Source organism: Streptomyces filamentosus (assembly GCF_014654895.1).
In the GTDB taxonomy this organism is placed as follows: Bacteria; Actinomycetota; Actinomycetes; order Streptomycetales; family Streptomycetaceae; genus Streptomyces; species Streptomyces filamentosus.
On the sequence record NZ_BNBE01000001.1, the window covers coordinates 4154445 to 4209918 of the forward strand.

Here is a 55474-nt window from a genome sequence, read left to right on the forward strand (position 1 = left end):
AGGGCGTCCACGTGCTGCTCGCCCCCACCGTCAACCTGCACCGCACCCCGCTCGGAGGCCGCCACTTCGAGGCGTACAGCGAGGACCCGTACCTCACCGGCGCCATCGGCACCGGCTACGTCCGGGGCGTCCAGGACGGCGGCGTCGGCACCACCGTCAAGCACTTCGTCGCCAACGACGCCGAGACCGACCGCTTCACCGTCGACAACGCGGTCGCCCCCCGCCCGCTCCGCGAGCTCTACCTCGCCCCCTTCGAGGCGATCGTCACCAACGCCCACCCCTGGGGCATCATGACCGCGTACAACCAGGTCAACGGCGTGACGATGACCGAGCACCGCTACCTCGTCAACGAGGTCCTGCGCGGCGAGTGGGGCTTCGACGGCTTCAACGTCTCCGACTGGATGGCCGCCCGCTCCACCACCGGCGACATCGCCGGCGGCCTCGACGTCGCCATGCCCGGCCCCGACACCGTCTACGGCGAGCACCTCGCCGCCGCCGTCCGGGCCGGCGAGGCCGACGAGTCCGCCGTCGACGCCGCCGTGCGCAACGTCCTCCGGCTCGCCGCCCGCGTCGGCGCCCTCGAAGGCGCCCCCGCCGCGGTCACCGAGCACCCCGCCCCGATCGACGGCGACGCCCTCGCCCGAGAGATCGCCCGCCGCGGCTTCGTCCTCGTCCGCAACGAGCACGGCGCCCTGCCGCTGAGGCCCGGCACCGTCGCCCTCTCCGGCGCCGCCGCCCGCGACGCCCGCGTCCTCGGCGGCGGCTCCGCCCAGGTCTTCCCCGAGCACGTCGTCTCCCCGCTCGACGGCCTCGCCGCCGCCCTGCCGGACGGGGCCCTGACCTATGCGATCGGCGCCGACCCCAGCGACGAACTCGCCCCCGCCGACCAGGGATTCACCCTCCGCGCGGTCTGCCGCGACGCCGCCGGCACCGTCCTCGGCGAGGGCACCCTGCCCAACGGCCAGGTCCAGTGGATCGGCGACGACCTCCCGGCCGGCGTCACCCACGACGCCCTCGCCTCCATCGAGGTCACCGGCACCTTCACCCCCCGCGAGACCGGCGCCCACGCCTTCGGCACCCGCGGCCTCGGCGCCTTCGTCCTCACCGTCGACGGCACCGAACTCTTCGACGGCGTGCAGGAGATGGGCCCCGAGACCGACCCCTTCGAAGCCTTCTTCGGCTCCCCGGTCGAGCGCGGCACCCTCGACCTCACCGCGGGCGAGACCGTCGAGGTCTCCCTCCGGCACACCCTCGCCAAGGAGTTCGCCGCCCCGCTCCCCGCCGTCATGTTCTCCTTCGTCCACCTCGCGCCCCGCCGCGACCCCGACGAACTGATCACCGAAGCCGTCGAGGCCGCCCGCACCGCCGACACCGCCGTCGTGGTCGTCGCCACCACCGAACGCGTCGAGTCCGAGGGCTTCGACCGGCGGGACCTCGCCCTCCCCGGCCGCCAGGACGACCTGGTCCGCGCCGTCGCCGCCGTCAACCCGAACACCGTCGTCGTCGTCAACGCCGGCTCCCCGGTCGAACTGCCCTGGCGCGACGACGTCGCCGCGATCCTGCTGAGCTGGTTCCCCGGCCAGGAGGGCGGCGCCGCCCTCGCCGACGTCCTCACCGGCGCCGAGGAGCCCGGCGGCCGCCTCCCCACCACCTGGCCCGCCGCCCTCGCCGACGCCCCCGTCACCGAGGTCACCCCCACCGACGGCGTCCTCGACTACGCCGAGGGCCTCTTCGTCGGCTACCGCGCCTGGGACAAGGCCGGCGCCGTCCCCGCGTACCCCTTCGGCCACGGCCTCGGCTACACCACCTGGACCTACGAGTCCCTGGACGCCGGCCCCGAGGCCGTCACCGTCCGCCTCACCAACACCGGCGACCGCCCCGGCCGCGAGACCGTGCAGATCTACCTCGCCCCGACCGACGACACCGTGGAGCGCCCCGCCCGCTGGCTCGCCGCCTTCGCCGGCGTCGAGGCCGCGCCCGGCGAGACCGTCGAGGCCGTCATCGCCCTCCCGCGCCGCGCCTTCGAGATCTGGGACGAGGCGCGGCACGCCTGGACCCCGGTCCCCGGCCGCTACGAGGTCCACGCCGCCCACTCGCTGACCGACCCGCGCCTGACCGCCACCGTGGAGATCTAGGACCTGTCCGGCGATCCCGCACACGGCCCCGGGGCGGCGGACCTGACGCCCGCCGCCCCGGGGCTACTCCGCCGTGATCCGCCGGTACGCCAGCTCCGCGAGGCGCGCCTGGCCCTCGCGGCTCGGATGGAACCAGTCCCAGGCGCTCAGCAGCGAGGCGTCGAAGCGGAAGCCGAAGACCGCGCCGCCGTCGTACCGGCAGAGCGCGTCCCGCGCGCACACCTCGCCGAGGACCCGGTTGTACGCCGCGACCCGCCCGGCCACGGAGGCGCGCCGCTCCTCGGCCGCCGCCCCCAGGTCCTCCGGGTCGGCCAGCATCGAACCGCAGACGCCCAGCTCCCACACCCGCCGGGCCGGCGGCTCCGCCCGCCCGGTGTCCCACAGCCGCCGCAGGTCCGGCACGCTCGCCACGTACACCCGCGCCTTCGGGGCGTCCTTCCGCAACCGGGCCAGCGCCGTCTCGAAGGAGCGGCGGAAGTCCGCCACCGGCGTCATCCCCGCCGGGGTCGGCCGGCAGGCGTCGTTGGCGCCGATCATCACCGTGACCAGTCCGGGCCGCTCGGCCGCCGCCCGGGCCATCTGCGCCGGGAGGGCCGCCATCCGCGCCCCGCTCTGCGCGAGGTTCCAGCTGTTCCCCGCGAGCTTCCCGGGCCCGAGGAGCCGCAGCGCCAGGCTGTTCACCGCCGGGTCCGTCCCCGTCGCCCAGGACGCCTCCGGGCAGTCCGCGAGCAGCGCGCAGGCGTCGAAGGCGCGGGTGACGGAGTCGCCGACGGCGGCGACGGACGCGGGCGGGACGGCCCACGCCGAGGCGGGCGTGGGGGTGGCCGTGGGCTTCGGCCGCGCCGGGGCGGCCGCTTCGCCGCCGGGACCGGGCGAGCCGGCGCAGCCCGCGAGCGCGGCGGCCGTGAGCAGCGCTCCCACGACGGCGGTACGGATGCGGCGTCGGCCGTGCGGCACCGGCCCCCTCCTTCGTGCTGACGTCCTGGCGGGTGAAAGCTTCGTGTCCACCCGCCCCCGGACCGACCGTACGTCACCCCGAGGACGGCGCGGCACGGTAGCTTTTCCCCCGTCGAACCAGCGGCGCGCCCGCGCCGGCCGGCTCCGGTAAATTACATCACGTCACATGCTGTCCCTTTTTAGAAGGTTTGCGGAGTTATTCGCCTGATGCTGTTTGCCGAGGCCGCTGGGAAGGCGAACCTCGTCCCACACTGGAGGTCCCGGTGACGACACGTGGAGTCCTGTACGTACACTCCGCACCGCGCGCGCTCTGCCCGCACGTCGAATGGGCGGTGGCGGGCGTCCTCGGTGCGAGGGTCCAGCTCGACTGGATCCGCCAGCCCGCGGCCCCCGGCACCTGGAGAGCCGAGTTCTCCTGGCAGGGCGAGACCGGCACCGCCTCCAGACTCGCCTCCGCCCTGCGCGGCTGGCAGATGCTCCGCTTCGAGGTGACGGCCGAGCCCTGCCCCACCGCCGAGGGCGAGCGCTACAGCGCCACCCCCGACCTGGGCATCTTCCACGCCGTCACCGGCATGCACGGCGACATCCTCGTCCCCGAGGACCGGCTCCGCGCCGCCCTCGCGCGGGCCGCGCAGGGCGAGACGGTCCTGGAGGCCGAGGTCGCCAAACTCCTCGGCAAGCCCTGGGACGACGAACTGGAACCCTTCCGGTACGCCGGCGAGGGCGCCCCGGTCCGCTGGCTTCACCAGGTCGTCTGAGCGCGTTCACCCGGGGGCTGTAGCTTCCCGCCCCGAGGCGCGCAGGGCGCGCGCGGGGCGGGGGACGGATGTTGAAGGGTCTGCGGAGGACGGGCGCGGCGGTCACCGTCCTGCTGGGAGCGGGGGTCCTGAGCGCCTCCATGGCGCTCCTGTCGGGCCTCGCCTACCAGGTGGTGGCCGGCGACCCCACCGCCCATCTGGTGGCCTGGTCCCTGGGCGCGCTGCTCACGGGTCTGGTGGTCTTCGGCGTCGCGGGCGTCCTCTGGGACGACGAAGTGGAGCCGGGGAAGCCCGCGCAGCCGCCCGCCCCGGCGTCCGGCTCCGCGCCCGGAGCCGCCGCGGAGGGCTCCGCCGGTACGCCTGACACCGCCGCCGCCCCTGCCGCCGCCGCTGCCGCGACGGGGGAGAGCGACTGGTACGGGATCCTCGTCTTCGTCCTCGTGCTGCTCGGCCTGCTCGTCGGGGGGCCCTTCGGGATCGCCGGGTACGAGTCCCTGACCGACCGGCCCGCCCCGGTCTCCGTCCCCCGCTGAAACGCCGTCGGCCCGCCCCTCCGGGTGGAGGGGCGGGCCGACGGGAGGCCGGGACTCAGACGCTCCGGAAGGCGAGGACCACGTTGTGGCCGCCGAAGCCGAAGGAGTTGTTGACCGCGGCGATCGTGCCCTCGGGGAGGGCGCGGGGCTCGTCGCGGACGATGTCGGCCTCGACCTCGGGGTCCAGGTCGTCGACGTTGATGGTCGGCGGGGCCAGGCGGTGGTGGAGCGCCAGGACCGTCGCGACGGTCTCGATGCCGCCCGCGCCGCCGAGGAGGTGGCCCGTCATCGACTTGGTCGCGGAGACCGCCACGTGGTCGAGGTCGTCGCCGAAGACCTGCCGCAGCGCCTTGATCTCGGCGACGTCGCCCTGCGGCGTCGACGTGGCGTGCGCGTTGAGGTGGACGACCTCCGACGGCTTCAGGTCGGTGGTCTCCAGGAGGTGCCGGAGCGCGGAGGCGATGCCCCGGCCGGACGGCTCGGGCTGCGCGATGTGGTGGCTGTCGGCCGACAGGCCCTGGCCGAGCGCCTCGCAGTAGATCTTCGCGCCGCGGGCCTTGGCGTGCTCCTCGGACTCCAGGATCACGACGCCGGCGCCCTCGCCGAGCACGAAGCCGTCGCGCGCGGTGTCGTAGGGGCGCGAGGCCTTCGCGGGCTCGTCGTTGTTCTTGGACATCGCCATCATGTTGGCGAAGGCGGCGATCGGCAGCGGGTGGATCGCGGCCTCGGTGCCGCCGGCGACGACCACGTCGGCACGGCCGCTGCGGATCATCTCGATGGCGTAGCCGATCGCCTCGGCGCCCGACGCGCAGGCGGAGACCGGGGTGTGGACGCCGGCGCGGGCGTTCACCTCCAGGCCCACGTTGGCGGAGGGGCCGTTGGGCATGAGCATGGGCACGGTGTGCGGGGAGACGCGGCGGACGCCCTTCTCCTTCAGCACGTCGTACTGGTCGAGCAGCGTGGTGACACCGCCGATGCCGGAGGCGATGACGGAACCGAGCCGCTCGGGCGCGATCCGCTCGTCCTCGCCGGCCGGGCCGGTGTAGCCCGCGTCGGCCCACGCCTCGCGGGCCGCGATCAGCGCGAACTGCGCCGAGCGGTCCAGCTTGCGGGCCAGCGGGCGGGGGAGCACGTCGCCCGGGTCGACCGCCGCGGTCGCGGCGATCTGGACGGGCAGTTCGGCGAAGCGCTCGCCCTCCAGGGGCTTGACGCCGGAGCGTCCCGCAAGAAGACCTTCCCAGGTCGTTGCGGAGTCGCCACCCAGCGGTGTGGTTGCGCCGATACCGGTGACGACCACGGTGCGATTGGTCGAGCTCACAGGAATTCGTTCTCCATGTGTGTGATGGTCGAAAGACGGCGCCACCGCCGGGTGGCGGACCGAATCAGCGGGGACCGGGCCCGGTGGGGCCTGGTCCACCAGGGCCGAATCAGGCCTGGTGCTTGAGGATGTAGTCGACGGCGTCGCCCACGGTCTTGAGGTTCTTGACGTCCTCGTCGGGGATCTTGACGTCGAAGCGCTCCTCGGCGGCGACGACGACCTCGACCATGGACAGGGAGTCGACGTCCAGGTCGTCGGTGAAGGACTTGTCCAGCTGGACGTCCTCGACCGGGATGCCGGCGATCTCGTTCACGATCTCGGCGAGACCTTCGACGAGCTGCTCCTGGGTGAAGGCCATGGTGGCGCTCCTTCTGTGGTTGCTTCGGTGGGTTGGCTTCCGGGAGGTCCCGGTCGCCTAGGGGAGAGTAACGACCGTCGCGGCGAACACGAGACCCGCCCCGAAGCCGATGACGAGCGCGGTGTCGCCGCTCTTCGCCTGTCCGGTCGCCAGGAGCCGCTCCATCGCGAGCGGGATCGAGGCGGCCGAGGTGTTGCCGGTCGTCTCCACGTCACGGGCGACCGTGACGTGCTCCGGCAGCTTCAGGGTCTTCACCATCGAGTCGATGATCCGCATGTTGGCCTGGTGCGGGATGAAGACGTCCAGGTCGTCCGCCGTGATGCCGGCGGCGTCGAGCGCCTGCTGGGCGACCTTCGCCATCTCGAAGACGGCCCAGCGGAAGACCGCCTGGCCCTCCTGCGTGATGGCGGGGAACTTGATCTCGCCGGCCTCGTTGAGCGGCAGGTTCGACACGTCGCCCGCGTGGAACTCGTTCCACGGCACGGTCTGCTTGATCGTCTCCGACTTGTCGCCCTCGGAACCCCAGACGGTGGGGCCGATGTGCGGCACGTCGGAGGGGCCGACCACGACCGCGCCGGCGCCGTCGCCGAACAGGAAGGCCGTCGCGCGGTCCTCCAGGTCCGTCAGGTCGCTCAGGCGCTCGACGCCGATCACGAGGACGTACTCCGCGGAGCCCTCGACGATCATGCCCTTGGCGAGGGTCAGGCCGTAGCCGAAACCGGCGCAGCCCGCGGAGATGTCGAACGCGGCCGGCTTCCCGGCGCCGATCTTGTCGGCGATCTCGGTGGCGACGGCCGGGGTCTGCTTGAAGTGCGAGACCGTCGAGACGACGACCGCACCGATCTGCTCGGGGGCGATGCCGGCCTCGGCGATCGCCTTGCCGGACGCCTCCACCGACATCGCGGTGACGGTCTCCTCGGGGGAGGCCCAGTGGCGGGTGGCGATGCCCGAGCGCGAGCGGATCCACTCGTCGGACGAGTCGATCTTCTCGAGGATCACCTCGTTCGGCACGACCCGGGCGGGGCGGTAGCCGCCGACGCCCATGATCCGCGCGTACGGGGCGCCCTTGCTGGGCTTGATCTTCGACATGCTTCTCGACACTCCTCGTCAGACGGCCGTGTGCTCGGCGACGAGCGTACGGGCCGCGTCCAGGTCGTCGGGAGTCTTGAGGGCCACGGTGGCCACGCCCGGCAGGGCGCGCTTGGCGATGCCCGTGAGGGTTCCGCCCGGGCACACCTCGATCAGCGCGGTCGCGCCGAGGGCCTGGAAGGTCTCCATGCACAGGTCCCAGCGGACCGGGCTGGCGACCTGGCCGACCAGGCGCGTGAGGACCTCCGCGCCGGTGTCGACGGAACGGCCGTCCTTGTTGGAGACGTACGTCACGGTCGGGTCGGACGGGGACAGCTCCCGCGCGGCCTGGTCCAGGGTGGCGACGGCCGGGGCCATGTGGTGCGTGTGGAAGGCGCCGGCGACCTTGAGCGCGACGACCCGGCGGACGCCCTCGGGCTTGTCGGCGTCCAGGGCGGCCAGCTGCTCCAGCGTGCCGGCGGCCACGATCTGGCCCGCGCCGTTCACGTTGGCCGGGGTCAGGCCCAGCTTCTCCAGGTGCGGGACGGTCACCTCGGGGTCGCCGCCGAGCAGCGCCGACATGCCGGTGGGGGCGATCGCGGCGGCCTCGGCCATCGCCAGGCCGCGGGTGCGGACCAGCTTCAGGGCGGCGGTGTCGTCGAGGACGCCCGCGAACGCGGCCGCGGTGAACTCGCCGACGCTGTGCCCGGCGACCGCGCCGGGGTTCACGTCGCCGAGGGCGGCGGCGGAGAGGAGGCCGGCCGCGACGAGCAGCGGCTGGGCCACGGCGGTGTCGCGGATGTCGTCCGCGTCCGCCTTCGTGCCGTAGTGGACGAGGTCGAGCCCGATGGCGTCGGACCAGGCCGCGAGGCGGTCGGCGGCGCCGGGGAGGTCGAGCCAGGGAGTCAGGAAGCCAGGCGTCTGGGCGCCTTGGCCGGGAGCGACGAGTACGAGCACCCTCACACTCTCTCTTGGGGACGGTGTCCGGCGCCCGTGGGGACTAGGACGAAGAACCGTCGGGGGAATTGTCGGTGTTCGACAAAAGTCTAGGACTGCCCCTCCGCCTCGGCCAAGCGTCCGAGGATGAGGGCGATCCGCAGGGTGAAGGCGGAACGGACGTCGGAGGGTGACCACCCGGTGACGTCGGTCACACGTCGAAGCCGGTAGCGCACGGTGTTCGGGTGGACGAAGAGCATCCTCGCCGCGCCTTCGAGACTGCTGGCCTGCTCCAGGTAGACACTCAGAGTTTCCAGCAGCGCCGAACCCGCTTCCTCCAGCGGTCTGTAGATCTCCTCCACCAACTGCTCGCGGGCCGAAGGGTCGGAGGCGATGGCGCGCTCCGGAAGGAGATCGTCCGCGAGGACCGGCCGGGGCGCGTCCTGCCACGCCGTGCACGCCTTGAGCCCGGCCGCCGCGGCCTGCGCGGAGCGGGTCGCCGCCAGCAGGTCGGGCACCACGGGCCCGGCCACCACCGGGCCGGGCGCGTACGGCCCGATCAGGGACTTCGCCACGCCGAGCGGATTGTCGGAGCCGCCCGCGATCACCACGAGCCGGTCGCCGAGCACCCCGGTGAGCACCTGGAGCTTGGCGTGCCGGGCGGCCCGCCGGATCGCCTCCACGGTCAGCTCGCTGTCGCCGTCGGGAGCGGTGCCGAGCACCACGCACACGTGGTCCGGCGAGTTCCAGCCGAGGGCGGCGGCCCGGGACACGGCGCCCTCGTCCGCCTCCCCGGACAGCACCGCGTTCACCACCAGCGACTCCAGGCGGGCGTCCCACGCACCGCGCGCCTCCGCCGCCTGCGCGTACACCTGCGCGGTGGCGAAGGCGATCTCCCGCGCGTACACGAGGAGCGCCTCGCGCAGCACGGACTCGTCGCCCGGGGCGGCGACCTCCTCGATCGCCACCTCCATGACCTCGATGGTCGTCCGCACCATCTCCACGGTCTGCCGCAGCGTGATCGCCCGGGTCAGCTCCCTGGGCGCCGTGCCGAAGACGTCCGTCGAGATCGCCTGGGGGGTCTCCGGGTGCCGGAACCACTCCGTGAACGCGGCGATGCCGGCCTGCGCGACCAGACCGATCCACGAACGGTTCTCGGGCGGCATCGCCCGGTACCACGGCAGCGTCTCGTCCATGCGGGCGATGGCGTTCGCGGCGAGCCGCCCGGAGGACTGTTCGAGGCGCTTCAGGGTCGCGGTGTGCGGATGAGCGGCGTTCACGGGTTCAGACACGGGGACAAGACTGCCTCATCCGGGCACCGACGTGCGGGGTCGGGGCGGTTTCGCCCCGGCGGGCCGCGCTACCGTACGTGGGGTGATACGCATCCAGCGCGCGGCCGAGCGGTACCCCGGCGGCGACCCGGCGGCGGGCGTCGAGACCCGGCACGCCCTGTCCTTCGGGCCGTACTACGACCCCGACAACCTCCGCTTCGGCGGCCTGCTCGCCGTCAACGAGGAGCGGCTCGCCCCCGGCGCCGGATTCGACGAGCACCCCCACTCCCACACGGAGATCGTGACCTGGGTGGTGGAGGGCGAGCTCACCCACCGCGACTCGGCGGGCCACGAGACCGTCGTCCGCCCCGGCGACCTCCAGCACCTGTCCGCCGCGGCCGGCGTCCGGCACGTCGAGCGCAACGACGGCGCCGCGCCCCTGGCCTTCGTCCAGATGTGGCTGGCCCCCCGCGAGACCGGCGGGGACCCCTCGTACGACCTGGTCCGGGAGCTGCCCGGACGCTACGACCTGCCGGCGGCGGGCGCGGTCCTGAGCGTCCACCGCCCGGCGGCGGGCGAGCGGGTGGCGCTGCCCGCCGCGGACGCCGTCTACGTCCACGTGGTCCGGGGGACGGTCGGCCTGGCGGGCGAGGAGCTGACGGCGGGCGACGCGGCCCGGATCACGGCGGAGGCGGAGCTCACGGCCGTGGCGGCGGCCCCGGCCGAACTGCTGGTGTGGGAGTTCCGCGACTGAGGCGGGGGCCGGTGCCGCGCCCCGCGCGGGTCAGCGCAGGGCGCTCTTCGCCTTCCAGTCCGCCCAGGAGACGTTCCACGCCCCGTAGCCGTTGCCCTCCGCGACGACCCCCTTCGTGTCGCCGCCCCTGATCTCGAAGGGATCGCCGACGTTGACGCTCGCGTAGAAGGACTTCGCGTCGGCGGAGCTCATGCCGATGCAGCCGGAGCTCTTGTTGGCCCTGCCGAAGTACGCCGCGTTCCACGGCGCCGCGTGGGCGTACATGCCCGACCAGGTGAGCCGCAGCGAGTAGTCGACCAGCTTGTCGTAGGCGTCGCCGAGCCCGACCGTCTCGGAGTTCATCCGGATGGTGCCCTCCTTGGCCATGAGCACGGCCGTGCCCCGCCACGACCGCTTGTCGCCGCCGGGCGTCCCGCCCGAGACCGGTACGGTCCGCACCGTCCGGCCCCCTTTCACCAGCGTCAGCCGCTTCGCGTCGAGGTCCACCCGCACCACCTGCGCCGCGCCGACGGTGAAGCCGGTCCGGTAGTCCCGCACGAACCAGCCGTCGCCGGAGTCCGTGCCGTTCAGGTCGGCCTCCAGGGTGACCTTCGTGCCGGGCCTCCAGTACTCCCGGGGCCGCCAGTCGATCCGGTCGCGGCCGGAGTGGTCGGTGATCCAGCCCCACGAGCCCTCGGTGCCGTTCGAGGTCGTGACCCTCAACTGCCGCTCCACGTCGGCCTTCCGGGTCACCGGCCGGTCGAAGACGATCGACAGCGGCTGCCCGACGCCCACGGTCGTGCCCTTCCCCGGCGCCAGCGTCAGCCGGTTGACCCGCTCCGCCGCCGCCGTGCTGAAGGAGGACCGGGTCGTCGTCTCCTTCCCGCCGGAGCTCCGCGAGACGACCTCCACCGTGTACGAGGTCCCCGGCGCCGCCTTGCGGTCCGAGGTCCACCGGCCCCCGCCCGCCGCGGCCCGGCCGGCCAGCCGCCCGCCCTTCGCGTCCGTGACCGTCACCGACGCCAGCGTCCCGCCGGCCGCCGTCACCGCCACCGGCTTCCCCGCCTCCCGCGCCACGACGGTCACCTTCGCGGGCGGCCCGTCCTGCCCGGCGGGCGCGGCGGAGGACCCGGGACCGCTCGCGGCCCCGGCCGAGCAGGCGGTGAGGGAGACGGCGAGGGCGACGGCGGCCAGGGCGGGACGGGGCGTGCGTATCGGCGGCACGGGGCACCTCCGGAGGAGAGGAAAAGGGGTGGGACGCCCGGACTCTAGGCGCCTCCCGATGCCCTCCGCCCGGCCACCGGTCCATGTGACGGGGGCTGGTGAGGAACGGTCACGGTCCCGTCACACACGCCGCGCGGACCGGTCTCATCCGGCTGTGAGCCTGCTGTGCACCGCGCCACCGAGGGGCGGACGAACCGCACCGAGGGGCGGACGAACCGCCGAGGGGCGGACGAACCAAGGAGGCCGTCGTTGTGTCAGCGCTGCTCGTGACGCCCGCACCCGTGAAGCGCCGCGCCGCCGGGGCGCCGCCCGCCGGACCGCTCCGGCTCGGCCCCGTGTCCCCGGAGGAGTACCGCGCCTTCCTCGCCTCCCGCGCCACCGGCGCGGACGGCCCCGGCTTCCTCCAGCTCCCGTCCTGGGCCGGGGTGAAGGAGGGCTGGCGCCACCAGCTCCTCGGCTGGGGGCCGGAGGGCGGGCGGCTCACCGGCGTCGCCCTCGTCCTCCTCCGGGCCTTCCCCGGCACCCGCAAGCACTTCGCCTACCTCCCCGAAGGGCCCGTCGCCGACTGGGCCGACCCCGGCCTCGACCGCTGGCTCGACCCGCTCCTCGCCCACCTGCGGGCCTCCGGCGCCTTCGCCGTCCGCATCGGCCCCGCCCCCGCCCACCGCCGCTGGAGCGCCGCCACCGTCAAGGCCGCCACCGGCCCCGGCCGCCGCCTCGGCGACGTCCTCGCCGACGAGGTCGACCCCCTCGGCACCGCCGTCGCCGAACGGCTCCGCGCCCGCGGCTGGCGGCGCTGCGGCGGCGACTCCGAGGACGGCGCCGACGCCCAGCCCCGCCACGTCTTCCAGCTCCCGCTCACCGGCCGCACCCCCGACGACCTGTGGGCGGGCCTCAACCAGGAATGGCGGCGCAACGTCCGCAGGGCCCGGAAGTCCGGCGTCGAGATCACCGTGGGCTCCGCCGCCGACCTGCCCGAGTTCCACCGGCTGCTGCGGATCACCGAGGAGCGCGACGGCTTCCGCCTCGGCCGCTCCCTCGCCTACTACGAGCGGCAGTACGCCGTCCTCAACGCCGAGCACCACGGCCGGATGAAGCTCTACCTCGCCCGCCACGAGGGCGAGGTCCTCGCCGCCCACACCATGATCACCGTCGGGAAGCGGGTCTGGTACCAGACCGGCGCCTCCGCCGACCACCGCCGCGAGGTCCGTCCCTCCAACGCCCTCCAGTGGCGGATGCTCCTCGACGCCCACGCTCTCGGCGCCGCCGTCTACGACCTGCGCGGGGTACCCTCCACCCTCGATCCGGACGACCGCGCCCACGGGCTGCTGCGCTGGAAGCTCGGCACGGGCGGACAGGTCGTCGAGACGCTGGGGGAGTGGGAGACACCGATGCACGGCACGACCAACCAGGCGCTGTACCGCGCCTTCCAGGCGTACCTGGCCCGCCGATGAGCAACGGCACCACCCTCGCACCACCCGCGCCGGCCCGGCGGAAGCCCGCCTCCGCCCTCCGCAGCGGCGCGGTCATGGCGGCCGGCTCGATCGTCTCCCGCGCCACCGGCTTCGTCCGCGCCGCCGTCGTCGCCGCCGCGCTCGGCGCGGGCGCGGTCGCCGACGGCTACGCGGTGGGCAACTCCGTCCCCACCATCGTCTACACCCTCCTCCTCGGCGGCGCCCTCAACGCCGTCTTCGTCCCCGAACTGGTCAAGGCCGCCAAGGAGCACGAGGACGGCGGCGCCGCCTACACCGACCGCCTCCTCACCCTCTGCGCCCTCGCCCTCGCCGTCCTCGCCGCGGCCGCCGTCCTCGCCGCGCCCGCCCTCGTCGACGCGTACACCGACTACGAGGGCGGGCAGCGGGACCTGACGGTCGCCTTCATGCGGGCCTGCCTGCCGCAGATCCTCTTCCTCGGCCTCTTCACCCTCCTCGGGCAGGTCCTCAACGCCCGGGGCCGCTTCGGCGCCATGATGTGGACCCCCGTCCTCAACAACGTCGTGGCCGTCGCCGTCTTCGGCCTCTTCCTCGTGGTGAGCGACGGCGGCGCGCTCACCGCCGGCGAGGCCGCCCTCCTCGGCTGGGGCACCACCGCCGGCATCGCCGTCCAGGCCCTCGCCCTGCTGCCCTCCCTGCGCGCCGCCCGCTTCCGCTTCCGGCCCCGCTTCGACTGGCGCGGCAGCGGCCTGACCGCCCCGCTGCGCGCGGCCGGCTGGCTCGTCCTCCTCGTCCTCACCAACCAGGCCGCGTACTGGGTGACCACCTGGGTCGCCACCTCCGCGGGCTCCCCCTCCGCCGGGGCCGGCCCCTCCGGCGGCGCGGGCCTCGCCGCGTACAACAACGCCTACCTGCTGTGGGCCGTCCCGCACGGCATCGTCACCGTCTCCCTCGTCACCGCCCTCATGCCCCGGATGAGCGCCGCCGCCGCCGACGGCGACCTCGCCGCCGTCCACCGGGACGTCCGCCATGCCCAGCGCACCACCGCGGCCGCCGTCGTCCCCGCCGCCTGCGCCCTCCTCGCCCTCGCGGGGCCGCTGATGTCCGCCGTCTTCGGCCACGGCGCGACCGGCCCGGACGCCGTCCGCGCCATGGCCTGGCCGCTGACGGCCCTCGCCCCCGGCCTGGTCGCCCTCTCCGGGCAGTACGTGTGCACCCGCGCCTTCTACGCGCTCCGCGACACCCGCACCCCCTTCCTGCTCAACCTGGTGATCGCCGGCCTCAACGCGCTCCTCGCCCTCGCCGCGCACCACTGGCTCCCCGCCCGCTGGACCGTCACCGGCATGGCCGCCGGCTACTCGCTCGCCCTCTGGGCGGGCTGGGGCCTCACCGCCCACGTCCTCCGGCGCCGCCTCCCCGCCGTCGACGACGGCGGCACCGGGCTCGGCCGGCTGCTCCTCGCCGCCGCCCCCGCCGCCGGGTACGGCCTCTTCGCCGCAGGGGGAACCGCCTCCGCGGGCGCCGTCGTCTCCGGTCTCGCCGGCGCGGCCTGCGTCCTCGGCACCTTCGTCCTCCTCGCCCGGCCGCTGCGCCTCACCGAGGTCTCCGCCCTGCTCTCCGCAGTCACGGGCCGGCTCGCCCGCCGGGCCTGACCCGATCCGACCACCCGCCGGGGGCCCCCACCGGCACCCCCGCCGACCTTGGGATACTCCACGAATGCCTCGCGTGCTCCTCATCGAAGACGACCCCTCGGTCCGCGAGGGCGTCGAGCTCGGACTACGGCGCCGCGGCCACGAGGTGCGCACCGCCACCACCGGTGAGGCCGGTCTCGCCGCCCTCGGCGAGTTCCGCCCCGACCTGCTGCTGCTCGACCTCATGCTGCCCGGCATGAACGGCGTCCAGGTGTGCCGCCGGGTCCGCGAGAGCAGCCAGCTCCCGATCATCATGCTCACCGCCCGCGGCGACGACTTCGACGTGGTCGTCGGACTGGAGGCGGGCGCCGACGACTACATCGTCAAACCCGCCCGCACCGAGGTCATCGAGGCCCGCATCCGGGCCGTCCTGCGCCGCATCGAGGAGCCCGGCGGGGGCCGGCCCGCCGTCGAGCACCACGGCGACCTCGCCGTCGACCGGGCCGGACTCACCGTCGCCAAGGGCGGCGAACGGCTCGCCCTCGCCCCCTCCGAGCTCAAGCTGCTGCTCCACCTGACCGCCGCCCCCGAGCAGGTCTTCAGCCGCCAGCAGCTCCTGGAGCACGTGTGGGAGCACAACTACCACGGCGACGCCCGCCTGGTGGACGCCTGCGTGCGGCGGCTGCGCGCCAAGATCGAGGACACCCCCGGCGACCCCCGCTACATCCAGACCCTGCGCGGCTTCGGCTACCGCTTCGGACCGCTGTGAAGACCTGCGTGCCCCGGGAGGAGCCGGGGCGGGACACGAGGGACCTCCCCGGGGGGACCCCGTACGGGACCGGGGACCCGTACGGGACCGGGACCGGGGACGCGTACGGGAGCGGCGGCGGGGAGACCTCCAGGCGCGGGGACGGGAACGGGGACGCGGACGGCCGGGGCCGCGCCTGGAGGTCTCCCCGCCGCCTCCGCCTCCGGCCCTTCGGCCTGCGCACCCGTCTGGTCCTCGCCTTCCTCCTCGTCGCGGCGGTCGGCTGCGGCACCACCGCCGCCCTCACCTACCGGGCCGCCCGCAGCGCGATCCTGGAGCAGACGCAGAACACCGCCGTCTCCGCCTTCCGCGACCAGGTCGACGTCCTCGCCGTCCCCCTGCCGCCCGACGAGGACTCGCTGCGCGACACCCTCCTGAACCTCGCGGGGAAGGGCAAGCCGCGCCCCTGGCGGGTCTACGCCGAGTACGGCTCGCTGCGGGTCTCCTCCACCGACCGCCCCACCTCCTCCGTCATCACCCCGGAGCTGCGGGCCCGCGCCCACGCGCGGCAGGACACCCCGCACACCAGCTTCCAGCGGGTCGTCAAGAACGGCGTCCCGTACCTGACGATCGCGATCCCCGCCGTCTTCATCACCCGGGCCGGGGAGGAGGCCGCGCAGCCCACCGGCCTCGTCTTCTACGCCGTCATGGAACTGCGCGAGGAGGAGGCCAACGTCGAGGCCATGGTCACCGCCGCCCGCGACGGCGCCCTGCCCGCCCTCGCCATCGCCCTCGTCCCGGCGCTGATCGCCTCCCGGGGCGTCCTCCGCCCCGTCCGCGAACTGCGCCGCGCCGCCCACAGCATGGGCCGCGGCCGGCTCGACACCCGCATCCACGCCAAGGGCAGCGACGAACTCGCGGACCTGGCGAGGACGTTCAACGAGTCGGCCGCCGAACTGGAGCGTTCCGTCACCGAGTTGCGCCGCGCCGAGGCCCGCGCCCGCCGCTTCGCCTCCGACGTCTCGCACGAACTGCGCACCCCGCTCGCCGGGATGCTCGCCGTCACCGAGGTGCTCGACGAGGACGCCGAGGGCCTGGACAGCGACACCGCCCGCGCGGTCCGGCTGATCAGCGCCGAGACCGTCAAGCTCGCCGTGCTCGTCGAGGACCTGATGGAGATCTCCCGCTTCGACGCCCGTGCCGCCGAACTCCACACCGACGAGGTCGACGTCGCCGACTGCGTCCGCAAGACCCTGATCAGCCGCCGCTGGACGGACCCCGGGCAGGTCCACGCGGCCCTGGGGGAGGGCATCCGGGCCCGCCTCGACCCCCGCCGCTTCGACGTCGTCGTGGCCAACCTCGTCGGCAACGCGCTGCGGCACGGAAGGCCGCTGGTCACGGTCAGGGTGTACACCGACGGGAGCACCGGGAGCACCGGGAGCACCGGGGGAGCCACGGGCGACGAGGGCGCCGGGACCGGCGAGGCGGGGGTGCTCGTCGTCCAGGTCTCCGACCGCGGCCCCGGCATCCACCCGGACGTCCTGCCGCACGTCTTCGAGCGCTTCTACAAGGCCGACCCGGCCCGCGCCCGGTCGGCGGGCAGCGGCCTCGGCCTCGCGATCACCCAGGAGAACGTCCGGCTCCACGGCGGCACCGTCGAGGCCGCCAACCACCCGGCGGGGGGCGCCGTGTTCACCGTACGGATCCCGCTGTGAGGCGCCGGGCCGGGGCGGTCGCCGCCGGGCTGCTCCTGGCCGCCGCGGCGGCGACCGGCTGCGGCATCCAGGGCAGCGAGGTGGTGGAGGCGGGCGTCGCGCCGACCGTGGCCCTCGCGCAGATCCCGGAGAGCCGGATCCTGCTCTACTTCCTCGGCCCGGACGGAGAGCTGATGCCGGTCTCCCGCGAGGTCCCCTTCTCCTACCGGCCCGCCCCCGAGCGGACCGAGCGGGGCACCTTCGACGGCACCGGCACCGGCTTCGAGATCGACGCCGACCATCCGTACGCCTCCGGCCTCGCCACGGTGAAGGTGCTGGCCGCGCTGCTCGCGGGCCCCCGCCCGGCCGAGCAGCGGGCGGGCCTGGCCACCGAACTGCCCGCCGCGGGCGAACTGGTCCGGGTCGAGACCGACGGGACGGGCGGGATCCGGCTCCAGGTCCCCTTCCCGGCCCGGGAGCTGTCCGGCCGGGCGGTCTCCCAGCTGGTGTGCACGGCCGCCTACGCCGTCGACAGCTCCGGCACGCGCGCGGTGACGGTCGCGGGCCCGGACGGCACCCTCCCGGAGGCCACCTGCCCGGCGGCGGCCCCGCCGGGGGACGGCGACTAGGCCGGGGGAGGAGGACCGGGGGTCAGCGCCGCAGGTCGGCGAGGACCGCGTCGGTGAACGGCGTCCACGCCTCGATCGCCCACGGCCCGAAGGCCCGGTCGGTGAGCGCGACGCAGGCGGCGCGGGCGTCCGGGTCGATCCACAGGAAGGTGCCGGACTGGCCGAAGTGGCCGAAGGTCCGCGGCGAGGACGTGGTGCCGGTCCAGTGCGGGGACTTGCCGTCCCTGATCTCGAAGCCGAGCCCCCAGTCGTTGGGCCGCTGGTGCCCGTAGCCCGGCAGGATGCCGGTGAGGCCGGGGTACGCGACCGTCATCGCGTCCAGCACCGTCCGCGCGTCGAGCAGCCGCGGCGCCTGCACCTCGGCCGCGAAGCGCACCAGGTCGTCCACGGTCGACACGCCGTCCTTGGCGGGGGAGCCGTCGAGCGAGGTGGCCGTCATGCCCAGCGGCTCCAGGACCGCCTGGTGCAGGTAGTCGGCGAAGGGGATGTCGGTGGCCTTGGCGACCAGGTCGCCGAGGACCTCGAAGCCGGTGTTGGAATAGATCCGGCGGGTGCCGGGCGCGGCCATGACGCGGTTCTCGTCGAAGGCGAGGCCCGAGGTGTGGGCGAGCAGGTGCCGCACGGTCGCGCCCTCGGGACCGGCCGGCTCGTCGAGGTCGATCGCCCCCTCCTCGTACGCGACGAGCACCGCGTACGCCGCCAGCGGCTTGGTCACCGAGGCGAGCGGGAAGCGGTGCCCGGTCGGGCCGTGGCTCCCGGCCACCGTGCCGTCCGCGCGGACGACGGCCGCCGCCGCGGTGGGGACGGGCCAGTTCTCGATCCCCGCCAGGCTCGGCAGGCTGCTGCTCTCCATGGGGCCGAGCCTACTTGCTTCGAGTGCACTCCAACCTTTTAGCGTGGGGACATGAGCGCGATCGAGAGCACGCCCCGGCCACCGGCCGCCCGCAAGGACCGCTACACGATCAGCGAGGTCTCCGCCCTGACCGGGCTCAGCGCCCACACCCTGCGCTGGTACGAGCGGATCGGCCTCATGCCGCACGTCGACCGGTCGCACACCGGGCAGCGCCGCTTCACCGACCGCGACCTGGACTGGCTGGCCTTCGTCGGCAAACTGCGGCTCACCGGGATGCCCGTCGCCGACATGGTCCGCTACGCGGAGCTGGTGCGGGAGGGCGAGCACACCCACGCGGAGCGCCGGGCCCTCCTGGAGGCCACCCGCCGGGACGTGCTGAGCCGGATCTCCGAGCTCCGGTCCGCGCTCGCCGTGCTCGACCTCAAGATCGACCACTACGGAACCATCTGCGGAGGCTCTTCCTCATGAGCGAGAAGATCGACACCGTGCGCATCGGCGGCCCGGACGGACCCGAGGCGGGCGTCCAGGGCTTCGGCGCCATGGGCATCAGCGAGTTCTACGGCTCCACCGACGAGGCCGCCGCCCGCGACACCCTCGACGCGGCCCTGGAGGCCGGCGTCACCCTGATCGACACCGCCGACATGTACGGCAGCGGGGCCAACGAGGAGTTCCTCGCCCCCTTCGTCGCCGCCCACCGCGACGAGATCGTCCTCGCCACCAAGTTCGGCATCGAGCGCGATCCCGGGAACGGCGCGGGCCGGGGCATCCGCAACGACCGCGCCTACATCCGGCAGGCCGTCGAGGGCAGCCTGCGCCGTCTCGGCACCGACAGCATCGACCTGTACTACATGCACCGCCGCGACCCGGCCGTGCCCCTCGCCGAGTCCGTCGGCGCCATGGCCGAGCTCGTCGCCGAGGGCAAGGTCCGCCACCTCGGCCTCAGCGAGGTCACAGGCCCCGAGCTGCGCGAGGCGCACGCCGTCCACCCGATCGCCGCCCTCCAGTCGGAGTGGTCGCTCTTCTCCCGGGACGTCGAGCGCTCCGCCGTGGGCACCGCCGCCGAGCTGGGCGTCGCCTTCGTCCCGTACTCGCCGCTCGGCCGCGGTTTTCTCACCGGCGCCTTCGCCGACGCCGGAAGGGACCTGTCGGGCGACGACTTCCGCCGCCACCAGCCCCGCTTCAGCGGCGAGAACGCCGAGCGGAACGCGGCCCTCCTCGACCCGGTCCGGAAGATCGCCGCCGCCCACGGGGCGACCCCCGCGCAGATCGCCCTCGCCTGGGTGCAGCAGCGCGCCACCGTCCACGGCCTGACCGTGATCCCCATCCCCGGCACCCGCAAGCGGTCCCGCCTGGAGGAGAACGCCGCCGCCACCCGCATCGTCCTCACCGACGCCGAACTGGCCGAACTGGAGCCGCTCGCGGGCCTGGTGGCGGGCGACCGCTACCCGGACATGAGCCACACCGCGACCGCCCGCGAGGTCTGACCCGCCCGCCCCGGGCCCGCTCACGCGAGGCCCAGGGCGAAGACCGCGAAGCCCGCCGCGAGCACGCCCGCGAGCGCGCGGCGGGCCGGTCCGGTGCGCGTCCACGGCGACTCGAAGCGCCGCGCGTACCGCCCGATGAGCACGAGCAGTCCGGCGAAGACCGGCATCCAGGCCAGCCGGGCCAGGATCCAGCCGGCCGAGTCCGGCGCCCCGACGAGACCGGGCACCTCGCCGAGGTACGAGGCGGGGACGGCCGCGGCCAGCATCGCCGTCTGGTGCCAGCACAGGATCGTCATCGCCGACAGGTTGACCACGACGACCGGCGCCCACAGCGCGGGCCGCCGCAGCCACCGGCCGAGCCGGTCCCGCAGCAGGATCGCGGCCCCGCTCTGCGCGGCGGCGAGCGCCAGGACCAGCAGCGACGGCGGGTGCGAGTTGGTCCGGGCCTCGCCGGGGACGCCGACCATCGACGCCGGGTAGCCGAAGACCAGCAGCAGCGCGGCGAAGAGCGCCGCCCCGCCGAGCAGCAGCCCCCACGCGTGCCGGCGGTTCACCCGGCCCTCGCCCCAGGAGACGCCGAGCTGGTAAGCGAAGAGCCAGCCCGGCAGGATGTTCAGCAGGCTCAGCCAGGACGGCACGGCGTCCGCGTACGGGCCGTACCGCAGGAAGTCCACGACCGCGACCGAGCCGAGCAGCGGCGCCGCCGCCCACGCCCCGAACCGGCGCGCGGCCCGCACGCACAGCGGGGTCAGCGCCGTCACCACCGTGTACACCCCGACGAACCACAGCGGCTGGATCACCAGCGTCGACGCCGTCCGCAGGGTGTCCACCGGCACCCCGAACCCGTGGTGGAGCAGCGGCAGCAGCGCCGCCCACACGGCGGTCACCCCCAGCACCGGACGGCCGAGCCGGGCGAGCCGCCCGCCGAGCCAGGCGCGGACGGTGCCGGTCCTGCGGCGGAAGGACATCACGGAGGCACAGCCGCCGACCAGGAAGAAGATCCCCAGCATCTGGAGGACCCAGCTCGCCGGGGCGAGCGCGCCGAAGGAGGCGAGCGGCGAGGCGTTGTGGATCGCGCCGTCCGGGGAGAGCGTGAACCCGCCGAGCAGCCAGTGCCCGGTGGGCACCGCGAGCAGCGCGAGCGCCCGCAGCCCGTCCACGGCCCGGTCGCGGTGGGCGGGCGTGCCGGCCTCCACCTTCCGGACGAGGGCCTTCACGGGGGCGAGGAGCTTCGCGGGGGCGGGGGGCTTCGCGGGAGCGCCCGGGGCGGCGGGCTTCGCGGCGGCCGTGGGCGCGGGACGCGTCGTGGCGGGGGCACTCATCGGACGTCCCCCCCGGCGATCGCGGCGAAGGCGCGCAGGGAGGAGGTGCCGGGCGCGAAGTAGCCGTCGTGGCCGACCGCGTCGCCCGCCTCCACCGGCCGGGCCCCGAACTCGGGCGCGGCGGGATCGGCGCCGTGCCCGTACCCGCCCACCGAGAGGTACGGCACCCGGTCGATCCAGTCCGTCGGGTCCTTCGCCGCCCACACCCGGGCCGAGGTCCCCAGCGCCGCCGCGTTCTCCGCCCGCATGCCGGGGGAGCCGAAGACCACCAGGTCCTTCGCCTTCAGCCGGTGCGCGGCGAGTCCGCAGACCACGGAGCCGTAGCTGTGGCAGAAGACCGAGGGCTCGGGACGCACCCCGGCGGCCCGCAGCCCCTCCGCGAAGCGGACCAGCCGCTCGGCGCCCGCCTCCGCCAGCTCCCCGGAGGCGGCGTCGAGCCCGACGCCGACCGGGGTGGTGTAGCCGGCCCAGGCGACGACCGCGGTCCGCCCGCCGGTCGCCTCCCGCAGGGCGACGGCCTTCCGGGTGAGGGAGCCGGTGCGCCCGGCGTCCACGTCGGAGCCCGGCACGAGCACCGCGACCCGCTCGGCGGTCGCCAGGTCCCCGTACACCAGGACCACCTGGCCCCGGCCGCGCGGATCGTGCGCCAGGACCCGGGCCCCCGGGTGACGCCCTCCGGTGGTGCGGGAGTTGGCGGCGTACCGCAGCTCCAGCGGCGCCCCCTCCAGGTTCCCCACCACCGTCGGGTGCTCCCGGACGAGCCGCCGCCGCTCCCCGGGGCCGAGCCCGGCGAAGAAGCGGGCGATCCCCGCGGGGTCGGTCCGCTCCGGGTCCGGCAGGCCCGCCGCCCGCCACTCGGCGGTCCCCGGCGGCGGCCCGGTGACCGGCTCCTGCGCGGCCCCCGACGCCCAGCCGGCCGTACCCGCCACGACCGCCGTCACCATGACGGCGGTCACCAGGGTCCTCGTGATGCGGCGCATGCCCGCCCTCCCTCTCTCGTCCTCGGCCCGTGGGCCCCTGGACCTGTCGGTCCGTCGGCGAGAGGAAGGTAGGAAGACGGCGGGTGACGGCACGTCACACCGGGGAGCCAACTCCCGTGCCATACCCGGGTAGGGGGTGGACGAGGAGCCCGCCCCCGGCCCGGGGTGGGGCTAGCCCCCGGGGGTCACCAGGCCCGACTCGTAGGCGAAGACCACCGCCTGCGCGCGATCCCGCAGGTCGAGCTTGGCGAGCACCCGCCCGATGTGGGTCTTCACGGTCTGCTCGGCGAGCACCAGCCGCTCCGCGATCTCCTGGTTGGACAGCCCCCGGGCGATCAGTTCGAGCACCTCGGTCTCACGCGGCGTCAGACCGTTGAGCCGGAGCGCCGTCACGTCCTTGCGGCCGGCCGGGCGGGTGGCGGCGAAGTCGGCGATCAGCCGGCGGGTCACGGACGGCGCGAGCAGCGCGTCGCCCGCCGCCACGATCCGCACGGCGGCGATCAGGTCGGCCGGCGGCGCGTCCTTGAGCAGGAACCCGGACGCCCCGGCGCGCAGCGCCTCGTACACGTAGTCGTCGACGTCGAACGTGGTCAGCATCAGCACCTTGGGCCGGTGTGTCACCCCCGCCGGCGGGTGCAGGATCTCCCGGGCCGCCGCCAGCCCGTCCAGCTCCGGCATCCGCACGTCCATCAGCACCACGTCGGGGTGGACGGTCCGCGCCACCTCGACGCCCTGCCGCCCGTCCGGCGCCTCGCCCACCACGTCGATGTCGGCCTGCGCGGAGAGCAGCGCGGCGAACCCCGCCCGCACCATGGCCTGGTCGTCCACGATGATCACCCGAATGGTCACACGACACCCTTGCTTGTGAGACGGCCGCTGTCCGGCCGACTCTAGTGCGGGTCCGTGCCCGTGCCCGCGTCCGCCTTCGTTCCCGTCTCCGCCTTCGTCCCCGTCTCGGCCCCCGTCCCCGTCCCGGCGTCCGCCGGCCCCAGGGGCAGCAGGGCCGCCACGCGGAAGCCGCCGTCCGGCAGCGGGCCGGTGTCGAGGGTGCCGCCGGTCAGCCGGACGCGCTCCCGCATCCCGACGAGCCCGTGCCCGGTGCCCGATCCCTCCAGGGGCGAGACCGGCTCCGTGGCGGGTCCGTTGACCACCAGGACCGTCAGCCGGCCGGCGCCGTCCTCCCGCACCGACACCCGGGTCGGGGCGCCCGGCGCGTGCCGCACCACGTTGGCCAGCGCCTCCTGCACGATCCGGTACGCGGAGAGCCCCACCGCCTGCGGCACCTCGGTCCTCCTGCCGGCCAGCTCCGCCGCGAGCGCCAGCTCCGCCGGCACGCCCGCCCGCACGGTCGCCTCCACCAGCTGCTGGAGCCGGTCGAGGCCCGGCTGCGGGGCCCGCTCGCCCTCGCCGCCGTCGCTGCGGAGCACCGCGAGCAGCCGGCGCATCTCGGCCAGCGACTCCCGCGCGCTCCCCGCGATCGACGCGAACTCCTCGCGGGCCGCCTCCGGCAGCTCCGGGATGCGGTACGGGGCGGAGTCCGCCTGCACGGTGATCACCGACATGTGGTGGGCGACCACGTCGTGCAGCTCGCGGGCGATCCTGGCCCGCTCCTCCAGGAGCGTGCGGCGGGCCCGTTCGGCCTCGCTGATCGTCTCCTGCTCGGCGAGCCTGCGCTGGGCCTCGCTCCGGGCCCGCACCGCCGAGGCGAGCAGCAGCAGCACCCCGCTGAGCACGAAGAGGAGCGTGGAGACGCCCGTGTCGCCGTACGGCCGGACGGTCTCCAGGAGATAGCCGGCCGCGCCCGTCGCCAGCCACACCCCGATCAGGGTGCGGCGCGGCTCGCGCAGCCCGAGCGCGAGCATCAGCGCGCAGTAGCCGACGACGACCGGTGGGGTCCAGGGCCACAGCTGGGCACGGGGCCCGTCGGAGGCCAGCAGGACGAGCGCGCCCGCGACGTCGGCGGGGAAGACCACCCACCAGGCGTGCAGCGGCCGGGTGGCGGCGAGCAGCAGCGGCGCGGTCTGCGCCGTGGCGAGCGCCCCGGCGAGGGCGCCGGGCACGTCGTAGTCGGTGATGAGGAGGTTGACGGTGACCGGCAGGAGGGAGGCGACGAGCGCCACCCCGAAGCCGTACGGCAGCAGCCGCACCCAGCGCGAGGGCGAGCCGGCGAAGGGCGCGGCGCCGGTCTGCGCGGGCGGGGTGAAGGCCGCGTCCAGCGCCCCCACGACCGCCCGCGACCACCCCCGGACCCGCGCGGCCGCCCGCCGGGACGCCGACGGCGGGGATCCGGGCGGCGGGGACGCCGACCGCGGGGGCACCGGCGGGGGAGACGGCCGCTTCTGGAACGCTCTCATGACGGGCAAGCCTAGGTTCGCCGCCCGCCGCCGTCGTCGTACCAGGGGGGACGGTCGCGGGTGAGACCTGGGTATGAGACGGGGGTGTGAGACGTGGGGACGGGGTCGGGGGGGTACGGCTCCGAATCCCCTGCCCCCGTGACCGGTCCCGGCCCTCCGGCTCAGGCCCCGGGCCCGTCCGCCCCCGTCCCGCCTCCCCGCCCGCCCGGCTCCGTCCCGTCACGGCCCCACCCCGTCACAGCCCCGCCCCGTCACGGCCCCGTCCCGTCACAGCTCCGCCAGGAGTTCCGTCTTCTTCGCCGCGAATTCCTCGTCCGTCACCAGACCCGCCCGGTGCAGTTCGCCCAGGTGCCGAATCCTTTCGGCGACGGCGCCGGGGTCGCGGTGCCCCGGATCGGGCGCGCCCGCCGGGACGGGGGCGCGGTCCTTGGCGCGGATCGCAGAGAGGACCGCCGCCGCGAAGGGGAGGGAGTCGTGCACGGGGCCGTAGCCGAGGCCGAAGACGACCGACGCCGGGTCGTGGTCGGGCGGGTCCGTGCGGGGCGCGCCGCCCCGGGGCAGCAGCCGCAGGAACCCGCCGGGGGAGTCCGGCGAGCGCCACTCGACGCCGCTCAGCTCCCGCACCGAAAAGATCTGGTCACCGGTCTTCCACTTCTCCGACGTCGCCATGGTCGAGGACCAGCGGAAGGAGACCTCGGAGGAGCCGTCGAAGGTGGCCTTCCCGTCGTACGCCTTGAAGGAGCGCGGCCCCTGCGGCGCCGCGACCAGGAAGCCCGTGTCGACCCGGTCGTCCGGGTCCGCCGCGCCCGGCGGGACCACCGCGGCCAGCTCGTCGCGCCAGTGGGAGGCGAGGGCCTCCCGGTCGGCGGGCACCACCAGCCGGTACGGGTCGCAGGTCTCCTTGAGCTGCCCGGCCGCCGCCTCCATCAGGGGATCGGCGCCCGGCCGCGGCACGGCGTGCAGGACGACGGTGCCGCGCCTGCCCGGCGCGAGCACCGCGGAGGCCAGCGCCTCGTACGGCACGCGTCGCTCGCGCAGCGCCTGGAACAGCCTCGGCGTACGGATCCCCCGTTCGAAGCGGATGACGAGTGCGTCGCTCTCGAACTCCCAGGTGGCATGAATTCCGGCCAGCACATCACCCATACGCCTCATCGTAAGCGGCGCGTGCCCGTGCGTCGCCCCTCGGAACTATCAGGAAATTCCGTGATCTACGCGCGTCAGACGCCGGTCCCGCCGGAGATTCCCCCGTGGCAAGCGCTGTCGGCACGTGCGCAGACGACCCGTCCGAAGGCTCCGGTGCCGATCGCCGCGAAGTTGTCGAGGCTCCCGGTTCCGGGCTCGAAGTAGCCGCTGTGCCCGGCCGCCCCGGCCGCCGAGACCAGCCGTGCGCCGAACTCCGGCTCCACCGGGTCCGCCCCGTGCCCGACCCCGCCGACCTCCAGGTGGGGGACGTCCGCGATCCAGTCGGCGTCGTCCCGCATGGCCCATATCCGCGCCCGGGTGTCCAGCTCGGCCGCCGTCTCCACCCGCATCCCGGGGCTGCCGGCCACCGTCAGGTCGGTCACCCGCCCCGGGAGCCGGGGCGCGGCGAGCCCGCAGAGCACGGAGCCGTAGCTGTGGCAGAAGAGCGCCACCCGGGCCGTCCCCGGCAGGCCCTCGGTCATCCGGACGAGCCGGTCGGCGCCGGACGCGGCGAGCCGCCCGGTGACCGCGTCCACGCCCACCCGGGCGGGCGCGGTGTAGTCGGCCCACGCGATGACCGCGACCCGGGCGCGGGGCGCGGTGCGGCGCTCGGCCTCGTACAGGGCGCGCGCCATGCCGGCGGGGGCGGTGTAGCGGCCGTGGGTCTTCTGGAAGGTGAGGAGGTTGGTGTCGACGCCGGGCACGACCACCGACACCCGCCGGGCCCGCTCCAGGTCGCCGAGGACCTCGGCGGTCCGGCCGGTGCCGGTGGGGTCGAAGGCGAGGATCCGGCGGCCCGGCGCCAGCAGCGAGACGAAGCGGTCCACCCGGCGGCGGGCCTCGTGCCGGCCGTCGGCGGAGAGCCGGGGGTCGTCGAGGCGGGGCCGCTCGGCGGCGAGCGCCCGGGCGAGGCCGATCCGGTTGGCGCGGTAGCGCAGGGCGGGCGGTGCCCCGTCGAGGTTGCCGACGACGAACGGATGCCGCTCGGCGAGGCCCTCGGAGCGGTCCGGTCCCAGCGAGGCGAACCAGGCGGCGACCGTACGGGGCGGGGCGGTGGCCGGATCGGGCGGCGGGACGTCGCCGGTCCGCTCCCGCGCCCAGGCGGCCAGCGCGGCCTCCATCGACGGCCCGGACGCCGGCCGGTGCCGGATCGTGGTCCACCCGGTGGTGGCGAGCATGACGAGGACGACGCCCAGCACGAGGAGGGTGCGCAGGACGACGAGGGACGGCGGGACGTCGGCGGAGGTCACGGGCGGACACCCTAGACGGCGAAGATGACGCGCCCGTCGTCGCACCCGTCGGCACGGCCGTCGCGCACCGGAGGGTACGGCCGTCGTCGCACCCGTGGGTGCGACGGCCGGGGACCTGCCGGTACGACCGCCGAGGCCCGTCGGTGCGACGGCCGGGACCTTCCGGTGCGGCTGCCGGACACCTGTCGGCGCGGACCGCCCGGGACCCGTCGGCACGACCCGTCCACAGGTCCCCCGGCGCGCCCGTCCGGGCCCTCCGGAGGTCCCGGGACGGTCAGCCGCGCGGGGCGCCCGGTTCCCGCCAGTGCAGCGAGAGCGCGGGGCCCAGGTGGTCCAGGTAGCGCTCGGTGAGGGCGCGGATCCCCTCCAGGGTGCGGTCCGGGCCCTTGCCCCACATCTGGCCGGTGACGCGCATCACTCCGCCGAAGGCGGCCACCGCGATCCGGGGGCGCGGGTCGGCGTCCACGTCGAGCCCCTCGCGGCGGGCGACGACGCGGGCGATCGTCTCCTCCATCTCGCTGGACCGGCGCAGGTGCGCGGCGAGCAGCGCCGGCGTCGACTCGATCATGAAGAAGGTCTTCAGGTACAGCTCGACCGGGACGATCCGGTCGATCACGTCGCCCACGTCGTCCCACGCGGCGAGCACCGCGTGGCGCATCGCGTCGAAGGGGCCCTCCTCGGGAGGGCGCCGGACGAGCGCCCTGACGAACTCCTCCTCCACCATCCGCTGGACGGCGAAGGCGACCTCCTCCTTGGAGGAGAAGTAGCGGAAGAAGGTGCGCTGGGAGACCTCGACGGCCTCCGCGATCTCGTCGACGGTGGTCCGCTCGTACCCCTGGGTGGTGAAGAGCTCCAGGGACACCTGGATGAGCGCGTCGCGCGTGCGCTGCTTCTTCCGCTCGCGCAGTCCGGGCGCGGAAGGTCCGGGCGCGGGCACGGTCAACAGAGTCTCTTTTCGGTCGATTGCGGGAGTTTCTTCGCGCTCAGGGTACCTGTGAGCTACGTGACAGTTACCGACGCGTGAATCGCTTTGTCAATTGTCAGTGGCTGTCACTAGCCTCGTTCCCATGACTAGTCAGACCACCGTGGAAAAGGCCCCGCAGGGCCAGGGGGGCGTCCGGGAGCCTGGTCCGGTCCCGGCGAAGGGCCTGCGCGGCCACCCCTGGCTGACCCTGTTCTCCGTCGCCGTGGGCGTCATGATGGTCGCCCTCGACGGCACCATCGTCGCCATCGCCAACCCCGCCATCCAGGCCGATCTCGGCGCCTCCCTGGACCAGCTCCAGTGGATCACCAACGGCTACCTGCTCGCGCTCGCCGTCGCCCTGATCACCGCCGGCAAGCTCGGTGACCGCTTCGGCCACCGCCAGACCTTCCTCATCGGCATCGCCGGCTTCGCCGCCGCGTCGGGCGCCATCGGCCTCTCCGACTCGATCGCCGCCGTCATCGCCTTCCGCGTCTTCCAGGGCCTGTTCGGCGCCCTGCTGATGCCGGCCGCCCTCGGCCTGCTCCGCGCCACCTTCCCCGCCGAGAAGCTGAACATGGCCATCGGCATCTGGGGCATGGTCATCGGCGCCTCCACCGCCGGCGGCCCGATCCTCGGCGGCTTCCTCGTCGAGCACGTCAGCTGGCAGTCCGTCTTCTTCATCAACGTGCCGGTCGGCGTCCTCGCCCTCGTGCTCGGCCTGGTGATCCTCCGGGACCACCGCGCGGAGAACGCGCCGCGCTCCTTCGACGTCCTCGGCATCGTGCTGCTCTCCAGCGCGATGGGCCTGCTCGTCTGGAGCCTCATCCAGGCCGGTGCGGAGTGGGGCTGGACCAGCGGCAACACCTGGGGCTGCCTGCTCGGTTCCGTCGTCCTCTTCGCGGTCTTCGCGGTCTGGGAGACGAAGGTCGCCGAGCCGCTCATCCCGCTCGGCATGTTCCGCTCCGTGCCGCTCTCGGCCGGCGTGGTGCTGATGGTCCTCATGGCCTTCGCCTTCATGGGCGGCCTGTTCTTCGTGACCTTCTACCTCCAGGGCGTGAAGGGCCTCGGCCCGATCGACGCCGGTCTGCGCCTGCTGCCGCTGACCGCGATGATGATCGTCTCCTCGCCGCTGGCGGGCGCCCTCATCACCAAGTTCGGCCCCCGGGTGCCGCTGGTCGGCGGCATGGTCTGCACGGCCGCCGCGATGTTCGGCATGATCACCCTCTCGGCCGGCACCAGCACCCTCGTCATGTCCCTGTGGTTCGCCCTCCTCGGCCTGGGCCTCGCCCCGGTCATGGTCGGCGCCACCGAGGTCATCGTGGGCAACGCGCCGCTGGAGCTCTCCGGCGTCGCGGGCGGCCTCCAGCAGGCCGCCATGCAGGTCGGCGGCGCGCTCGGCACCGCCGTGCTCGGCGCGGTGATGGCCTCCAAGGTCTCCTCCTCCTTCGAGGGGAACTGGAAGGAGGCCGGCATCCCGGTCCCGGCCGACCCGCGCCTGGCGGAGGCCGCCGAGTTCGGCATGGCCCCGCAGGAGATGGCGAAGGCGCCCGGCATGACCCCGGACCTCTTCGCGAAGATCTCCGACGTCATCCACGACACCTTCCTCGAAGGCATGGGCCTGGCCTTCACCGTCGCCGGCGTGGTGGCGGTGGTGGCGGCCCTGGTCGCCACGCTGACCAAGCGCGGCGAGAACGTGCAGGAGGGCATGGGCGGCGGTCACATCTGACCCGCCCGACCCGGGCTTCCCCGGTCCGGGTCCCTTGAGGGGCCGTCACCCGTTCGAAGGAACGGGGGCGGCCCCTCTTCCGTTCACGGGGTCACCTCCTCCATGCTTTCGATTGCAGAGAGTGACGACATGGGGGTTGATCTGCATGAACGCGAAGACGATGGCGGTACTCACGGGGACGGCCGCCCTGCTCCTGGCCACCCTCCCGGCGACGGCCGCCCCGGCCGCCCCGGCCGTCCAGGGGGCACGGACGGCGCCGGCGGCCCCGATGGCCCCCACGGCGGCCGTCGCCCCGGCCGCCGGGGCCGCCGGGGCCGCGACGGGGGTCTGCGGGCCCGGGAGGCTCTGCCTCTGGCCACGGCCCGACTTCAAGGGCAGGCCGTGGACGTACGAGCTGGCGACGACCGACCTCGACAGCTGCGTCGCCCTCCCGGCCGGGGCCTCGGCCCAGTCCCTCGCCGTCCGCACGGGACGCCCCGTGACCACGTACCAGTCGGGGGAGTGCGCGGAGGCGGGCGAGTTCGAGACGTACCCGGGCCGGGGCACCTGGGTCCCCCAGACGCCCTACGAGGTCAGGGCCTTCAAACTCTGGGAGCGCTAGAGGCCCCCGCCCCCGCCCCCGCTCCCGTCTCCGGTGCCGCGGGCTCCGGTGCGGCGGGCTCCGGCACGGCCCGCGGGGGGACCGGGCCCGAGAGGCGGGCCACTTCGGCGCGGAGCTCGCGGACCTCCCGGGTCAGCGTCTCCAGGAGCTCCGTCTGCCGGCGCTCCACCGCGTCGTCCCGCTCGAAGCGGGAGATGAACCAGGCCGCGATGTTGGCTGTGACCACACCGAGCAGGGCGATCCCGGAGAGCATCAGCCCGACCGCCAGCACCCGCCCGAGACCGGTCGTCGGGGCGTGGTCGCCGTAGCCGACCGTCGTCATCGTGGTGAAGGACCACCAGACGGCGTCGCCCAGGGTCTTGATGTTCCCGTTCGGGGCGTCCCGCTCGACGTGCAGCACCGCCAGCGAGCCGAACATCATCAGCCCGACCACCGCGCCCGCCACATAGGTGGTGAGCGTTATCTGCGGGGCCATCCGGGCCCGCCGGCCCACGAGGAGGAGCGTGGAGACCACCCGCAGCAGCCGCAGCGGCTGCACCAGCGGCAGGAGGACCGCGAGGAGGTCGAGGGGGTGGGAGCGGACGAACGCCCAGCGGGACGGGGCGAGACAGAGCCGGACCAGGTAGTCTGCCGCGAAGGCGCCCCACACGGCCCACTCCACGACGTGGCACAGCCGGAGCACCCACGCCTCGGCGCCGGGCGCGACGATCGGCACCGCGTACGCGACGCCGAAGGCCACCGCGAGCACCAGCAGCGGGGTCTGGGTGCGCTCTTCCCAGCGGACCTTCGGCGGGCGCTGCTTCTTCACGGACATGCGGGGCATCGTAAGGAATGCCGAAGGGCGGCGGAGCCACCGGCCCCACCGCCCCTCACCAGGCGCTACGTCCTCCGGGAGGCGTGCCCCGTCAGGCGTCGCCGCCCGCGGGACCCGGATCGGCGGCCGCCACGTCCAGGAGCTGGTAGCGGTCCACCGCCTGCTTCAGGACCGCCCGGTCCACCTTGCCGTCGCGGGCCAGCTCGGTCAGCACCGCGAGCACGATCGACTGGGCGTCGATGTGGAAGTAGCGGCGGGCGGCGCCGCGGGTGTCCGCGAAGCCGAAGCCGTCCGCACCGAGGGAGGTGTACGAGCCGGGGACCCAGCGGGCGATCTGGTCCGGCACCGAACGCATCCAGTCCGAGACCGCCACGAAGGGGCCCTCGGCCGCCTGGAGCTTGCGGGTCACGTACGGGACGCGCTGCTCCTCGTCCGGGTGGAGCAGGTTGTGCTCCTCCACGGCCACGGCCTCGCGGCGCAGCTCGTTCCACGAGGTCGCGGACCAGACGTCGGCCCTGACGTTCCACTCCTCGGCGAGGATCCGCTGCGCCTCGACCGCCCACGGCACGGCGACGCCGGAGGCCATGATCTGCGCCGGGATCGCGCCCGCCTCGGCGGCCTTGAAGCGGTGGATGCCCTGGAGGATGCCCTCCACGTCCACGTCGTCCGGCTCGGCGGGGTGCCGGATCGGCTCGTTGTAGACCGTCAGGTAGTAGAAGACGTCCTCCGCCTGGGGGCCGTACATCCGGCGCAGACCGTCCTTGACGATGTGCGCGATCTCGAACCCGAACGCCGGGTCGTAGGCGATGCAGGCCGGGTTCGTCGAGGCGAGGAGGTGCGAGTGTCCGTCCGCGTGCTGGAGGCCCTCGCCGGTCAGCGTGGTGCGGCCGGCCGTGGCGCCCAGGACGAAGCCGCGCGCGAGCTGGTCGGCCATCTGCCAGAACTGGTCGCCGGTCCGCTGGAAGCCGAACATCGAGTAGAAGACGTAGACCGGGATCAGCGGCTCGCCGTGGGTGGCGTAGGCCGAGCCGGCGGCGATCAGCGAGGCCGTGCAGCCGGCCTCGGAGATGCCGTCGTGCAGCATCTGGCCGCTCGGCGACTCCTTGTAGGCGAGGAGGAGTTCGCGGTCCACCGCCTCGTACTGCTGCCCCAGCGGGTTGTAGATCTTGGCGCTCGGGAAGAAGGAGTCCATGCCGAAGGTGCGGTACTCGTCGGGGGCGATCAGCACGAAGCGCTTGCCGATCTCCTTGTCCCGCATCAGGTCCTTCAGCAGCCGGACGAAGGCCATGGTGGTGGCGATCGACTGCTGGCCCGAGCCCTTGCGGACCGCCGCGTAGGTCTTGTCGTCCGGCAGCGCCAGCGGCCTCGACCGCACCACGCGGGTCGGCACGTAGCCGCCGAGCCCGCTGCGGCGGTCGTGCATGTACTGGATCTCCTCGGAGTCCCGGCCCGGGTGGTAGTACGGCGGCAGGCCGGACTCCAGCTCCTTGTCGGTCACCGGGATGTGCAGCCGGTCCCGGAAGCGCTTCAGGTCGTCGACCGTCAGCTTCTTCATCTGGTGGGTGGCGTTGCGGCCCTCGAAGTTGGGGCCGAGGGTCCAGCCCTTGACCGTCTGGGCCAGGATCACCGTCGGCTGGCCCTTGTGGGCCTTGGCCGCGGCGTAGGCCGCGTAGATCTTCTTGTGGTCGTGGCCGCCGCGGCCCAGGTGGAGGATCTGCTGGTCCGACATGGACTCGACCATGGCCCGCAGCCGGTGGTCGTCGCCGAAGAAGTGGTCGCGGATGTACCCGCCGGTCTCCGTGGCGTACGTCTGGAACTGCCCGTCCGGGGTGGTGTTCAGCTTGTTCACCAGGATGCCGTCGCGGTCCTGGGCGAGCAGCGGGTCCCAGGAGCGGTCCCAGATCAGCTTGATGACGTTCCAGCCGTTGCCCCGGAAGATCGACTCCAGCTCCTGGATGATCTTGCCGTTGCCGCGGACCGGGCCGTCGAGCCGCTGGAGGTTGCAGTTGACGACGAAGGTGAGGTTGTCGAGGCCCTCGCGGGCCGCGATGGAGAGCTGGCCGAGCGACTCGACCTCGTCCATCTCGCCGTCGCCGAGGAAGGCCCACACGTGGGACTTGGAGGTGTCGGCGATCCCGCGCGCCTCCATGTACCGGTTCATCCGGGCCTGGTAGATCGCGCCGAGCGGGCCGAGGCCCATCGACACGGTCGGGAACTCCCAGAAGTCCGGCATCAGCCGCGGGTGCGGGTAGGACGACAGCCCGTTCGGGTACTTCGACTTCTCCTGGCGGAAGCCGTCGAGCTGGGTCGCCGTCAGCCGGTCGAGGAGGAAGGCGCGGGCGTAGATGCCGGGGGAGGCGTGCCCCTGGAAGAAGATCTGGTCGCCGCCGTCGCCCTCGTCCTTGCCCCGGAAGAAGTGGTTGAAGCCCACGTCGTAGAGGGAGGCCGAGGAGGCGAAGGTGGCGATGTGGCCGCCGACGCCGATGCCCGGGCGCTGGGCCCGCGACACCATCACGGCCGCGTTCCACCGGGTGGCGTTGAGGACCTTGCGCTCGATCTCCTCGTTGCCGGGGAAGAAGGGCTCGTCCCTGGTGGCGATGGTGTTGACGTAGTCCGTGCTGCGCATCTCGGGCACGGCCACCCGCTTCTCGCGGGCGCGCTCGATCAGCCGCAGCATCAGGTAGCGGGCCCGTTCCCGGCCCCGCTCGTCGACCGCCGCGTCCAGGGAGTCGAGCCACTCCTGGGTCTCTTCGGGGTCAAAATCGGGGACCTGGCTGGGAAGGCCGCCAATGATGATCGGGTTGCGATCGGATCCGGGAGCCACGCTGTTCCTTCGCTGGTCGGGGGGAGTCCCACGAGGGAGAGCCCCATGGAGGCCGAGGTGCCCTGGGCCGGGACGTCCATCGTGTACCCGGCTCGCGGCACACGTCATCTTTGCCGAGAGGTGGCCGTCCCCGCGCCCTCCCCGGGCAAGGGGTGTGGTCAAATCGCAACCTTACGCCCAATCCGCGCATGCGTTTCGTCAAGGCGTTCGGCAGACTGAAGCCGTAGAAACCCGCGAAGCGGGACGAATCGTGTTTCCCTGATCACGGAGCGCTGTCGAACTGCGTCGGAAGTTGCGGTGAGACGGCCCCAAACGTCACCGTTTCGGCGGTCTCCGCGGCCGGGTACTTGCGCGATCCGCCCCGTCACGTGTGGACTACGGCCAGCGCCGCGCGCATGCGCGGCCCGAGCATTTTCCGATACATGATCAGGAGGCAAGCCGTGAGCGCGACCGCGGACCACGCGGAGGAGCGGACCAACCCGGCGGCGAGGCTGGGGTTCGAGCCCGGACAGGTGGTCCAGGAGATCGGCTACGACGATGACGTCGACCAGGATCTCCGCGAAGGCATCGAGTCCACCATCGGCCAGGAGCTCGTCGACGAGGAATACGACGACGTCGCCGACGCCGTCGTCCTCTGGTTCCGTGACGAGGACGGTGATCTCACCGACTCGCTGGTGGACAGCATCGGTCTGCTGGAGGACGGAGGCAACATCTGGTTGCTGACGCCGAAGACCGGACGCGACGGCTACATCGAGCCGAGCGACATCAACGATGCCGCGCAGACCGCTGGTCTCTCCCAGACCAAGAGCATCAGCGTCGCGAAGGACTGGACGGGCACCCGCCTGGCCGCTCCCAAGCGCTGATCCCCCTGCTGCGCGAGGCCCCCTCCGGGAACGTTCCGGCGGGGGCTTTCACGTCCCCGCGCCCCGCCCCGCCCCGGCGCGGACGGAGCGCGGGCCGGCACCGGACGGGCCGTCGCCGGTCACCCCGTAGGGTGGGGTTCACCGGTTCGGCCCAGAGGCCGGGCCCCGTCGAAGGGATGCGTACGCGATGGCGATCGAGGTCGGCACCAAGGCCCCCGATTTCGAGCTCAAGGACAACCACGGCCGCACCGTGAAGCTCTCCGACTTCCGCGGCGAGAAGAACGTGGTGCTGCTCTTCTACCCCTTCGCCTTCACCGGCGTGTGCACCGGCGAGCTGTGCGAGCTCCGCGACAACCTGCCGAAGTTCGTCAACGACGACACCCAGCTGCTCGCCGTCTCCAACGACTCCATCCACACCCTGCGCGTCTTCGCCGAGCAGGAGGGCCTGGAGTACCCGCTGCTCTCCGACTTCTGGAAGCACGGCGACGCCTCCCGCGCCTACGGCGTCTTCGACGAGGAGAAGGGCTGCGCCGTCCGCGGCACCTTCATCATCGACAAGGAGGGCGTCGTCCGCTGGACGGTCGTCAACGGCCTCCCGGACGCCCGCGACCTCGACGCGTACGTGAAGGCGCTCGAAACCCTCTGAGCCCCCGCGCGCGCCCCGGAATCGGGGGAAGTCGGCCGACACCCCCCGATTCCCCGGGCGAATCGTCTGTTTCGACTGGGAACCCGTCACTAGGATCCAGTCGTTGATCCGATGCCAACGCACGACCGGGGGCGTCGTCCCCGGAAACCAATGATGGAGGGACTCGTGGGAGTCAGCCTCAGCAAGGGCGGCAACGTCTCGCTGACCAAGGAGGCCCCTGGCCTCACCGCCGTGACCGTCGGTCTGGGCTGGGACGTCCGCACCACCACCGGTACGGACTTCGACCTCGACGCCAGCGCCATCCTGGTGAGCGAGGCCGGCAAGGTGCGCAACGACCAGGACTTCGTCTTCTTCAACAACCTCAAGAGCGCCGACGGTTCCGTCGAGCACACCGGTGACAACCTCACCGGTGAGGGCGAGGGCGACGACGAGCAGGTCAAGGTCAACCTGGCCGGCGTGCCGGCCGACGTGGCCAAGATCGTCTTCCCGGTGTCGATCTACGACGCCGAGAACCGCCAGCAGTCCTTCGGCCAGGTGCGCAACGCGTTCATCCGCGTCGTGAACCAGGCCGGCGGCGCCGAGATCGCGCGGTACGACCTCTCCGAGGACGCCTCCACCGAGACCGCCATGGTCTTCGGCGAGCTGTACCGCCACGGCGCGGAGTGGAAGTTCCGCGCGGTCGGCCAGGGTTACGCCTCGGGCCTGCGCGGCATCGCGCAGGACTTCGGCGTCAACGTCTGAGCCGAACCACCTTCGGGCCGTCCGGCCCGGGCGCAGCCGCCCGGGACCGGCGCCCGCACGTCGACGTCCGGCGCCGCACCCTCGTGCGGCGCCGGACGTGCCTCATGGCAGCAGCACTCACCGGGGAGGAACCGAACACCATGGGCGTCACGCTCGCCAAGGGAGGCAACGTCTCCCTCTCCAAGGCCGCACCCAATCTCACCAAGGTCCTCGTGGGCCTCGGCTGGGACGCGCGGTCCACCACCGGAGCCCCCTTCGACCTCGACGCCAGCGCCCTGATGTGCCAGGCCGGCCGGGTGCTGGGCGACGAGTACTTCGTCTTCTACAACCAGCTGCTCAGCCCCGAGGGCTCCGTCGAACACACCGGTGACAACCTCACCGGAGAGGGTGACGGCGACGACGAGTCGCTGATCGTCGACCTCACCCGCGTCCCGGACCGCTGCGACAAGATCGTCTTCCCGGTCTCCATCCACGACGCCGACAACAGGGGCCAGACGTTCGGCCAGGTCAGCAACGCCTTCATCCGGGTGGTGAACCAGGCGGACGGGCAGGAACTCGCCCGCTACGACCTTTCCGAGGACGCCTCCACCGAGACCGCGATGATCTTCGGCGAGCTCTACCGCTACAACGGCGAGTGGAAGTTCCGCGCGGTCGGCCAGGGGTACGCGTCCGGGCTGCGGGGCATCGCTCTAGACTTCGGGGTCAACGTTTCGTAAAGCCGCGTTATCACACAATGGGGTAGGCAGTGCTTCTGAAAACCTTCGGATGGTCCTTCGCGATCACCGTGCTCGGCCTGGTGGCCGCGGTGCTCTACGGGGGGTGGGAGGCGTTCGGGGTCGTCGCGATCCTCTGCATCCTCGAGATCTCGCTCTCCTTCGACAACGCCGTGGTCAACGCCGGCATCCTGAAGAAGATGAATGCCTTCTGGCAGAAGATCTTCCTCACCGTCGGCATTCTGATCGCCGTCTTCGGAATGCGGCTGGTCTTCCCCGTCGTGATCGTCGCGATCAGCGCCAAGATCGGCCCGATCGAGGCCGTCGACCTCGCGCTCAACGACGCCGACCGCTACCAGGAACTGGTCACCGACGCGCACCCGTCGATCGCGGCCTTCGGCGGCATGTTCCTGCTGATGATCTTCCTCGACTTCATCTTCGAGGACCGTGACATCCAGTGGCTGCGCTGGATCGAGCGCCCGCTCGCCAAGCTCGGCAAGGTCGACATGCTGTCGGTCTGCATCGCGCTGATCGTCCTGCTCGTCACCGCGATGACCTTCGCGACCCACGCCCACCAGCACGGCGGCGCCCACGTCGACAAGGCGCAGACCGTGCTGATCTCCGGCATCGCCGGCCTCATCACGTACCTGGTCGTCGGCGGTCTCTCCGGCTTCTTCGAGAACAAGCTGGAGGAGGAGGAAGAGCGCGAGCACGAGGCCGAGGAGGAGGCCAAGCGCAGCGGCAAGAAGGTCTCCGCCGTCCAGCTCGCCGGCAAGGCCGCCTTCTTCATGTTCCTCTACCTGGAGGTCCTCGACGCCTCCTTCTCCTTCGACGGCGTCATCGGCGCCTTCGCCATCACCAACGACATCGTCCTGATGGCCCTCGGCCTCGGCGTCGGCGCCATGTACGTCCGGTCCCTCACGGTCTACCTGGTCAAGCAGGGCACCCTGGACGACTACGTGTACCTGGAGCACGGCGCCCACTACGCCATCGGCGCCCTCGCGGTGCTCCTCCTGGTCACCATCCAGTACGAGATCAACGAGGTCATCACCGGCCTCATCGGCGTCGTCCTGATCGCCTGGTCCTTCTGGTCCTCCGTCCGCCGCAACAAGGCCATCGCCGCGGCCGGGGGCGGTTCCTCGGACGACAAGGCCGAGGTGAGCTCCGGGGTGTGACACCCTGCTCCCGGGTGTGCGCCCCGCCACGGGGTGTGACACCGGGGACAATGAGGAACGCTTCCCCTGCGGGGCGGCCGGCACGTCCGGCCGCCCCGCAGGCGCGTGGCGGGGCGGGCAGAAGGGCCGCGGCGACCGAGCCGACCGGCCGACCGGCGACCAGTGGGGGTGGGCCCGATGGGCTTCCTGGACAACCTGTTTCCGGGACGAGCGACGTCCTTCGACACCGGTGTGGGCGCGTCCCACACCATCGACCTGACCCGGCGCCGTCCCACGGTCTCGCTCGCCCAGCAGGGCGGAGCCACCGGCAACCTCCGGGTCAACCTCTCCTGGCGGATGCGCACCTCCGACATCGAGGGCCGCTCCCGGCAGAGCGGCCGGCTGCTGCGCAACCCCGCCCAGTTCTTCAAGCCCGAGGCCGTCCAGGCCCACACCCAGGGCATGGTCAACGTCGACCTCGACCTCGGCTGCCTCTACGAGCTCAAGGACGGCAGCAAGGGCGTGGTGCAGCCGCTCGGCGGCTTCTTCGGCGACCTCAACACCGCCCCGTACGTGAAGCTCAGCGGCGACGACCGCTTCGGCGCCCCCTCGGGGGAGACGATCTTCGTCAACCTCGACCACAAGGACGAGATCAAGCGGCTGCTGTTCTTCGCGTACATCTACGACCAGACCCCGGCCTTCGACCGGACCCACGCCAAGATCACCCTCTACCCGAGCAACGGCCCCCGGATCGAGATCGAGCTCGACGAGCGCGCCCCGCAGGCCCGCTCCTGCGCCGTCTTCTCCGTGGACAACAGCAAGGGCGAGCTGCTGGTCCGGCGCGAGGTGCGCTTCGTCTACGGCTTCCAGGCCGAGCTGGACCGGCTCTACGGCTGGGGACTCCAGTGGGGCCGCGGCTACAAGTCGAAGGCCTGACCCCGTCCGCCCGTCACGGACGCTGGAACTGCGGCCCCATCGGCGGCATCCGGAACTCCACGACGGGCTCCGGCTGCGGATACCCGTACGCGGGCACCGGCACCGGCGGCTGCGGGTAGCCGTAGGCGGGCGCCCGGTCGGGCATCGGCGGGACGTGCGGCAGGGACGGCGCGGACGGGACGGAGGCGTGCGCGACGGTCAGGTCGTCCGGGTGCGCGGCGGAGCCCGTACCGGCCTCGGCGGAGCCCGTACCGCCCCCGGTGCTCCCGGTGGGGCCGCCGTCGAGGGCGGTGGTCTCGGCGAGCGGGTCGACCGGCCGCGCCTCGGCGGCCGGGTCCTCGGCGGGCGCCCCTTCGGGGGCCTCGTCGACCGAGATGCCGAAGTCCGTCGCCAGCCCCACCAGGCCGGTCGGATAGCCCTGGCCGACCGCGCGGAACTTCCACCCCTCGCCCCGGCGGTACAGCTCGCCGCAGATCACGGCGGTCTCCTCGCCGGTCTCCGCCGTCACGTCGAAGAGCGCCAGCGGCTCCTGCCCGGCCCCGGGGGCCGCGTCGTACAGCAGGATCCGCAGGTCCGTCACCGAGCGGAACGTCCCGCCGTCCGAGGAGGCGGCGAGCACCACCCGGTCGATCGAGGGGTCGAGTCCGCCGAGATCGGCCTCCACGGTGTCCGTGAGCCCCTCGGCGACCCGCTTCTTCGGCAGCCGCCGGACCAGCCCCGAGGGGTGGCGCGGCTGGTTGTAGAAGACGAAGTCCTCGTCGGAGCGGACGCGCCCGTCGGGCCCCAGGACCAGGGCCGAGGCGTCCACGTCGGGGACCCCGGGGCCCGGGGTCCAGCGGAGCACGGCCCGTACGGCCGCGGTGTCGAGAGGGACGTTGGAGCCCTTCAGCATCGCGTGCGTCATGACGGCCATCCTGCCCTCCTGCCCGACCGCGGGACAACGCGGGTACCGGAAGAAGGGCCGGGCAAGGGGTGGGAAGGGTCGGGGAGGGGCGGGGAGGAGGGACCGGGGGAAGGGGACCGGGCAGGGCCGGGGGAGGGACCGGACGGGGCCGGGAGGCGGACCGGACGGGGCCGGGTCACCTGGATTTCACACGGGATGGGAACTACGGACACCCGCACCTACGTACTATTACCGGCCACATGTCGTCAGGGCCGAAGAGAGGAAGACGGGGACTCACATGCGTCATTTCGGACACATCCCGTCCACGGTGCGGAGCGGGCTGTTCCATCGCGAGCCTGCCGAATTCACCGCCGACTCGCCCGCGCGCACCCTCGCGGTCGCCCTCGGCGCCACGCTCTACAGCCCCGCGACCCGGCCCCGGCTCGCCGACGACATCCGCAAACAGGCCGCCCGCGGCGTCGTCTCCATGGTCCTCTGCCTGGAGGATTCGATCAGCGACGCCGACGTCGAGGCCGGCGAGGCCAACCTGGTCCGGCAGTTCCGTGACCTCGCCGAAGCCACCGCGACCGGCCCCGGCGTCCCCCTCCTCTTCATCCGGGTCCGCGAGCCCCACCAGATCACCGACCTCACCGCCCGCCTCGGCGACACCATCGGCCTGCTGTCCGGATTCGTACTGCCCAAATTCACCGAGGCCCGCGGCGCCGCCTTCCTCGAAGCCCTCACCCGGGCCGAGGAGACCGCCGGCCGCCGCCTCTACGCCATGCCCGTCCTGGAGTCCCCCGAGCTCCTCCACCTGGAGACCCGGGCCGACACCCTCGCCGGCATCGCGTCGATCACCGACAAGCACCGCGACCGCGTCCTCGCCCTCCGCCTCGGCGTCACCGACTTCTGCTCCGCCTACGGGCTCCGCCGCTCGCCCGACATGACCGCCTACGACGTCAAGATCGTCGCGAACGTCATCGCCGACGTCGTCAACGTCCTGGGCCGCGCCGACGGCACCGGCTTCACCATCACCGGCCCCGTCTGGGAGTACTTCCGCCCCGGCGAGCGCATCTTCAAGCCCCAGCTGCGCCGCAGCCCCTTCCTGGAGGGCCGCGCCGAGGACCTGCGCACCGCCCTCATCGAGCACGACATGGACGGCCTGCTCCGCGAGATCGAGCTCGACCGGGCCAACGGCCTCCTCGGCAAGACCTGCATCCACCCCACCCACGTGTCGCCCGTCCACGCGCTGTCCGTGGTCAGCCACGAGGAGTGGAGCGACGCCCAGGACATCCTCCGGCCGGAACAGGACGGTGGCGGGGTGCTCCGCTCCGCCTATACGAACAAGATGAACGAAGTGAAGCCCCACCGGGCCTGGGCCGAGCGCACCCTCGTGCGCGCCGAGGTCTTCGGTGTCGCCCGTGAGGACGTCGGCTTCGTGGACCTGCTCGCCGCCGGCGTCACCGGCTGACGGGCGGACCAGCTCACCGCCGGCTCCCCGCCGGCTGACGAAAGGACTGCGGCGACGTGGTGTGGACCGGAACGTGGGTCGCGGAGCGGCTCGGCGTCGAACTGATCGGCGACGAGGAGCTGCCCGCCCTCCTGGGCCTCGCCCTGCGCCGCAACCCCAAGCGGGCCCACCTGCTCGTGTCCAGCGTGCTCGGCAAACACGTGCCGCAGCACCCCTCGGTCGTGTACGGCTCCGGCCTCGGCCTCGGCCTGCGCGTCCGCGAGCTCCTCGGGGCCGAGGAGGCCGGCCGGGCCGTCGTCCTCGGCTACGCGGAGACCGCCACCGCCCTCGGCCACGCCGTCGCGGACGGCCTCGGCACCGCCCCGTACCTCCACTCCACCCGCCGCCCGGTCCCCGGCGTCGCCACCGCGGGCGGCTTCGAGGAGTCCCACTCGCACGCCACCTCGCACCTGCTGCTGCCGGAGGACCCGGAGCTGCTGGCCGGCGAGGGGCCGCTGGTCCTCGTCGACGACGAGTTCTCCACCGGCAACACCGTCCTCAACACCATCCGCGGCCTCCACGAGCGCTACCCCCGCGAGCGGTACGTCGTCGTCGCCCTGGTCGACATGCGCGGCCCCGCCGACCGCGACCGGCTCACCGCCTTCGCCGCCGAGATCGGCGCCCGCGTCGACCTCCTCACCCTCGCCGCCGGCACCGTCGGCCTCCCCGAGGGCGTCCTGGAGAAGGGCCAGGAGCTGGTCGCCCGGCACGAGCCCGCGCCCGGCGCGGCCCCCGTCCCGCGCACCCGCGGCGGCTTCACCGCCGTCGCCGCGCCCGTCCGCGTCGGCCTCGACTGGCCCGCCGGCGTCCCGGACGGCGGCCGGCACGGCTTCACCCCCGACCACCGCGCCCGCCTGGAGGCGGCGCTGCCCGCGATGACCGGAGCCCTCACCGAGGCGCTGGCCGCCGGCACGGAGGGCGCCCCCGGAGCCGCGTCCCGGGACCTGCCCGGCGGCGCGCGGCCCCGCGTGCTCGTCCTCGGCTTCGAGGAGCTGATGTACGCGCCGCTGCGGCTCGCCGGCGCCCTGGAGGACGCCGGGCTCGACGTCCGCTACTCCACCACCACCCGCTCGCCCGTCCTCGCCGTCGACGACCCCGGCTACGCGATACGCACCCGCCTCGTCTTCCCCGCCCACGACGACCCCGCCGACGGCCCCGGCGAGCGCTACGCCTACAACGTCGCCGGAGGCGGCTACGACGCCGTCGTCGCCGTCGTCGACTCCGCCGCCGACACCCCCGCGCTGCACGCCCCGGAGGGCCTGCTGGCCCAGCTCGCCGTCCACATCCCGCACGTCGTCCTGGCGGTCGTGCCGTCGTACGCGCCCGGGGCGGCCGGAGCGGTCGCGGCACCCGCCGTCGCGGCAGGGCCCCGCGCCCCCGAAGCCACCGAAGAAGCCGAAGCCACCGAAGCCTTCGGAACCATCGAAGCTCCCGAAAGGAGCTCCATGCTGCCCGAGCCCCTCCGAGGCCCCGCCTTCTCCTCGTACGCCCCCGAGGAGGTCGGCTGGCTGCTCCAGGACCTCTCGGACGTCGAGCTGGAGGCGCCCACCGAGGAACGCGAGGAAGCCATCCAGCGCGGCGGCGCGCACTACGCCGAGTCGCTGCCCGTCGAGTACCAGCCGAGCGACCGCTACCAGGAGCTGTACCGCAGCGCCCTGGAGTCCTCCGCCGCCCGCATCGCCCACGCCGTCGGCGTCGTCACCGAGACCGTCCTGGCGGAGCGGTCCGGCCGCCCGGTCCTCGTCTCCCTCGCCCGCGCCGGCACCCCCGTCGGCGTCCTCATGCGCCGCTGGGCCCACCGCCGCCACGGCCTCGACCTGCCCCACTACGCCGTCTCGATCGTCCGCGGCCGGGGCATCGACGCCAACGCCCTGCGCTGGCTCGCCGCCCACCACGACCCGGCCGACGTCGTCTTCGTCGACGGCTGGACCGGCAAGGGCGCCATCACCCGCGAACTCGCCGCAGCCCTGCGGGAGTCCGAGGAGTTCGCCGGCTTCGACCCGGAGATCGCGGTCCTCGCCGACCCCGGCTCCTGCGTCCGCACCTACGGCACCCGCGAGGACTTCCTCATCCCCTCCGCGTGCCTCAACTCCACGGTCTCCGGCCTGATCTCGCGCACGGTGCTCCGCTCCGACCTCGTCGGACCGGACGACTTCCACGGCGCCAAGTTCTACCGCGACCTGGCCGGCGCCGACGTCTCCGTCGCCTTCCTCGACGCCGTCGAGGCCCGCTTCGACGAGGTCGCCGACACCGTCGACACCGACGTCAAGGAACTCCTCGCCACCGACCGCACCCCCACCTGGGAGGGCTGGGCGGCCGTCGAGCGGATCAGCGAGGAGCAGGGCATCCACGACGTCAACCTCGTCAAGCCCGGCGTCGGCGAGACCACCCGCGTCCTCCTGCGCCGCGTCCCCTGGAAGATCCTCGCCCGGCGCGGCGCGGGCGCCGACCTCGCCCACGTCCGCCTCCTCGCGGAGCAGCGCGGCGTCCCCGTGGAGGAGGTCGACGACCTCCCGTACACCTGCGTGGGCCTCATACACCCCCAGTACACGAGGGGCGCGACAGGCGCCGACGGCAAGGCGGTGGTGTCCCGATGAACGCCCCCACGCCCCCGGCGAACGCCTCCGTGACCACGACGGACGTCCCCGTGACCGGGACGGGCGTCTCCGCGACCCCGGCGGATGCCCTCGCGACGACGACGGGCGTCCCCGCGACCCCGGCGAACGCCTCCGTGACCACGACGGGCGTCCCCGCGACCTCGGCGGATGCCCTCGCGACGACGGCAGACGTCCCCGCGACCCCGGCGAACGCCTCCGTGACCACGACGGGCGTCCCCGCGACCTCGGCGGATGCCCTCGCGACGACGGCAGACGTCCCCGCGACCCCGGCGAACGCCTCCGTGACCACGACGGGCGTCCCCGCGACCTCGGCGGATGCCCTCGCGACGACGGCAGACGTCCCCGCGACCCCGGCGAACGCCTCCGCGGCCAAGGCGGCCGTCCCCGCGACGACGACCCTGGTCGCCAGCGACCTCGACCGCACCCTCATCTACTCGACCGCGGCCCTCGCCCTCGGCATGCCGGACGCGCAGGCGCCCCGGCTGCTGTGCGTCGAGGTCCACGAGTCCAAGCCGCTCTCGTACATGACGGAGGAGGCGGCCGAACTCCTCGCGCTGCTCAGCGCCGAGACCCTCTTCGTCCCCACCACGACCCGGACCCGCAAGCAGTACCAGCGCATCCAGCTCCCGGGCACCGCGCCGAAGTACGCGATCTGCGCCAACGGCGGGCACATCCTCGTCGACGGCGTCTCCGACCCCGACTGGCACGCGTCCGTCGTCCGCCGGCTCGCCGAGGAGTGCGCCCCGCTCTCCGAGATCCGCGCCTACCTCACCGCGACCACCGACCTGTCCTGGGTGCGCAAGCACCGGGTCGCCGAGGACCTCTTCGCCTATCTGGTCGTCGAGCGGGAGCGGCTGCCCGAGGACTGGCTGGGACGCTTCGGCGCCTGGGCCGCCGACCGCGGCTGGACGGTCTCCCTCCAGGGTCGCAAGGTGTACGCGGTGCCGAAGCCGCTCACCAAGAGCGCCGCCGTCCGCGAGGTCGCCCGGCGCACCGGCGCCGCGCTCACCCTCGCCGCGGGCGACTCGCTCCTCGACGCCGACCTGCTCCTCGCCGCGGACCGCGCCTGGCGCCCGGGCCACGGCGAACTCGCCGACACGGCCTGGACCGCCCCCCACCTCGACGTCCTCGCGGAGCGGGGCGTCGCGGCGGGGGAGGAGATCCTCCGCCGCTTCCGCGCGGCGGCGCTCCTTTCCTGAGCGATCCTGCCGTACGGTGTCCCGGCTCCCGGGTCAGCCGCAGCAGCCCCCGCCGCAGCAGCCGCCGCCACCCCCGCCCCCGGCGGGGGCGGCGCCGGCGGACGCGGACCCGCCGACGGCCACGGCCGACAGCAGCTTCACGGTGTCGTCGTGCCCGGCGGGGCAGGAGGCGGGCGCCGAGGACTCGGCCATGGGCCGGCTCAGCTCGAAGGTGTCACCACAGGTGCGGCAGCGGTATTCGTAACGAGGCATGCGCCCAGGCTAGCGGGGGCGCCGCGGGCACGGGAGCGGGTCCGCCGGGCCGCGGCGGATCCGCCGCGGCGCGCGGCCTCAGTGCGCGTGCCCGCCCCGCTCCTCGCGGATCGCGGCGACGACGCGCGCGGCCTCGGCCCGTACGGCCTCCAGCTCGCCCAGGAAGTGCCAGTAGTCGGGATGGCGCCCTTCCAGCCCCGCCACGGCCCGGTCGATCCGCGCCACCGCCTCGTCGAGGGGGCGGGCGTGACGCGGATCGGGCCGGGTGCGGCCCTCCATGGCGAGCCGCTGCGCGTCCCGCACCGCGAACCTCGCCCGGTCCGTCTCCGCCGTCGGGTCCTTCGCGACCGCGTCGAGCCGTCGCAGCCGGTCCCCCGCGGCGGCCACGGCCTCCCCGGTGGTGTCGAGCAGCGCCCGTACGGTCGACAGCAGGGCGGTCGCGTCCGGCCACCGCTGCTCCGCCCGCGCCGCCCCCGCCTCCGCGAGCCGCTCCTCCGCCTGCCGTACGGCCCCGGCCGCCTGCTCCGGCACGTGCTGGAGGTCCTGCCAGCAGGCGGCCGAGTACCGCCGCCGCAGCTCGGACAGCACGGGCTCGACGGCCTCGGCCCGGGTCGCCAGGGCCTGCGTCCGGGTCCGCAGCGACACCAGCCGCTTGTCGATCTCGGCGGCCCGCTCCGGCAGCCGCTCGGCCTCCGTCCGCACCGCCTCCGCGTCCCGCAGCACCCGGTCGGCCCGCTGGAGCGTCTCGGCGACCCCGTGCCGCCCGGCCCCCTCGTTGAGCCGGGTCAGCTCGGGCCCGAGCGCGGCGAGCCGGGCGGCGAGGTCATCGGCCCGCAGCCCCTTCTCCCGTACGGATTCGAGCGCACCGCCCGCCCCGCGCAGCGCCTGCCGGGCCCGCTCCACGGCGGGCGCGAGCCGCGCCAGCTGCGTCTCGGCCCGGCCCAGCAACGGCGCCAGCCCGGCCTCGAACCGGTCGAGCTCCCCCTTGACCCGCTCCAGCTCCTCCCGGGCCCGCGTCAGCTCCCCCCGGGCCCGCTGGGCCGTCCCGGAGTCGAGCTCCTCCCGATCGAGATCATGAGCGTCAACAGCAGAAATATAGACATGGGACACCTCATCGACCCGCCGCCCCAACGCCGCGAACTCCTCGACGGCCCGCCGCGCCTCCGGCGACCCGTCCACCGCCGTGATCGTCTCGATGGTGATCCGCATCCCCCGCTGCGCGGTGTCCAGCTCGTAGAACGCCGCCGCAGCCGCGTCCTTGGCCGCCTGCGCCTCCGCCCGCTGCCCTTCCCCACGCCCCCCGAACCACCGCCGGCCGCCCCCGCCACCAGCGAACGACTGAGGCACCAGCACCCCCACCACCAGCGGCAACAAGAACGCGACCCGCACCAGCCCCCCGCCCCCGGACACCGCCCTACCCTTCGCGCCGCTCGCCGCCACGACCCTCTCCCGTGCTGTCTCCGCAGTGCCCGCCGTCCGAACGACCATTCTCCCACCCACCAAGGACGACCACACGACCCCACCGGTTCGCCCCACCCGCCCCCAGACCTCCCCGCATACGCGTTTGCGATCCGCCCATCCCCTCCGTGTAGGCTGATGCCTCCTCCAAGGGTGCGTAGCTCAGGGGTAGAGCGCTGCTCTTACAAAGCAGATGTCGGCGGTTCGAAACCGTCCGCGCCCACCAGTCTGACCTCATGCGGGGTCGGCAAAGGCCCAGGTCAGAGCAATGCTCGGCCTGGGCCTTCGTCATGAGACTGCACTCTGACTACACGTTGGCTAGCCTCTTGAGCACTCTCGCTACACGGGCCCGTCCCCTAAAAATCCCCTAAGGGGAGAGGCGGCGCCGGCGAGGAAACAACCAGAGCAGCGGCCCCCCTTCTGCCGTCGAAGGGGGGCCGCCTAGTGTGCCGAGAGCGCTACTCGGGGGCCACCTGAGCTGGCGTCTCGGCACGTCTATGGGGAACGACTCTCCACGATGGCAAAAGGATGCGGCGTCGGCGGAGAAGTTCACTCTTTCGAGCGAACGCGCGTTCGAATCATGGAAACTACACCTAGCCCTGCGGCGAGGGCTAGCTGACGCAGGGCTGCGGCCGTGTGGGCCACTTCCGGCCATACCCTTCTACCTCGATTTGAACCATGATCACAAAAAGCCGCAAAGTAGCTGCTGACAAATGATCATGATCGGTCGAGCTTGGACGCGTGCCAGCCGACCAGCCCGAATGGATCACCAGCGCCCAGCAGGCGCTCGGGCGCAAGGTCCGCGACGCCCGCCTCTACGCAGACCTCACACAGGAGCAACTCGCCGCCCTGGCCCAGATCGACAGGTCGACAATCCAGCGCATAGAGGGCGGCCAGAATGATGCGAAAATCAGCCACCTTCTCCGCGTAGCCGCCGCCCTCGGCGTCCCCGCCCGGGACCTCATCCCAGATGGCGCCCCACCGGCAAACCCGTAGGTCCTGTCAGTCCCGCCCCGTAGGCTTGCCCCCATGTCCGAGCACTCCCGCCCCGCCAGCCGCACCGCCGATCCTGCCGTCATCAACTGCCGGATCCGTGCCCTGCTGCGCGCCGGCGAGCTGACGGCGGAGGGGCGTGCGGAGTACGGCCGGCTGCTCGTCGAGTGGGATGCCGCCGTCCAGGCCGAGCAGGAGCTCGCCGCCTAGGAGGATTGGTGTCCCGCCCGTCGGTCGCTGTCCCGACGGGCGGGTCCGAGCATCGCGTCAGCCAGAAGACGCTGATGTTGACGCGAGTGTACGACTGGCCGCCGACAGTCCGGGGTGCCGTCGCAGCCCTGTCAGAGGCGCCGCTTACGATGCGACCGTGGCGATCGAACTCCCTGACGAACTGATCAAACTCGAAGAAGCAGCCTGGGCGGAGCAGCAGGCCGGCGCGCTCACCGTGGAAACGGCAGCCGCCGTACAGGCCGCGGTCACCGAGCATGCGCAGGCCATCGGGGAGCCGCGGTTCGCCGTCGAGGCCGCGCTGAAGAAGAAGGTCCGGCACCCCGAGGCGGACGCCTGACCCCGGACACGACGAAGCCGCCCCCTCCCGAAGGAGGGGGCGTTGCCGTTGGGCCTCAGGTGGTCTCGTCAGGCGGCGGTACGACGTCGGGCTCGTGCGGCGGGTCGGCAACCCCCATGTCGGCGAGCGTCTCCCCATCGGCCTCGACGGCGACAGGCAGCGGCCTCAGCGGTTTCATCTCCATGCTCACGCCCCCGTCCGGTTGTACTCGTCGACGAGCGGGTGTGCCTCGGGCGGCTTACCCACCGGGTCGCGGGCCCACCGGTACAGCTCGTCCACCGTCCACGAGAAGGCCCGGACGACGGACTCCAGGCGGAACAGCCGGCCCCGCAGCGACCCGTTCTCCTCGTCCACCCTCGCCACCGTCGCCTGCAGCACAGCCAGGTCGGCCGCCCGCTGTGCCGGTGCGGCGTTCGCGCGGGCCGCCGCCTCCGTAGCGGCAGCAGTCGCGCGCGCCGCCCGTACCGTGGCCCGGGCCACGAAGAAGCCTCCACCGCCGAGGAGACTGCCGGCAGCACCCACTACAGCTGCCCACTCGCCGACGTTCATAGGGCCTCATCTCTCCGGCCGCGCGGAGACTTGGGGACCGAGTACTCGGGCACCGTCGCGGCCCACATGATGACCCCCACGTGGGAGGTCAGGTACCAGATCGCGACCCACAGGCCGCGGGAGTAGTCGCCGGTCAGCACGGCGGCCAGGTAGGCGACTGCCCAGACCGATGGCGGGATGAGCGCCGCATAGAAGCCCCACCGGTCGCGGCCGATGCGCAGGAACGCGGCCACGATCGTGGCGATGCCGCAGATGATCCACAGCCACGACCAGTGGCGCAGGTCGCAGAACCGGGTGAGGAGCTGCAGGCCGGCCGCCTCGGGCGGGTCGACCAGGAAGGAAACGCCCCAGCAGGTCTTCCCGACACCGAGGATCAGCAGGAACACGCCGCGGCGACCGAGGTGCATCCGGACTCGCCGCAGCAGGACGGTGCCCATCTACACCCCAGACGGGCCGGCCGCCTTGACGGGGCTCGTCTGCTCGATCGCCAGGGCGGGCACCGGCGCCGTCACCTCGCGGCGGAGGAACAGGGCGACCGCGCCCTCGACTGCGGCCATCCACAGGGCCTGGGTTTCCGCAGGCATGGTGAGACCGAAGGCGAGGAACAGCGCCAGGAAACCCTGTGCCAGGTTCACGATGGCCGCAGCTGCGGCACCGGTCCTGAGGACGACCGCGGTGGCGAGCGCGACTGCCAGGGAGAGGACGGCCATGATGGCGCCCTGCTGCGCGTCGGTGACGTCGAGACCGTATGCGGCCGACAGCTTCAGGGAGATGCTGACCAGAGCCAGCAGGTAGACAGGCTCTCTGCCGAAGATCTTCATGAGTGGTCCGTTCAGTTGGCGAGGCGGGCGGAGATGTCGGTCGCGACGCGGGCCGCGATCTGCTTGACGAGGGCGCTGACCTGGTCGGGGGTTATGCCGCCCGTCGCGGTGACGCGGACCGTCTTGTCGACGTCACGCAGGATCTGGTTCATGTCCCGCGTGTCGGCGAGGCCCTCCTGCTTGTACTGCCAGGGCGCGATCCGCTGCTTCTCCTCGATCCGCTTCACCGCGGCCGTGAGGCCCTTAACGGCGACGGCCAGGTCGGCGAGCTGCTTGGCCTGCTCGGGGGTCATGTCGTCCTCCTCGGTGCTGGTCGCGCGGGCGACGATGCCCGGGAACACGACCTCTCGGAACTGCTCGATGCGGGCCTTGCCAGGGCAGGCCGTCCCGCTGACGGCCCACTCGGGGTGCAGGGAGTGGTAGCCGTAGCCCGGGTCGTCCCAGGAGCGGCAGATCCGCAGCGGGATCCCATGTCGCTGGTGCAGCCAGACGCCGAGCTTGATCAGCTCCTCGACCTGCTCGGCCGTCCACGGGTCCGTGTGCTGCAGGTTCGAAGCCGTCTCGATGGAGACAGCGCCCGTCCCGTCCGCGCGGCGGTTGGCCCGGTAGTTGGCGTCGGCTCGGGTCTCGGTGCCGATGTACTGGCCGAGGTCGCCGGCGTAGCCGAGACCGAAGTGGCTGTCGAGGTTGGTCGAGTCGCGCCAGTACTCGTACATGCGGCGCGCCGCCCATGGGGCCGCGATGCTGTGCAGGATGAACTGCGTCGGCCTGATGGCCGGCTGCTGATCAGACTCCGGCTGTAGCTCCATCTTGATGGCGCCGGGGTACCAGGCCATGGGGCCTCCAGACATGACGAAACCCCGGCCAGTCGGCGCGGGGCGGACGAGGAACAGGTGGGCTACGGGGCCTCGGACGGCGCGAGCTGGAGCTCGGCGCTCGTGGACTCGTGGCGGAGGATGTTGGTCACCCCGACCTGGAGCTGCGCGGCGAGCCGGTTCGCGAGGGCGATCACCTCGGTCTCGATGGCCTGGCTGTCGAGGTCGGTCCGGGCCGGCACGTTGACGAGCACGGGGACGCCGCCGGTGAAGTCGGACCAGAGGTTGATGCGGTAGACCACGCCGTCGGGGTCAACCTGTGGGAGACGGATCATGAAGAGGCTCCAGGTCAGGTGAGGGAGTAGCGGCAGCTGTCGAGCGACAGCCACGAGGTGGCGGTGCCGGTGCCGGGCGGGATGATGACCGAGATCTCCCCGGTAGTTCCGACCTCGATGCGGGCGTAGATGTGGGAGGACACGTAGCCCGTCGCGGCAGGGAAGTAGCGGAAAAACGCGGGTCGGACAGCAGCGGGCAGCGTGGCAATGGTGAAGGAGGCCCCCTTGTCGAAAGGGACGGCCGAGCTGCGTTCGACGGTGCCGCGCAGTTCGACGGTGTCGCCGCTGACCCGGTAGGAGGGCGTGCCCGTTTTCGCCGCGAAGCCAGCCGCGAAAGTGATGGGGACCCAGGGACCTGAGCTGATGCTGCGCCAGGTGCCGTCACTCATCCGGCCCTCGTACCGGTCCTCGGCGGCGAGGTACACCATCTGCCCGGGTACGGGGGCCTGGTCGCCGACGAGAGTGGCATTCCGTGCGGATGCGGAGCTGAATCGCAGGACTGTCTGGCCGACGATGTCGTCCATGCCTGTGGCGTTGAGGCTGATGTTGGGGGCGTCGGTGAGGGCAGGGACGACGATCCCCTGCCCGTAGGAGTCGGTGGCCACGTGGGCACCCTTCTACGCGATCTGATAGGTGACGCCGAAGGAGGCGTAGTCGGTGCTCGCCCAGGTGAAAGGGGTGGCGAAGCGCCATTCGGTGGCGGCGGACCCTGCCGCGGTGACTGCACTGATGCCGACGAGGTAGGAAGTGCCGCCGATGACACGGCACATGCCCGGGTAGTAGGCGGTGCCGGCGTCGGAGCACATGGCCGATCCGGCCCAGAACATCGACGCGCTGGGCAGAGCCGCGGACGTGAAGGGCAGGCCCCACCGCAGGGTGCCGGTTCCGAAGGTGGTCGTCGTACCGGCCACGAACGACAGCCTGACGGTGCACTCATCGCCGCGGAGCGTGTACTTCGCGTCGACGAGCGCGTTCCCGGCAGCGGCGCCGCCACCGGCCGAGACGAACGTGGGCGTGTAGCTGACCCAGGCGGTACCGGCGTCGGAGGGCGCGGTGCGGCCGAGGGCGAGCCATGAGCCTTTCCCGGACACGGTGACGACGATGAGGTCGCCGACCACGGGGGCGAGGTAGGTCTCCATGCGGCGGGCGATGATGCCGTCGGTGGTGGTGACGGTGCCGTCGCTGCCGACAGCGGAGACGGTTGCGAGGTGGAAGTCGGCGCCCTTCACTCCGGGATTGGCGCGCGCTGCACCGAGTGTGTTGCGCCGGAGGGCGGCCGCCAGATCACTCGCACCGCTCACGTGCCCTCCTTTGCCGAGATGGTCCGGATCGTGAAGTCGCTGCTGACGTCGAGGGGGACGGTGAACGAGGACGCCTGGTGGAGCTCCTTGGTGCCGTCCGGGTAGACGACCCGCAGCACGTCACCGGGCGCGAGCGCCGGGTTCGGCAGGGACGAAATGTCCGCGGTCGCGTTCGGGGCGCGCGCGGACTGGAGCAGCAGCGTCGCGGCCTGCGTACAGGCACCGACCGTGATCAGAGTGGAGCTGGAGTAGAACGTGGGCCGGCGCCCGAACGGCCCGGACCAGTAGGTGGGGCTGCCGGGATCGTTGTCGACGACGAGCGAGCTCACCGGCGGCGTCGCGGTCTCCGTCGACTCGCCCCGGGCCAGCACCCCGTTATAGACGCCGTCGGCCGACGTGGTGCGGTCAGCCTTGATGTAGGCGCCACCCTCACCGGCCGCGATCGTCCACGCCGGTGAGGCGGTCAGCAGATCCGGCAGCGGGGCGATGACGAACACGCCATCCGGATCCGCGTACACCTCGCATCCGATCGCGGCCGCCACCTCGACCGCCGCCTCCCACGGGTCGGCCTCGACGTCCCAGGTGCGGGCGCCGATCGCCGCGTCGGTAGCCGCACTGCTGTCGACCGGGGCGTCCGGCAGACTCCGCCGGATCAGGGCGGTGACCGCGGACACCGCGGTTCCCGTTGCCCGGTACGGGGCCGTGAACTTGTCGTCGGAGACGACCGCCTCCAGGCTCTTGCCCTGCAGAGTGACCGGGCCCTCGTCGACGTCTCCGGAGATCTCGTCGACGCGGAAGGTCCCGAGCGGCACCAGTTCGCGGGTTCCGTCCGTGTAGACGACACCGCGGGTCACCCGGACCCGGGCGCCGTACACGCTGAGCTTCGCCGTGGGGTCCCGCGGGATGAGGCTGGTGTCCGCCAGGGTGATGGAGCAGGTGCGGCGGACCGACGACCCGCGGTCCACCGTCACCGACCCGCCCGTATGGGCCAGCTGCTCGACGATGCCGTCCGTGCGGTACAGCGTCACCTCAGTGACAGGCGTGTGGTACTCGGCGATCGCGGCGAGGAACCGGTCGGACACGGGGTACATCGATCACCCCTTCGGCCGGTTCAGGTAGACGTCTTCCCACGTGGAGAAGCGGGCCAGGACGTCCGCCCACGTGCCGTACTCGGCGAGAACGTCCTGCCACGTGCGGCCGGCCGACCCGGACACGCCGAGGGCCGTAGGCATGTCGACCTGCCTCAGGGGCAGGGCCCAGGACCGCCACACCTCCTGGGCCTGCGGCACCGTGCGCCCCTCAGTGACCTGCCCGACGGCGACGTACACGTCCTCGATGCCCATACCGGGCGCGGCCTGCCAGAGCAGAACCCGGCCGGGGTCGAGGAGCCAGTGCAAGTTCCGCCGCTCCTCGTCGGAGCGGGTCCAGATGAGGAGCTCGCCCTCCAGGCCGCCGCGGACGTCGGAGAGGATCACCGAGTTGCGGCGACCGCGGACGCGGTACTCCCCCTGGGCGATGTTCCGCTGCCAGTCCGGGGCCCGCTGCGCCAGGACCCTGATGTTGCGCTGCGGCATCCCGGGGTCCTTCAACCACACCTCGTTGGGATCTCCGGCCGGCACGGTCCGCGTCCACAGCCCGAAACGGTCCGGGGTGGTCTCGCCGACCTCGTAGGTCTCGTAGTTGTAGGTGACCTCGATGCCGAGGGGCGCCTCGTAGTCCTCGACGGCGACGGTCGAGTCGAGGATCGGCATCCGGTCGATGAGACCGTCAGGCCCGCGGACCAGCGTGCGCACGCCGTCCGGCGTGGTGCGCGAGACGGTCAGCAGATTCCCGACCTCGAGTTCACGCATGACGAGGCTGACCGACGCGGTGGCCTCATTCACGAAGGCATCGTCGATGGGGAGCGACGGGTAGAACGCGGCCCGGTCGAACCTGACGGTCGAGGAGGCCGCGGTCGCGGTGAGCGTCAGCTCCAGGGCGACCTTCACCGCAAGGTCAGGCGGGTCGGCATCGGTGACCAGCAGCCACCACCCGGGCGTCCCCATCGGAACGGGGACGGTGCTTTCCGAGGCGATCTCGGTGCCGCCGCTGTTGTAGTAGCGGATGCCCGTCGCCACGTTCCACGCGCCTGCGCTGACCTGGAACGCAATCTCGTAGCGGTGGGGGCCGGTGCTTTCGAGGGTGAACTTCGGCGACCGGATGGTGCTTTCGGTGGCGGTGGCCGAGCTGACGGTCAGAGAGTACGACCCGGACCGGAACGCGGCCCCCCAGGGGGTACTGCGGCTGAGAGTGGCGACCCCCGCGACGGTGGTCCAGCCGCCGACTCCGGCCTCGAAATCGGAGTGCTCCAGGGGGATGATGCTGCCGGTCTCGTAGCGCGGCCCTACCCGGATCACGACCGTGTCGCAGCGGAGGACCTGCCCGGCGGTAGCGGTGCTCAGGCCGAACGCCACCTCGGCCGTCGCCGCGTCGGCGGGGGCGGTGGCCGGCACCCTCTGCCGGTACCAGCCGGTGCCCGGCGCGGCGAGCACCCCGCGGGTCGTCTGGACCCGCACACCTTCGCTGTCGTAGTAGCGGAGCTCGATCCAGGCGGCGCTGCCGGCTGCGGGCGGCTGGATGTAGGCGTAGGCCTCGTACTCGACCCCGGGTGTCACCGGAGGTGTGTCGGTGCACCGCATCTCGGCCGCGCCGTTCGCGGTCACCGTCATGGTGGCCACGTGGCCGCCGGCGACATACAGGAGCGGCGACCAGTTCACCATCGGCACGGTCCTGCTGACCGTGCAGTTCGTGGTGGCCGCGTACTCGCTCGCGCGCTCACTGGTCTCCGCGTTCGCGGACAACAGGTTCCCTGTGGACCGCTTCGGAAGCCCCAGGTAGACGTTGTCGAAGAGCGAGTTGACGGCGGCGCCAGCCGGGGTGGAGGAGAAGACCACCTGGGCATACGCGGCGCCGGCCGGGGCGTAGTCGGCGACCGCGATGCGATGCCACGTGGCGGAGGCGGTCGCAGTGGTCACCGCCCAGGTGATGACGATCTCCGTCGAGGTGGCAGTGAGCCACCGGATTCCGATCCGCTCGGGCACAGTGGCCCCGGAGGCGTCGGCGAAAGCCAGGTACTCGACTCCGGGGATGACCGCGTAGGAGGCGGACGTGCGGCACCGCATCTCGCCGGCGGCGACGGACCGCATCTGCAGGCAGCCGTCGGACGCCGTCCCCCCGGTCGCGCGCGAGAGCGTGCAGTTGAGGAGCGGAGCCCAGCCCGTGGTGTTCGGCTCGATGGTCGACGTCGACTCGGACAGGTAGTTGCCGGGAATGGCCACGGTCAGCGTCCCCCTCCCGCGT

The 55474-nt window shown here is 73.2% G+C and carries 55 protein-coding genes and 1 tRNA gene (1 of these 56 running past the window's edge); 26 read left to right on the top strand and 30 right to left on the bottom strand.

The features are described from left to right. A protein-coding gene (locus IE326_RS18610) for a glycoside hydrolase family 3 protein (RefSeq protein WP_190042082.1) crosses the window boundary here: on the top strand, window positions 1-2135 show its 3' portion. The gene continues 328 nt to the left of window position 1, outside the view; 2135 of the gene's 2463 nt are visible here — the last part of the coding sequence; its start codon lies beyond the left edge, outside the window; the stop codon is at window positions 2133-2135. Between the two features lie 63 nt (window positions 2136-2198). Here the strand turns inward: IE326_RS18610 and IE326_RS18615 are convergent, their stop codons facing one another. After that, a complete protein-coding gene (locus IE326_RS18615) occupies window positions 2199-3092 on the bottom strand; it encodes an SGNH/GDSL hydrolase family protein (protein ID WP_190042083.1) in 894 nt (297 codons plus the stop codon). A 263-nt stretch (window positions 3093-3355) separates the two neighbouring features. Between IE326_RS18615 and IE326_RS18620 the strand changes: the two genes are divergently transcribed. Beyond that, the gene (locus IE326_RS18620) at window positions 3356-3850 is read left to right on the top strand and encodes a DUF3145 domain-containing protein (RefSeq protein ID WP_150228006.1); all 495 of its coding nucleotides are present in this window, start codon (window positions 3356-3358) and stop codon (window positions 3848-3850) included. 68 nt (window positions 3851-3918) lie between these two features. Next, window positions 3919-4383 (top strand): hypothetical protein, encoded by a 465-nt coding sequence (locus IE326_RS18625; RefSeq protein WP_150228005.1) that lies wholly within the window; start codon window positions 3919-3921, stop codon window positions 4381-4383. 55 nt (window positions 4384-4438) lie between these two features. Here the strand turns inward: IE326_RS18625 and fabF are convergent, their stop codons facing one another. The 5 genes from fabF to fasR form a co-directional block, all read right to left on the bottom strand. Continuing rightward, a complete protein-coding gene (fabF, locus tag IE326_RS18630; RefSeq protein WP_150228004.1) occupies window positions 4439-5701 on the bottom strand; it encodes a beta-ketoacyl-ACP synthase II in 1263 nt (420 codons plus the stop codon). Window positions 5702-5810: 109 nt separating this feature from the next. Beyond that, window positions 5811-6059: an acyl carrier protein gene (locus tag IE326_RS18635; RefSeq protein WP_030756408.1), complete on the bottom strand. Its 249-nt coding sequence runs from the start codon at window positions 6057-6059 to the stop codon at window positions 5811-5813. A gap of 57 nt (window positions 6060-6116) precedes the next feature. Then, a complete protein-coding gene (locus IE326_RS18640) occupies window positions 6117-7148 on the bottom strand; it encodes a ketoacyl-ACP synthase III (protein WP_190042084.1) in 1032 nt (343 codons plus the stop codon). An 18-nt stretch (window positions 7149-7166) separates the two neighbouring features. Next, window positions 7167-8084 (bottom strand): ACP S-malonyltransferase, encoded by a 918-nt coding sequence (locus IE326_RS18645; RefSeq protein WP_150228002.1) that lies wholly within the window; start codon window positions 8082-8084, stop codon window positions 7167-7169. 89 nt (window positions 8085-8173) lie between these two features. Further along, the gene (fasR, locus tag IE326_RS18650) at window positions 8174-9355 is read right to left on the bottom strand and encodes a fatty acid biosynthesis transcriptional regulator FasR (RefSeq protein ID WP_150228001.1); all 1182 of its coding nucleotides are present in this window, start codon (window positions 9353-9355) and stop codon (window positions 8174-8176) included. Between the two features lie 82 nt (window positions 9356-9437). Between fasR and IE326_RS18655 the strand changes: the two genes are divergently transcribed. Further along, window positions 9438-10088 (top strand): pirin family protein, encoded by a 651-nt coding sequence (locus IE326_RS18655; RefSeq protein ID WP_373310212.1) that lies wholly within the window; start codon window positions 9438-9440, stop codon window positions 10086-10088. A gap of 30 nt (window positions 10089-10118) precedes the next feature. On the opposite strand, the gene IE326_RS18660 is transcribed toward IE326_RS18655, so the two are convergent. Next, window positions 10119-11291, bottom strand: coding sequence for a L,D-transpeptidase (locus IE326_RS18660; RefSeq protein ID WP_190042085.1), 1173 nt, complete (start codon window positions 11289-11291; stop codon window positions 10119-10121). A 251-nt stretch (window positions 11292-11542) separates the two neighbouring features. On the opposite strand from IE326_RS18660, the gene IE326_RS18665 reads away from it, so the two are divergent. The 5 genes from IE326_RS18665 to IE326_RS18685 all read left to right on the top strand — a co-directional run bounded on the left by IE326_RS18665 (window position 11543) and on the right by IE326_RS18685 (window position 17426). Continuing rightward, the gene (locus tag IE326_RS18665) at window positions 11543-12745 is read left to right on the top strand and encodes a lipid II:glycine glycyltransferase FemX (protein WP_190042086.1); all 1203 of its coding nucleotides are present in this window, start codon (window positions 11543-11545) and stop codon (window positions 12743-12745) included. Further along, window positions 12742-14376, top strand: coding sequence for a murein biosynthesis integral membrane protein MurJ (gene murJ / locus IE326_RS18670; protein WP_190042087.1), 1635 nt, complete (start codon window positions 12742-12744; stop codon window positions 14374-14376). Before IE326_RS18665 ends, murJ begins: the two co-directional genes overlap by 4 nt. 64 nt (window positions 14377-14440) lie before the next feature. Further along, window positions 14441-15124, top strand: a complete 684-nt coding sequence (locus tag IE326_RS18675; RefSeq protein WP_150227997.1) for a response regulator — start codon at window positions 14441-14443, stop codon at window positions 15122-15124. Between the two features lie 8 nt (window positions 15125-15132). Beyond that, the gene (locus IE326_RS18680; protein WP_373310213.1) at window positions 15133-16818 is read left to right on the top strand and encodes an ATP-binding protein; all 1686 of its coding nucleotides are present in this window, start codon (window positions 15133-15135) and stop codon (window positions 16816-16818) included. Next, the gene (locus tag IE326_RS18685) at window positions 16815-17426 is read left to right on the top strand and encodes a hypothetical protein (protein WP_150227996.1); all 612 of its coding nucleotides are present in this window, start codon (window positions 16815-16817) and stop codon (window positions 17424-17426) included. Before IE326_RS18680 ends, IE326_RS18685 begins: the two co-directional genes overlap by 4 nt. Window positions 17427-17448: 22 nt before the next feature. Here IE326_RS18685 and IE326_RS18690 read toward each other — a convergent pair whose 3' ends face one another. Continuing rightward, window positions 17449-18279, bottom strand: a complete 831-nt coding sequence (locus IE326_RS18690) for a serine hydrolase domain-containing protein (protein WP_150227995.1) — start codon at window positions 18277-18279, stop codon at window positions 17449-17451. A gap of 51 nt (window positions 18280-18330) precedes the next feature. Here IE326_RS18690 and IE326_RS18695 point away from each other — a divergent pair, with 51 nt between their 5' ends. Further along, window positions 18331-18747, top strand: coding sequence for a MerR family transcriptional regulator (locus IE326_RS18695; protein WP_150227994.1), 417 nt, complete (start codon window positions 18331-18333; stop codon window positions 18745-18747). After that, window positions 18744-19763, top strand: coding sequence for an aldo/keto reductase (locus IE326_RS18700; RefSeq protein ID WP_190042088.1), 1020 nt, complete (start codon window positions 18744-18746; stop codon window positions 19761-19763). Before IE326_RS18695 ends, IE326_RS18700 begins: the two co-directional genes overlap by 4 nt. 20 nt (window positions 19764-19783) lie before the next feature. Here IE326_RS18700 and IE326_RS18705 read toward each other — a convergent pair whose 3' ends face one another. The 7 genes from IE326_RS18705 to IE326_RS18735 all read right to left on the bottom strand — a co-directional run bounded on the left by IE326_RS18705 (window position 19784) and on the right by IE326_RS18735 (window position 27794). Then, complete coding sequence (locus tag IE326_RS18705; protein ID WP_229915396.1) at window positions 19784-21085, bottom strand: acyltransferase family protein; 1302 nt, start codon at window positions 21083-21085, stop codon at window positions 19784-19786. Further along, window positions 21082-22065 (bottom strand): alpha/beta hydrolase, encoded by a 984-nt coding sequence (locus tag IE326_RS18710; RefSeq protein ID WP_150227992.1) that lies wholly within the window; start codon window positions 22063-22065, stop codon window positions 21082-21084. Before IE326_RS18710 ends, IE326_RS18705 begins: the two co-directional genes overlap by 4 nt. A 171-nt stretch (window positions 22066-22236) precedes the next feature. Then, window positions 22237-22914: a response regulator gene (locus tag IE326_RS18715; protein ID WP_150227991.1), complete on the bottom strand. Its 678-nt coding sequence runs from the start codon at window positions 22912-22914 to the stop codon at window positions 22237-22239. A 41-nt stretch (window positions 22915-22955) separates the two neighbouring features. Further along, window positions 22956-24419, bottom strand: a complete 1464-nt coding sequence (locus IE326_RS18720) for a sensor histidine kinase (RefSeq protein WP_229915397.1) — start codon at window positions 24417-24419, stop codon at window positions 22956-22958. 267 nt (window positions 24420-24686) lie between these two features. Further along, window positions 24687-25562 (bottom strand): DUF4429 domain-containing protein, encoded by an 876-nt coding sequence (locus IE326_RS18725; RefSeq protein ID WP_190042089.1) that lies wholly within the window; start codon window positions 25560-25562, stop codon window positions 24687-24689. A gap of 74 nt (window positions 25563-25636) precedes the next feature. Continuing rightward, on the bottom strand, window positions 25637-26851 hold the full coding sequence (locus IE326_RS18730; protein WP_190042090.1) for an alpha/beta hydrolase: 1215 nt from the start codon (window positions 26849-26851) through the stop codon (window positions 25637-25639). A gap of 274 nt (window positions 26852-27125) precedes the next feature. Next, window positions 27126-27794, bottom strand: a complete 669-nt coding sequence (locus tag IE326_RS18735) for a TetR/AcrR family transcriptional regulator (RefSeq protein ID WP_170313807.1) — start codon at window positions 27792-27794, stop codon at window positions 27126-27128. A gap of 124 nt (window positions 27795-27918) precedes the next feature. On the opposite strand from IE326_RS18735, the gene IE326_RS18740 reads away from it, so the two are divergent. Further along, window positions 27919-29541: an MFS transporter gene (locus tag IE326_RS18740; RefSeq protein WP_150227987.1), complete on the top strand. Its 1623-nt coding sequence runs from the start codon at window positions 27919-27921 to the stop codon at window positions 29539-29541. A 145-nt stretch (window positions 29542-29686) separates the two neighbouring features. After that, the gene (locus tag IE326_RS18745; protein WP_229915398.1) at window positions 29687-30142 is read left to right on the top strand and encodes a peptidase inhibitor family I36 protein; all 456 of its coding nucleotides are present in this window, start codon (window positions 29687-29689) and stop codon (window positions 30140-30142) included. Here IE326_RS18745 and IE326_RS18750 read toward each other — a convergent pair. Further along, a complete protein-coding gene (locus IE326_RS18750; RefSeq protein ID WP_373310214.1) occupies window positions 30123-30956 on the bottom strand; it encodes a potassium channel family protein in 834 nt (277 codons plus the stop codon). The two genes, IE326_RS18745 and IE326_RS18750, sit on opposite strands and share 20 nt — an antisense overlap. A 91-nt stretch (window positions 30957-31047) precedes the next feature. Beyond that, on the bottom strand, window positions 31048-33780 hold the full coding sequence (gene aceE, locus IE326_RS18755; protein ID WP_150227985.1) for a pyruvate dehydrogenase (acetyl-transferring), homodimeric type: 2733 nt from the start codon (window positions 33778-33780) through the stop codon (window positions 31048-31050). A 440-nt stretch (window positions 33781-34220) separates the two neighbouring features. On the opposite strand from aceE, the gene IE326_RS18760 reads away from it, so the two are divergent. From IE326_RS18760 to IE326_RS18785, 6 genes are all read left to right on the top strand, one after another. Next, a complete protein-coding gene (locus IE326_RS18760) occupies window positions 34221-34643 on the top strand; it encodes a DUF3052 domain-containing protein (RefSeq protein WP_030756477.1) in 423 nt (140 codons plus the stop codon). A 187-nt stretch (window positions 34644-34830) separates the two neighbouring features. Next, entirely contained in the window at window positions 34831-35289 is a 459-nt protein-coding gene (locus tag IE326_RS18765; protein WP_150227984.1) for a peroxiredoxin, read from the top strand. 165 nt (window positions 35290-35454) lie between these two features. Beyond that, complete coding sequence (locus IE326_RS18770) at window positions 35455-36030, top strand: TerD family protein (protein ID WP_030495317.1); 576 nt, start codon at window positions 35455-35457, stop codon at window positions 36028-36030. 140 nt (window positions 36031-36170) lie between these two features. Continuing rightward, window positions 36171-36746: a TerD family protein gene (locus tag IE326_RS18775; protein ID WP_150232656.1), complete on the top strand. Its 576-nt coding sequence runs from the start codon at window positions 36171-36173 to the stop codon at window positions 36744-36746. Window positions 36747-36775: 29 nt separating this feature from the next. Beyond that, window positions 36776-37918, top strand: coding sequence for a DUF475 domain-containing protein (locus IE326_RS18780; RefSeq protein WP_150227983.1), 1143 nt, complete (start codon window positions 36776-36778; stop codon window positions 37916-37918). A 177-nt stretch (window positions 37919-38095) separates the two neighbouring features. Beyond that, a complete protein-coding gene (locus tag IE326_RS18785; RefSeq protein WP_150227982.1) occupies window positions 38096-38833 on the top strand; it encodes a TerD family protein in 738 nt (245 codons plus the stop codon). Between the two features lie 13 nt (window positions 38834-38846). Here the strand turns inward: IE326_RS18785 and IE326_RS18790 are convergent, their stop codons facing one another. Then, a complete protein-coding gene (locus IE326_RS18790) occupies window positions 38847-39746 on the bottom strand; it encodes a TerD family protein (RefSeq protein WP_150227981.1) in 900 nt (299 codons plus the stop codon). Window positions 39747-40014: 268 nt separating this feature from the next. Here IE326_RS18790 and IE326_RS18795 point away from each other — a divergent pair, with 268 nt between their 5' ends. From IE326_RS18795 to IE326_RS18805, 3 genes are all read left to right on the top strand, one after another. Then, on the top strand, window positions 40015-41187 hold the full coding sequence (locus IE326_RS18795; protein WP_150227980.1) for an HpcH/HpaI aldolase/citrate lyase family protein: 1173 nt from the start codon (window positions 40015-40017) through the stop codon (window positions 41185-41187). A 56-nt stretch (window positions 41188-41243) separates the two neighbouring features. Continuing rightward, complete coding sequence (locus tag IE326_RS18800) at window positions 41244-43823, top strand: phosphoribosyltransferase (RefSeq protein WP_190042092.1); 2580 nt, start codon at window positions 41244-41246, stop codon at window positions 43821-43823. A gap of 419 nt (window positions 43824-44242) precedes the next feature. After that, window positions 44243-45043, top strand: coding sequence for an HAD family hydrolase (locus IE326_RS18805; protein ID WP_150232654.1), 801 nt, complete (start codon window positions 44243-44245; stop codon window positions 45041-45043). A 33-nt stretch (window positions 45044-45076) separates the two neighbouring features. Here IE326_RS18805 and IE326_RS18810 read toward each other — a convergent pair whose 3' ends face one another. Then, window positions 45077-45295 (bottom strand): FmdB family zinc ribbon protein, encoded by a 219-nt coding sequence (locus tag IE326_RS18810; protein ID WP_150227978.1) that lies wholly within the window; start codon window positions 45293-45295, stop codon window positions 45077-45079. Between the two features lie 78 nt (window positions 45296-45373). Then, a complete protein-coding gene (locus tag IE326_RS18815; RefSeq protein ID WP_190042093.1) occupies window positions 45374-46735 on the bottom strand; it encodes a hypothetical protein in 1362 nt (453 codons plus the stop codon). A 169-nt stretch (window positions 46736-46904) separates the two neighbouring features. On the opposite strand from IE326_RS18815, the gene IE326_RS18820 reads away from it, so the two are divergent. From IE326_RS18820 to IE326_RS18835, 4 genes are all read left to right on the top strand, one after another. After that, window positions 46905-46979 (top strand) — tRNA-Val (locus tag IE326_RS18820). A gap of 515 nt (window positions 46980-47494) precedes the next feature. Next, window positions 47495-47749 carry a helix-turn-helix domain-containing protein gene (locus tag IE326_RS18825; RefSeq protein ID WP_190042094.1) on the top strand — a complete coding sequence of 85 codons (255 nt, stop codon included), beginning with the start codon at window positions 47495-47497 and terminating at the stop codon, window positions 47747-47749. A 33-nt stretch (window positions 47750-47782) separates the two neighbouring features. Then, window positions 47783-47956: a hypothetical protein gene (locus tag IE326_RS18830; RefSeq protein WP_190042095.1), complete on the top strand. Its 174-nt coding sequence runs from the start codon at window positions 47783-47785 to the stop codon at window positions 47954-47956. Window positions 47957-48113: 157 nt separating this feature from the next. Beyond that, window positions 48114-48314, top strand: coding sequence for a hypothetical protein (locus IE326_RS18835; protein ID WP_190042096.1), 201 nt, complete (start codon window positions 48114-48116; stop codon window positions 48312-48314). A gap of 55 nt (window positions 48315-48369) precedes the next feature. Here the strand turns inward: IE326_RS18835 and IE326_RS41475 are convergent, their stop codons facing one another. From IE326_RS41475 to IE326_RS18880, 10 genes are all read right to left on the bottom strand, one after another. Next, window positions 48370-48504 (bottom strand): hypothetical protein, encoded by a 135-nt coding sequence (locus IE326_RS41475; protein WP_268983023.1) that lies wholly within the window; start codon window positions 48502-48504, stop codon window positions 48370-48372. Continuing rightward, the gene (locus IE326_RS18840; protein WP_150226977.1) at window positions 48501-48863 is read right to left on the bottom strand and encodes a hypothetical protein; all 363 of its coding nucleotides are present in this window, start codon (window positions 48861-48863) and stop codon (window positions 48501-48503) included. Before IE326_RS18840 ends, IE326_RS41475 begins: the two co-directional genes overlap by 4 nt. Then, window positions 48860-49300 (bottom strand): hypothetical protein, encoded by a 441-nt coding sequence (locus IE326_RS18845; protein ID WP_190042097.1) that lies wholly within the window; start codon window positions 49298-49300, stop codon window positions 48860-48862. The genes IE326_RS18840 and IE326_RS18845 overlap by 4 nt, the downstream gene beginning before the upstream one ends. Beyond that, on the bottom strand, window positions 49301-49684 hold the full coding sequence (locus IE326_RS18850; RefSeq protein ID WP_190042098.1) for a hypothetical protein: 384 nt from the start codon (window positions 49682-49684) through the stop codon (window positions 49301-49303). Between the two features lie 11 nt (window positions 49685-49695). Next, on the bottom strand, window positions 49696-50520 hold the full coding sequence (locus IE326_RS18855) for a peptidoglycan recognition protein family protein (RefSeq protein ID WP_190042099.1): 825 nt from the start codon (window positions 50518-50520) through the stop codon (window positions 49696-49698). Between the two features lie 62 nt (window positions 50521-50582). After that, a complete protein-coding gene (locus IE326_RS18860) occupies window positions 50583-50834 on the bottom strand; it encodes a hypothetical protein (RefSeq protein ID WP_190042100.1) in 252 nt (83 codons plus the stop codon). 14 nt (window positions 50835-50848) lie between these two features. Beyond that, on the bottom strand, window positions 50849-51439 hold the full coding sequence (locus tag IE326_RS18865) for a hypothetical protein (protein ID WP_190042101.1): 591 nt from the start codon (window positions 51437-51439) through the stop codon (window positions 50849-50851). A gap of 12 nt (window positions 51440-51451) precedes the next feature. Then, the gene (locus IE326_RS18870) at window positions 51452-52135 is read right to left on the bottom strand and encodes a hypothetical protein (protein ID WP_190042102.1); all 684 of its coding nucleotides are present in this window, start codon (window positions 52133-52135) and stop codon (window positions 51452-51454) included. Next, a complete protein-coding gene (locus IE326_RS18875; RefSeq protein WP_190042103.1) occupies window positions 52132-53226 on the bottom strand; it encodes a DUF5047 domain-containing protein in 1095 nt (364 codons plus the stop codon). Before IE326_RS18875 ends, IE326_RS18870 begins: the two co-directional genes overlap by 4 nt. Before the next feature lie 3 nt (window positions 53227-53229). Continuing rightward, on the bottom strand, window positions 53230-55474 hold a 2245-nt coding region (locus IE326_RS18880), incomplete at its 5' end, for a hypothetical protein (protein WP_229915400.1).

What these genes read in the sequence shown, in the direction of transcription:
- IE326_RS18875 (WP_190042103.1), bottom strand. Translation starts at nt 53,226, where the DNA reads ATGTACCCCGTGTCCGACCGGTTCCTCGCCGCGATCGCCGAGTACCAC.
- IE326_RS18640 (WP_190042084.1), bottom strand. Translation starts at nt 7,148, where the DNA reads ATGTCGAAGATCAAGCCCAGCAAGGGCGCCCCGTACGCGCGGATCATG.
- IE326_RS18720 (WP_229915397.1), bottom strand. Translation starts at nt 24,419, where the DNA reads ATGAGAGCGTTCCAGAAGCGGCCGTCTCCCCCGCCGGTGCCCCCGCGG.
- IE326_RS18785 (WP_150227982.1), top strand. Translation starts at nt 38,096, where the DNA reads ATGGGCTTCCTGGACAACCTGTTTCCGGGACGAGCGACGTCCTTCGAC.
- IE326_RS18765 (WP_150227984.1), top strand. Translation starts at nt 34,831, where the DNA reads ATGGCGATCGAGGTCGGCACCAAGGCCCCCGATTTCGAGCTCAAGGAC.
- IE326_RS18695 (WP_150227994.1), top strand. Translation starts at nt 18,331, where the DNA reads ATGAGCGCGATCGAGAGCACGCCCCGGCCACCGGCCGCCCGCAAGGAC.
- IE326_RS18705 (WP_229915396.1), bottom strand. Translation starts at nt 21,085, where the DNA reads ATGAGTGCCCCCGCCACGACGCGTCCCGCGCCCACGGCCGCCGCGAAG.
- IE326_RS18750 (WP_373310214.1), bottom strand. Translation starts at nt 30,956, where the DNA reads ATGTCCGTGAAGAAGCAGCGCCCGCCGAAGGTCCGCTGGGAAGAGCGC.
- IE326_RS18690 (WP_150227995.1), bottom strand. Translation starts at nt 18,279, where the DNA reads ATGGAGAGCAGCAGCCTGCCGAGCCTGGCGGGGATCGAGAACTGGCCC.
- IE326_RS18710 (WP_150227992.1), bottom strand. Translation starts at nt 22,065, where the DNA reads ATGCGCCGCATCACGAGGACCCTGGTGACCGCCGTCATGGTGACGGCG.
- IE326_RS18775 (WP_150232656.1), top strand. Translation starts at nt 36,171, where the DNA reads ATGGGCGTCACGCTCGCCAAGGGAGGCAACGTCTCCCTCTCCAAGGCC.
- murJ (WP_190042087.1), top strand. Translation starts at nt 12,742, where the DNA reads ATGAGCAACGGCACCACCCTCGCACCACCCGCGCCGGCCCGGCGGAAG.
- IE326_RS18810 (WP_150227978.1), bottom strand. Translation starts at nt 45,295, where the DNA reads ATGCCTCGTTACGAATACCGCTGCCGCACCTGTGGTGACACCTTCGAG.
- IE326_RS18700 (WP_190042088.1), top strand. Translation starts at nt 18,744, where the DNA reads ATGAGCGAGAAGATCGACACCGTGCGCATCGGCGGCCCGGACGGACCC.
- IE326_RS18790 (WP_150227981.1), bottom strand. Translation starts at nt 39,746, where the DNA reads ATGGCCGTCATGACGCACGCGATGCTGAAGGGCTCCAACGTCCCTCTC.
- IE326_RS18740 (WP_150227987.1), top strand. Translation starts at nt 27,919, where the DNA reads ATGACTAGTCAGACCACCGTGGAAAAGGCCCCGCAGGGCCAGGGGGGC.
- IE326_RS18850 (WP_190042098.1), bottom strand. Translation starts at nt 49,684, where the DNA reads ATGAAGATCTTCGGCAGAGAGCCTGTCTACCTGCTGGCTCTGGTCAGC.
- IE326_RS18845 (WP_190042097.1), bottom strand. Translation starts at nt 49,300, where the DNA reads ATGGGCACCGTCCTGCTGCGGCGAGTCCGGATGCACCTCGGTCGCCGC.
- IE326_RS18625 (WP_150228005.1), top strand. Translation starts at nt 3,919, where the DNA reads ATGTTGAAGGGTCTGCGGAGGACGGGCGCGGCGGTCACCGTCCTGCTG.
- IE326_RS18855 (WP_190042099.1), bottom strand. Translation starts at nt 50,520, where the DNA reads ATGGCCTGGTACCCCGGCGCCATCAAGATGGAGCTACAGCCGGAGTCT.
- IE326_RS18830 (WP_190042095.1), top strand. Translation starts at nt 47,783, where the DNA reads ATGTCCGAGCACTCCCGCCCCGCCAGCCGCACCGCCGATCCTGCCGTC.
- IE326_RS18725 (WP_190042089.1), bottom strand. Translation starts at nt 25,562, where the DNA reads ATGGGTGATGTGCTGGCCGGAATTCATGCCACCTGGGAGTTCGAGAGC.
- IE326_RS18635 (WP_030756408.1), bottom strand. Translation starts at nt 6,059, where the DNA reads ATGGCCTTCACCCAGGAGCAGCTCGTCGAAGGTCTCGCCGAGATCGTG.
- IE326_RS18795 (WP_150227980.1), top strand. Translation starts at nt 40,015, where the DNA reads ATGCGTCATTTCGGACACATCCCGTCCACGGTGCGGAGCGGGCTGTTC.
- IE326_RS18675 (WP_150227997.1), top strand. Translation starts at nt 14,441, where the DNA reads ATGCCTCGCGTGCTCCTCATCGAAGACGACCCCTCGGTCCGCGAGGGC.
- IE326_RS18745 (WP_229915398.1), top strand. Translation starts at nt 29,687, where the DNA reads ATGAACGCGAAGACGATGGCGGTACTCACGGGGACGGCCGCCCTGCTC.
- IE326_RS18860 (WP_190042100.1), bottom strand. Translation starts at nt 50,834, where the DNA reads ATGATCCGTCTCCCACAGGTTGACCCCGACGGCGTGGTCTACCGCATC.
- IE326_RS18840 (WP_150226977.1), bottom strand. Translation starts at nt 48,863, where the DNA reads ATGAACGTCGGCGAGTGGGCAGCTGTAGTGGGTGCTGCCGGCAGTCTC.